The sequence below is a fragment of the Streptomyces sp. NPDC058198 genome (genome assembly GCF_042882605.1).
In the GTDB taxonomy this organism is placed as follows: domain Bacteria; phylum Actinomycetota; class Actinomycetes; order Streptomycetales; family Streptomycetaceae; genus Streptomyces.
The window spans coordinates 213,572-271,242 of sequence record NZ_JBHVVP010000005.1 but is presented as its reverse complement, the minus strand read 5'-3'; the positions used below and the strand labels follow the sequence as shown (position 1 = coordinate 271,242).

The 57,671-nt window shown below is 71.4% G+C and carries 42 protein-coding genes (2 of these 42 running past the window's edge); 16 read left to right on the top strand and 26 right to left on the bottom strand.

Annotation, left to right across the window (positions count from 1 at the left end):
• Nucleotides 1–1,795 carry the 5' portion of a glutamine--fructose-6-phosphate transaminase (isomerizing) gene (gene glmS, locus ACFVWW_RS20110; protein ID WP_384187163.1) on the bottom strand. Its footprint begins 35 nt before the window's first position, so only the first 1,795 of its 1,830 coding nucleotides appear in the window; its start codon is at nt 1,793–1,795; the stop codon falls past the left edge of the window.
• A gap of 59 nt (nt 1,796–1,854) precedes the next feature.
• Nucleotides 1,855–2,130 (bottom strand): hypothetical protein, encoded by a 276-nt coding sequence (locus ACFVWW_RS20105; RefSeq protein WP_384187166.1) that lies wholly within the window; start codon nt 2,128–2,130, stop codon nt 1,855–1,857.
• A gap of 261 nt (nt 2,131–2,391) precedes the next feature.
• On the opposite strand from ACFVWW_RS20105, the gene ACFVWW_RS20100 reads away from it, so the two are divergent.
• Complete coding sequence (locus ACFVWW_RS20100; RefSeq protein WP_386877624.1) at nt 2,392–4,029, top strand: beta-N-acetylhexosaminidase; 1,638 nt, start codon at nt 2,392–2,394, stop codon at nt 4,027–4,029.
• Nucleotides 4,030–4,061: 32 nt separating this feature from the next.
• On the opposite strand, the gene ACFVWW_RS20095 is transcribed toward ACFVWW_RS20100, so the two are convergent.
• Nucleotides 4,062–4,601 (bottom strand): hypothetical protein, encoded by a 540-nt coding sequence (locus ACFVWW_RS20095; RefSeq protein WP_384187171.1) that lies wholly within the window; start codon nt 4,599–4,601, stop codon nt 4,062–4,064.
• 206 nt (nt 4,602–4,807) lie between these two features.
• Here ACFVWW_RS20095 and ACFVWW_RS20090 point away from each other — a divergent pair, with 206 nt between their 5' ends.
• Nucleotides 4,808–5,044: a hypothetical protein gene (locus tag ACFVWW_RS20090; protein ID WP_384187173.1), complete on the top strand. Its 237-nt coding sequence runs from the start codon at nt 4,808–4,810 to the stop codon at nt 5,042–5,044.
• A gap of 116 nt (nt 5,045–5,160) precedes the next feature.
• Here ACFVWW_RS20090 and ACFVWW_RS20085 read toward each other — a convergent pair whose 3' ends face one another.
• Nucleotides 5,161–6,186 (bottom strand): ABC transporter substrate-binding protein, encoded by a 1,026-nt coding sequence (locus ACFVWW_RS20085; protein WP_386877623.1) that lies wholly within the window; start codon nt 6,184–6,186, stop codon nt 5,161–5,163.
• A 367-nt stretch (nt 6,187–6,553) separates the two neighbouring features.
• On the opposite strand from ACFVWW_RS20085, the gene ACFVWW_RS20080 reads away from it, so the two are divergent.
• Nucleotides 6,554–7,381 (top strand): TIM barrel protein, encoded by an 828-nt coding sequence (locus tag ACFVWW_RS20080; protein ID WP_384187178.1) that lies wholly within the window; start codon nt 6,554–6,556, stop codon nt 7,379–7,381.
• Here the strand turns inward: ACFVWW_RS20080 and ACFVWW_RS20075 are convergent.
• The 15 genes from ACFVWW_RS20075 to ACFVWW_RS20005 all read right to left on the bottom strand — a co-directional run bounded on the left by ACFVWW_RS20075 (nt 7,336) and on the right by ACFVWW_RS20005 (nt 32,930).
• The gene (locus ACFVWW_RS20075; RefSeq protein WP_386877622.1) at nt 7,336–10,209 is read right to left on the bottom strand and encodes an amino acid adenylation domain-containing protein; all 2,874 of its coding nucleotides are present in this window, start codon (nt 10,207–10,209) and stop codon (nt 7,336–7,338) included. The genes ACFVWW_RS20080 and ACFVWW_RS20075 overlap by 46 nt on opposite strands.
• 29 nt (nt 10,210–10,238) lie before the next feature.
• On the bottom strand, nt 10,239–11,063 hold the full coding sequence (locus ACFVWW_RS20070) for an SDR family oxidoreductase (protein WP_386877621.1): 825 nt from the start codon (nt 11,061–11,063) through the stop codon (nt 10,239–10,241).
• A complete protein-coding gene (locus ACFVWW_RS20065; RefSeq protein ID WP_384332889.1) occupies nt 11,054–11,830 on the bottom strand; it encodes a thioesterase II family protein in 777 nt (258 codons plus the stop codon). Before ACFVWW_RS20065 ends, ACFVWW_RS20070 begins: the two co-directional genes overlap by 10 nt.
• A gap of 88 nt (nt 11,831–11,918) precedes the next feature.
• The gene (locus ACFVWW_RS20060) at nt 11,919–12,977 is read right to left on the bottom strand and encodes an amino acid--tRNA ligase-related protein (protein ID WP_386877620.1); all 1,059 of its coding nucleotides are present in this window, start codon (nt 12,975–12,977) and stop codon (nt 11,919–11,921) included.
• Between the two features lie 15 nt (nt 12,978–12,992).
• On the bottom strand, nt 12,993–14,408 hold the full coding sequence (locus ACFVWW_RS20055) for an FAD-binding oxidoreductase (RefSeq protein WP_386877619.1): 1,416 nt from the start codon (nt 14,406–14,408) through the stop codon (nt 12,993–12,995).
• A gap of 40 nt (nt 14,409–14,448) precedes the next feature.
• The gene (locus tag ACFVWW_RS20050; RefSeq protein WP_386877618.1) at nt 14,449–18,447 is read right to left on the bottom strand and encodes an amino acid adenylation domain-containing protein; all 3,999 of its coding nucleotides are present in this window, start codon (nt 18,445–18,447) and stop codon (nt 14,449–14,451) included.
• Nucleotides 18,448–18,487: 40 nt separating this feature from the next.
• Complete coding sequence (locus ACFVWW_RS20045) at nt 18,488–20,902, bottom strand: amino acid adenylation domain-containing protein (RefSeq protein ID WP_386877617.1); 2,415 nt, start codon at nt 20,900–20,902, stop codon at nt 18,488–18,490.
• A gap of 205 nt (nt 20,903–21,107) precedes the next feature.
• Nucleotides 21,108–22,397, bottom strand: coding sequence for an acetyl-CoA carboxylase biotin carboxylase subunit family protein (locus tag ACFVWW_RS20040; protein ID WP_386877616.1), 1,290 nt, complete (start codon nt 22,395–22,397; stop codon nt 21,108–21,110).
• On the bottom strand, nt 22,394–24,028 hold the full coding sequence (locus tag ACFVWW_RS20035) for a condensation domain-containing protein (protein ID WP_386877615.1): 1,635 nt from the start codon (nt 24,026–24,028) through the stop codon (nt 22,394–22,396). The genes ACFVWW_RS20040 and ACFVWW_RS20035 overlap by 4 nt, the downstream gene beginning before the upstream one ends.
• A gap of 83 nt (nt 24,029–24,111) precedes the next feature.
• A complete protein-coding gene (locus ACFVWW_RS20030) occupies nt 24,112–25,401 on the bottom strand; it encodes an MFS transporter (protein ID WP_386877614.1) in 1,290 nt (429 codons plus the stop codon).
• Between the two features lie 160 nt (nt 25,402–25,561).
• Nucleotides 25,562–26,893, bottom strand: coding sequence for a helix-turn-helix domain-containing protein (locus ACFVWW_RS20025; RefSeq protein WP_384187210.1), 1,332 nt, complete (start codon nt 26,891–26,893; stop codon nt 25,562–25,564).
• 160 nt (nt 26,894–27,053) lie between these two features.
• Nucleotides 27,054–28,214, bottom strand: a complete 1,161-nt coding sequence (locus tag ACFVWW_RS20020; protein ID WP_384187212.1) for an acyl-CoA dehydrogenase family protein — start codon at nt 28,212–28,214, stop codon at nt 27,054–27,056.
• Nucleotides 28,215–28,222: 8 nt separating this feature from the next.
• Nucleotides 28,223–29,179 (bottom strand): hydroxymethylglutaryl-CoA lyase, encoded by a 957-nt coding sequence (locus ACFVWW_RS20015; protein WP_386877613.1) that lies wholly within the window; start codon nt 29,177–29,179, stop codon nt 28,223–28,225.
• Nucleotides 29,176–31,305, bottom strand: a complete 2,130-nt coding sequence (locus ACFVWW_RS20010; RefSeq protein WP_386877612.1) for an acetyl/propionyl/methylcrotonyl-CoA carboxylase subunit alpha — start codon at nt 31,303–31,305, stop codon at nt 29,176–29,178. Before ACFVWW_RS20010 ends, ACFVWW_RS20015 begins: the two co-directional genes overlap by 4 nt.
• Before the next feature lie 8 nt (nt 31,306–31,313).
• Complete coding sequence (locus ACFVWW_RS20005; protein WP_384332912.1) at nt 31,314–32,930, bottom strand: carboxyl transferase domain-containing protein; 1,617 nt, start codon at nt 32,928–32,930, stop codon at nt 31,314–31,316.
• 99 nt (nt 32,931–33,029) lie between these two features.
• On the opposite strand from ACFVWW_RS20005, the gene ACFVWW_RS20000 reads away from it, so the two are divergent.
• Nucleotides 33,030–33,698 carry a TetR/AcrR family transcriptional regulator gene (locus ACFVWW_RS20000; protein WP_386877611.1) on the top strand — a complete coding sequence of 223 codons (669 nt, stop codon included), beginning with the start codon at nt 33,030–33,032 and terminating at the stop codon, nt 33,696–33,698.
• A 62-nt stretch (nt 33,699–33,760) separates the two neighbouring features.
• The gene (locus ACFVWW_RS19995) at nt 33,761–34,540 is read left to right on the top strand and encodes a phosphatase (protein ID WP_384187226.1); all 780 of its coding nucleotides are present in this window, start codon (nt 33,761–33,763) and stop codon (nt 34,538–34,540) included.
• 32 nt (nt 34,541–34,572) lie between these two features.
• Here the strand turns inward: ACFVWW_RS19995 and ACFVWW_RS19990 are convergent, their stop codons facing one another.
• The 3 genes from ACFVWW_RS19990 to ACFVWW_RS19980 form a co-directional block, all read right to left on the bottom strand.
• Nucleotides 34,573–35,475, bottom strand: coding sequence for an acyl-CoA thioesterase (locus ACFVWW_RS19990; RefSeq protein WP_386877610.1), 903 nt, complete (start codon nt 35,473–35,475; stop codon nt 34,573–34,575).
• A 56-nt stretch (nt 35,476–35,531) separates the two neighbouring features.
• On the bottom strand, nt 35,532–36,689 hold the full coding sequence (locus ACFVWW_RS19985; RefSeq protein ID WP_384187232.1) for an acyl-CoA dehydrogenase family protein: 1,158 nt from the start codon (nt 36,687–36,689) through the stop codon (nt 35,532–35,534).
• A gap of 121 nt (nt 36,690–36,810) precedes the next feature.
• Nucleotides 36,811–38,298, bottom strand: a complete 1,488-nt coding sequence (locus ACFVWW_RS19980) for a PucR family transcriptional regulator ligand-binding domain-containing protein (protein WP_386877609.1) — start codon at nt 38,296–38,298, stop codon at nt 36,811–36,813.
• A 133-nt stretch (nt 38,299–38,431) separates the two neighbouring features.
• Here ACFVWW_RS19980 and ACFVWW_RS19975 point away from each other — a divergent pair, with 133 nt between their 5' ends.
• The 7 genes from ACFVWW_RS19975 to ACFVWW_RS19945 all read left to right on the top strand — a co-directional run bounded on the left by ACFVWW_RS19975 (nt 38,432) and on the right by ACFVWW_RS19945 (nt 49,620).
• The gene (locus tag ACFVWW_RS19975; RefSeq protein WP_386877608.1) at nt 38,432–39,982 is read left to right on the top strand and encodes a sodium:solute symporter; all 1,551 of its coding nucleotides are present in this window, start codon (nt 38,432–38,434) and stop codon (nt 39,980–39,982) included.
• Nucleotides 39,979–40,977 carry an agmatinase gene (gene speB / locus ACFVWW_RS19970; RefSeq protein WP_386877607.1) on the top strand — a complete coding sequence of 333 codons (999 nt, stop codon included), beginning with the start codon at nt 39,979–39,981 and terminating at the stop codon, nt 40,975–40,977. The genes ACFVWW_RS19975 and speB overlap by 4 nt, the downstream gene beginning before the upstream one ends.
• 20 nt (nt 40,978–40,997) lie before the next feature.
• Nucleotides 40,998–42,647: a thiamine pyrophosphate-binding protein gene (locus tag ACFVWW_RS19965; protein WP_386877730.1), complete on the top strand. Its 1,650-nt coding sequence runs from the start codon at nt 40,998–41,000 to the stop codon at nt 42,645–42,647.
• Nucleotides 42,648–42,775: 128 nt separating this feature from the next.
• On the top strand, nt 42,776–43,639 hold the full coding sequence (locus tag ACFVWW_RS19960; protein WP_386877606.1) for a serine hydrolase: 864 nt from the start codon (nt 42,776–42,778) through the stop codon (nt 43,637–43,639).
• Nucleotides 43,640–43,745: 106 nt separating this feature from the next.
• The gene (locus ACFVWW_RS19955; RefSeq protein ID WP_386877605.1) at nt 43,746–47,612 is read left to right on the top strand and encodes an ABC transporter transmembrane domain-containing protein; all 3,867 of its coding nucleotides are present in this window, start codon (nt 43,746–43,748) and stop codon (nt 47,610–47,612) included.
• A 96-nt stretch (nt 47,613–47,708) separates the two neighbouring features.
• On the top strand, nt 47,709–48,104 hold the full coding sequence (locus ACFVWW_RS19950; RefSeq protein ID WP_386877604.1) for a hypothetical protein: 396 nt from the start codon (nt 47,709–47,711) through the stop codon (nt 48,102–48,104).
• A gap of 73 nt (nt 48,105–48,177) precedes the next feature.
• On the top strand, nt 48,178–49,620 hold the full coding sequence (locus tag ACFVWW_RS19945) for a S28 family serine protease (RefSeq protein WP_384332938.1): 1,443 nt from the start codon (nt 48,178–48,180) through the stop codon (nt 49,618–49,620).
• 49 nt (nt 49,621–49,669) lie between these two features.
• Here ACFVWW_RS19945 and ACFVWW_RS19940 read toward each other — a convergent pair whose 3' ends face one another.
• Entirely contained in the window at nt 49,670–50,698 is a 1,029-nt protein-coding gene (locus tag ACFVWW_RS19940; protein WP_389679907.1) for a GlxA family transcriptional regulator, read from the bottom strand.
• A gap of 224 nt (nt 50,699–50,922) precedes the next feature.
• On the opposite strand from ACFVWW_RS19940, the gene ACFVWW_RS19935 reads away from it, so the two are divergent.
• Both ACFVWW_RS19935 and ACFVWW_RS19930 read left to right on the top strand, forming a co-directional pair.
• Nucleotides 50,923–51,654 carry a DJ-1/PfpI family protein gene (locus ACFVWW_RS19935; protein WP_386877603.1) on the top strand — a complete coding sequence of 244 codons (732 nt, stop codon included), beginning with the start codon at nt 50,923–50,925 and terminating at the stop codon, nt 51,652–51,654.
• Between the two features lie 15 nt (nt 51,655–51,669).
• The gene (locus tag ACFVWW_RS19930) at nt 51,670–52,206 is read left to right on the top strand and encodes a hypothetical protein (protein WP_386877602.1); all 537 of its coding nucleotides are present in this window, start codon (nt 51,670–51,672) and stop codon (nt 52,204–52,206) included.
• 77 nt (nt 52,207–52,283) lie between these two features.
• Here the strand turns inward: ACFVWW_RS19930 and ACFVWW_RS19925 are convergent, their stop codons facing one another.
• From ACFVWW_RS19925 to ACFVWW_RS19915, 3 genes are all read right to left on the bottom strand, one after another.
• Entirely contained in the window at nt 52,284–53,075 is a 792-nt protein-coding gene (locus tag ACFVWW_RS19925) for a sugar phosphate isomerase/epimerase family protein (protein ID WP_386877601.1), read from the bottom strand.
• A complete protein-coding gene (locus ACFVWW_RS19920; RefSeq protein ID WP_386877600.1) occupies nt 53,072–54,085 on the bottom strand; it encodes a GNAT family N-acetyltransferase in 1,014 nt (337 codons plus the stop codon). The genes ACFVWW_RS19925 and ACFVWW_RS19920 overlap by 4 nt, the downstream gene beginning before the upstream one ends.
• 67 nt (nt 54,086–54,152) lie before the next feature.
• Nucleotides 54,153–55,217 carry a LacI family DNA-binding transcriptional regulator gene (locus ACFVWW_RS19915; protein WP_386877599.1) on the bottom strand — a complete coding sequence of 355 codons (1,065 nt, stop codon included), beginning with the start codon at nt 55,215–55,217 and terminating at the stop codon, nt 54,153–54,155.
• A 153-nt stretch (nt 55,218–55,370) separates the two neighbouring features.
• On the opposite strand from ACFVWW_RS19915, the gene ACFVWW_RS19910 reads away from it, so the two are divergent.
• Nucleotides 55,371–56,522: a Gfo/Idh/MocA family protein gene (locus ACFVWW_RS19910; RefSeq protein WP_386877598.1), complete on the top strand. Its 1,152-nt coding sequence runs from the start codon at nt 55,371–55,373 to the stop codon at nt 56,520–56,522.
• Nucleotides 56,519–57,671, top strand: the 5' portion of a protein-coding gene (locus ACFVWW_RS19905; RefSeq protein WP_386877597.1) for a dihydrodipicolinate synthase family protein. Its footprint extends 8 nt past the window's final position; only the first 1,153 of its 1,161 coding nucleotides appear in the window; the start codon lies at nt 56,519–56,521; the stop codon falls past the right edge of the window. Before ACFVWW_RS19910 ends, ACFVWW_RS19905 begins: the two co-directional genes overlap by 4 nt.

The following is a 57,671-nucleotide window of genomic DNA, read 5'->3' as shown; positions in this document are numbered from 1 at the left end:
GCTTGTCGATGTCCCGGCCCAGCGCCAGCGCCGTGTGGTACGCCAGCAGCTGGAGCGGGATGCCCAGCAGGATCGCGTCCAGCTCGGTCTCGTTCTTCGGTACGACGATGGTGTGGTCGGCCTTCTCCTGCGGCTGGTGCGCCACCGCCAGGATCGGACCGCTGCGGGCCTTGATCTCCTCCAGCGCGGCGCGGTTCTTCTCCAGCAGATCGTCGTCGGGGACGATCGCGACCGTCGGCATCGCGGGCTCGATCAGCGCGAGCGGGCCGTGCTTGAGCTCGGAGGCCGGATAGGCCTCGGCATGGATGTACGAGACCTCCTTGAGCTTCAGCGACGCCTCGCGGGCGACCGGATAGCCGCGCACCCGGCCGATGAACATCATCGACTTGGCCTGCGCGTACTCCGCGGCCAGCTTCGCGATGTCGTCCTCGGTCGCCAGGATCTCGGCGATCTGGGCGGGCAGCTTGCGCAGTCCGCCGATGATCCGCTTGCCGTCGGCGACGGACAGATCGCGGATCCGGCCCAGATGCAGCGCGAGCAGCGCGAAGGAGACCACGGTGTTGGTGAAGCACTTGGTGGAGACGACACAGACCTCCGGGCCCGCGTGCACGTACACCCCGCCGTCGGTCTCCCTGGCGATGGCCGAGCCGACGACGTTCACCACGCCCAGCACGCGCGCGCCCTTGCGCTTCAGTTCCTGCACGGCGGCCAGTACGTCGTACGTCTCGCCGGACTGGGACACCGCGACATAGAGGGTGTCGGGGTCCACGACCGGATTGCGGTAGCGGAACTCGGAGGCGGGCTCCGCGTCCGCGGGGATCCGCGCCAGCTCCTCGATCAGCTGCGCGCCGATCATGCCCGCGTGGTACGAGGTGCCACAGCCGAGGATCTTGATCCGGCGCACCCCGCGCGCCTCGCGGGCGTCCAGGTTGAGGCCGCCCAGGTGCACGGTGGAGAACCGGTCGTCGATCCGGCCGCGCAGCACCCGGTCCACCGCGTCGGGCTGCTCCGAGATCTCCTTGTGCATGTACGTGTCGTGGCCGCCCATGTCGTACGACTCGGCCTCCCACTCCACGGTGGTCGGCGTGGCCGAGGTACGGGAGCCCTCGGTGGTGTACGTACGGAAGTCGTCGGCCTTGAGCGTGGCCATCTCGCCGTCTTCGAGCGTGACGACCTGGCGGGTGTGGGAGACCAGCGCGGCGACGTCGGAGGCGACGAACATCTCCTTCTCGCCGATGCCGAGGACGACCGGCGAGCCGTTGCGGGCGACGACGATACGGTCCGCGAAGTCGGCGTGCAGGACGGCGATGCCGTACGTGCCCTCGATCAACTGGAGCGCCTGGCGGACCTTCTCCTCCAGGGTCGAGGCCTGGGAGCGGGCGATCAGATGGGTCACCACCTCCGTGTCGGTCTCGGAGAGGAACACCACGCCGTCCGCCTCCAGCTTGACGCGCAGCTCGGAGGCGTTGTCGATGATGCCGTTGTGGACGATCGCGACCTTGCCCTCGGGGTCCATGTGAGGGTGCGCGTTCTCGTCGCTCGGGGCGCCGTGGGTGGCCCAGCGGGTGTGCGCGATGCCGGTGGTGCCGGCGAAGCGCTTGGGGACACGGGCCTCCAGCTCGCGGACCCTGCCCTTGGCCTTGACCATCTTCAGCGTGGCCGCCTTGCCCGCGGCCGGCTTGCCGGTGATGACCAGACCGGCGGAGTCATACCCCCGGTACTCCAGCCGCTGCAAGCCCTCCAGCAGCAGTGGAGCTACATCACGCTTTCCGATATATCCCACGATTCCGCACATACGGTCTCCGACCCTCCTGTTTTACGGTGTGTGCCGGCCGGGTGCGGCCGTGAACGATGTCAGCCGTAGACGATGCGGCGCAGCTGCCGGAGCGAGAGCTCCGGAGGTGCCACCGCGCGGTGCGGCAGCTCGGCCGCGATCCGCTCGAAGATCTCCGCGTTGGTGCTGCCGCCCGACTGCATCTCGCGGTGGCGGCGGCGTACGAATTCCTCCGTCGTCTCGTCGAAGTACGCCAGCACGTCGAGTACCACCCGGGCCGCCTCGCCGCGCTGGAGCGCGGTGCTGCGGACCAGATGGTCGATGAGGTCGTCGTACGAAGAGCGGCGTTCGAGCACTCGTTGATATTGCGTGTGCGCGCGACTCTTCGCAACAAATCTGCCCGGAATCGGGCAGGACTCACCCCGATCGGGGTCTGAAAGGGGGAATGGCTCCGTTTGGAGCCGTGCGGGGATTCTTCCGTCAGAAGGGCCGGAAATTGGTCTACACCTTGACGCGAGTGGGGCGCGCGGTTCCCATGGGGGTGTTCGGTCGCGTGGCACCACAAGTGAGCACCCCGTCGAAGGGACACCCTTGTGAGAAACCCTGTGAGGCGGCCTGTGCGAGAGCGCGGGACGTTACCCCGTCTGTTCGGTTCGCTGCTGCTCGTCGTGGCGGCCGGTATCTCCAGCGTCGCGGCAGCGCCGGAGCGTGGCAGTCCGGCCCCTGCCCGCACCCCCGTCACCACCCCGCTCGGGCAGGTCGTGCCGGCGCCGGCACGGGTGAGGCCGGGCGGATCGCCGTACGCCATCACCGCGAGGACCCGCATCCTGGTCGACGAAGGACCGCGCCGGGACGCGCGCGAGGTACGGCGGATCGGCTCCTATCTGGCCGGGCTGCTGAGGCCCGCCACCGGCTACGCCCTGCCGGTCACCGACGATCGCGGCGCGGCCGGCATCCGGCTGCGGCTCGGCGCGGGCGACCGGAGCCTGGGCGAGGAGGGCTACCGGCTGGAGTCCGGGCGCGGCGGCATCACCCTTACCGCCCATAAGCCGGCCGGGCTCTTCCACGGCGTCCAGACCCTGCGCCAGCTGCTGCCCGTCTCGGTGGAGAAGGACAGCAGACAGCGCGGTCCCTGGACGATCGCGGGCGGCACCATCACCGACACCCCGCGCTACGCCTACCGGGGCGCGATGCTCGATGTCTCGCGGCACTTCCTGACGCCGGATCAGGTCAAGCTCTATATCGATCAGTTGGCGCTCTACAAGATCAACAAACTGCATCTGCACCTCTCCGACGACCAGGGATGGCGGATCGCCATCGACTCCTGGCCCCGGCTGGCCACCTACGGAGGCTCCACCCAGGTCGGCGGCGGACCGGGCGGTTACTACACCAAGGCCCAGTACCGCGACCTCGTGAGCTACGCCGCCTCGCGGCAGCTGGAGGTCATCCCGGAGATCGACATGCCGGGCCACACCAACGCCGCCCTCGCCTCGTACGCCGAGCTGAACTGCGACGGCGTCGCGCCCCCGCTCTACACCGGCACGAGCGTCGGCTTCAGCTCGCTGTGCGCGCCGAAGGAGATCACGTACGACTTCGTGGACGACGTGGTCCGTGAGCTGGCCGCGCTCACCCCCGGGAAGTACCTCCACATCGGCGGCGACGAGGCGCACTCCACCAGCCATGCCGACTACGTGGCCTTCATGGACCGGGCGCAGGCCGCCGTCCAGAAGTACGGGAAGACCGTGGTCGGCTGGCATCAGCTGACCGGGGCCACGCCCGTGCCGGGAGCCGTCGCCCAGTACTGGGGCTACGACGCCACCGGCGCGGCCGAGCGTGCGCAGGTCGCGGCCGCGGCGCGGAAGGGCACCCGGCTGATCCTCTCCCCGGCGGACCGGGTCTACCTCGATATGAAGTACGACAAGAACACCGTGCTGGGCCAGTCCTGGGCCGGCTACACCGAGGTGGACCGCTCGTACGACTGGAACCCGGCGACCTATCTCGCCGCCGCCGGGGTGCCCGAGGACGCGGTGCTCGGCGTCGAGGCGCCGCTCTGGACCGAGACCCTCGCGACCAACGACCAGCTCGAAGTCATGGCCTTCCCGCGGCTGCCCGGTGTCGCGGAACTCGGCTGGTCACCGGCGGCCACGCACGACTGGGACACCTACAAGACGCGGCTCGCGGCGCAGGGGCCGCGGATGGCGGCGCTCGGAATCGACTACTACCGCTCACCGCTGGTGCCCTGGCCGACCGAGTAGGCCCCGTCCGGTCACCCCGCGACTGCCGCGCGTCATACCGCGAGTGCCGCGCGTTCGATGCTTCCCGCGAAGAGAGGGGTCTCACGGCTGTTGTGGTCCGAGGACGCGGCCTGCCGGTCCTGGGCGGCCTGCTCGAAGGAGGTGTCGTGTTCCTTGAGGAAGGCGAGGAACTCCTCCGTCGGATGCGCGGTCACGGAGTTGGTGTACTCACAGTGATCGTCGTCGATCCGCTTCGCGCTGAGCTCCCAGATCACCTGCACTCTGGTGCGCCCGGTGGGGGTGAAGACATCGGAAAGGGACACCATCCGGCAGTGGTCCCGCCCGGTGATGTCGCCCACGTAATGCTGGATCATGAGGCCGGTGCCGATCATCTCGACGTTGACCGACATCGGCCGGCCGTCGTCGGTCGTGGTGGCCCCGGCGGCTACATGGTCCGGCGGCGCGCAGCGCTGGTACTCGGCGTCAGGCAGGCTGAGCAGCCACTTCGCGAGGTCGACCTTCCCGAGGGGGGCGTTGATCACGTGGCTGTGGACCGACTGGGACAGGACCAGATCGGACCGGACGTCTGACATGGGAATCTCCTCGTCTGCGTGGGTCTCCTCGTCTCCGCCGCCGTGTGCCCCCTGCTCCTCCAGCGCCGTGTCCTCCCTGCCCCACCAGAAATTTTCCCACCACGCGTCGGCCGCCGCAGCCCGGACGGCGGACCGCGGCGGCCGACGCCGGCTCCCGAGGGGCTCACATACGGATCGTGAGCGGATGCCGGACGTACAGTCGATATATGACAGTCCACGTCGCCTTGCTGCCGACAGCCATCCCCCCGGGCCTTGAGCCGTCCAGCCGCATCGTCTCGTACGAGGACCGGGACGGGGCGTGCTACCGCTACCTGCTGCACGACAGCGGAGCTCTGGTCGTGCGGCGGACGCACCGTGACGAGGAAACGGCCACCGAGATCGTCTACAGCCCTTCGGCCTGGGAGAGTGTGCACGGCGACGGGTCGATCCAGCCCCACTCGTGAGATCCAGCCCCACGCGTGGGCGGTGAGGCCCGGCCCCGCGCGTGAGCGGTGAGGCCCGGCCCCGCGTGTGAGCGGTGAGGCCGGATCCACGGCGGTCCCTGCCGTCGTCGTGGGGGTCAGCGGGCCTTCTTCGCGTTCTCGATGGCCTCGGCCAGGCCGTCCAGGATCGGGGCGCACTTGTCGTACGAGAAGATGGGCTCGGTGACGCGCGGAACGACCTGGCCCGCCTTGACGGCCGGCAGCTGCGCCCAGGTCGGCTTGGATGTCAGCGCCGACGGCTGGAGGGCCGAGGAGCGGTTGTCCATCATGATGATGTCGGCGTCGTACTTGCCGACGTTCTCCCAGCTCAGCTCCTCGAAGAAGCCCTGCGCGTTCACCTTCGGCTCGATGAACTTCACGCCCAGCTGCTGGAAGTAGAGCGTGTCGGCGGACATCTTCGGGCGCGAGACGTAGAAGAGGTCCTGGCTGGCCGAGCCGACCAGCACCGTGAGGTCCGGCTTCGACTTGGCGGCCTGGCGCAGCCGCTCGGCGGCCTTCTCGAAACGGGCCTTGGCGTCCGTGACCTTCGGGGCCTTGAGGTCGGCGCCGAGGGACTCGGCCAGCTCCGCGTGGCGCTGGATCGCCTGGGGGATGGTGGTCTCCGCCGCCCACAGGGCCACGCTCGGGGCCAGCTTGAGGATCTTGTCCTTGGACTGGTCCGGCACGTACCAGAGTTCGCCCTTCAGCCACTGCGCGGTGATCAGCAGATCCGGGCTGAGCGCCGCGTACTTCTCGACGTTGAACTCGCCCCAGACATTGCCGAGTATCTCGACCTTGCCGATGTCGAGATCGCCCGCCTGGACGTCGGGCGTGCCGTCCTTCGTCTTCGTCGGCCCGAAGACGCCCTTCACCTCGATGCCGTAGTCGTGCAGCGCGGCGGCCGTGCCGGTGAAGGCGACGATGTTCTTGGGGATGCTGTCGGCCTTCACGGTCTGGCCGCGGTCGTCCTTGAAGGACCACGGACCCGGTGCGCCGGCGCCCGTACCCGAGCTGTCCTTCGCGTCGCCGGCCCCGCAGGCGGCGAGCGCGGCGCCCAGTCCGACGGCGCCACCGGCGGCGAGCAGTCCGCGGCGGGTGAGAGGGGAAACTCGGGGGAGGGGCATGGCATGTCCGCTTTCGTACGAGCCGGTGTCCGGCCGGTGGGCAATCCAAAGGAAGGTTAGCCTAACCTTGCTTGGTGGCCGATCCCGGCCCGTCGGCCCTGTGCTCCGCCACGGACGACACCTCCCGGCCGCCGGGACTTCGATCATGTGCGGCCCCAGCGAATGCTGATTCTCTAGGCTGCTGAGGACGACAAAACGCGCGCCTTAACTGCCCCTCATCTACCGCTACTTCTGCCGCATACCCGAAGACCGGCGCCCATAGACTGCCGACAGATTTTCCTATTCTGTGCGCATCAATGGATGCGTACGGCGATCAGGTATTTGGCGAAGTAGGTGGGCTTTGAACAGTTCGCATTACACCCGGTCCTTGTCATTTGCTACCGGTGTCGCCGTCCAGCGATACCTGAGCGCGGAAGAGGGGCTGACCGCAGCCAGGGCGGAGGGGTGCAGCCACTGGTACGTCGATGCGAGCCTGATGTCGGACATGCCGCACTGCTGGTCCGCGGAGCGCCGTCGCAGTCTCGCGGCAGCCGCCGCTGACCAGGGACTTTCCCCCATCCTGCACGGCAACTTCCGGGCGCCGCTGGCCTCCGAGATACCGGAGGTCCGGGCGGCGTCCCTGCAATACGTGCGCAGCGAGATCGAGTTGGCCGCCCGTATCGAAGCCACCTCGCTCGTCATACACGGCGGTGCCTTCGTCGAGCCGCGGCCGACGAAGGCGCACCGGGACGCGGCGCTCGAAAGATTCTTCTCCGTCCTTTCCGAGGTGGTGCGGGAAGCGACCGAGAAGGGGGTCGACGTCTGGCTGGAGAACCTCTCCTACTACCCGAAGTACCGGCCCTTCTCGTATGTCTTCACGCGGGACATGGACTTCGCGGCGGCGATGGACGCGATTCCGGATATCAAGTTCATTCTGGATGTCGGTCACGCCAACGTGAACCAGTCGGCCGCCGCGCCCGTGTTCGAGAAGTTCTCGTCGTCGATCGCGGCCCTGTCGCTGAGCAACAACGCCGGTGACCAGGACGCGCATCTCGCCCTCGACGACGGCACCCTCTCGATCCGGGACATCACCCACGCCATCCGGGCACAGGAGTGGCGGGGAATCATCGCCTTCGAGACCCGCAACCAGAGCGTCGAGGCCGGCATCGACTACCTCACCGGGATCTGGGAGTCCGCTCCCGGCTCCGCCGCCTGAAGTCCCTCCGCCAGGCCCCTCGGCGTGGGACGGCTGTACAGGTCGCGCATGCTCACCGAACCGAAGCCGGCTTTACGCAGCGCGGCCAGCAGTCGTACGGCCAGCAGCGAGTTGCCGCCCATCTCGAAGAAGTGATCCTCCGGGCCCATGTCGGCGGCGATCACCACACGCCAGACCTCCAGCATCGCCGAGACCGGGTCCGTACGGTCCACGGCCGGCCGCGGCGGCCGGTCGATCGCCGCGGCCGGCGGGCGCCGACGGGACGGCAGAGCCGCTTGGTCCAGTTTTCCATTGAGGGTGAGGGGCAGCGCCGGGAGGTCGACCAGGTCCGCCGGGACCATGTAGTCCGGCAGGACCGTCGCGATCCTGCGGCGTACGTCGGCGGTGGTCGAGCCCTCCTTGAGCACCACGTAACCGACCAGACGGGCGTGCGCGGGACCGGCCTCCTGCCCCGCGACCAGGACGGCGGCGTCCGCCGTTCCGGGGTCGTTGAGCAGCACCGACCGCACCTCACCCAGCTCGATGCGGAAACCCCGGATCTTCACCTGTTCGTCGAGCCGGCCCACATAGTCCAGCGTCCCGTCGAGCCGGAGCCGCGCCAGATCACCACTGCGGTACAGCCGTTCGCCGCTGAAGGGGTCGGACACGAAGCGTTCCGCGGTCAGTTCGGGCCGGTTGAGATAGCCGAGGGCGAGCCCCGCGCCGCCGACATACATCTCGCCCACGGCGCCCGGCGGCAGCGGCCGCCCCCGGCTGTCGCGTACCGACAGGGACCAGCCGGGGATCGGGCGGCCGATGCCGTGGATCCGCCGGTGCGCGTCCCACGACCGCACGTCCTGGGCCGTCACATGGACGGTCGTCTCCGTGATCCCGTACATGTTGACCAGGCGGCACTCGCCGTCCGGGTGGCGGCTGAACCAACCGCCGACCGTACGGGGATCGAACGCCTCGCCGCCGAGAACGATCAGCCGGGGGGCGTACGCCGTCTGCGTCCGGGCGTCCTGCGTCCGCGCGTCCATTTCGAGCAGTCCCGCGAAGGCCGACGGCGTCTGGCTGAGCACCGTGACACCTTCGCGGACCAGCAGCGCGTGAAAGTCCTCGGGGGACCGGGTCACCAGATACGGCACCACGGCCAGCCGCCCGCCGGTGAGCAGACAGCCCCAGATCTCCCACACCGAGAAGTCGAAGGCGGCCGAGTGGAAGAACGTCCATACGTCGTCGGGGCCGAGGGCCATGTCGTCGGTGGTCGCGTCCAGCAGCGCGAGGACATTGCCGTGGGCGACAACCACCCCCTTCGGGCGGCCGGTCGTCCCCGAGGTGTAGATGACGTACGCCGCGTCGTCGGGACCGACCACCGGAAGCTTGGCGCCCGCGGAGTCACCGGCGGCCGCCGTGAGCGCCTCCGGCCTGAGCACCACGGCGCCCCGGCCGGCCGGAAAGCCCGACAGGGACGTGACGACGACGGCGAGGTCCGCGTCCTCGGCGATGTGGCGGAGCCGCTCGTCGGGGGCCTGCGGGTCCAGCGGGACATACGCCGCACCCGTCTTGAGGACCGCCAGCAGCGCCGCCACCAGGTCGACCGTGCGCTTCAGACACACCCCGACGAACCGTCCTGGCGCGGCGCCCCGGTCCACGAGCACCCGCGCCCACGCGGTCGCCCGCTCGTCGAGTTCGCGGTAGGTCAGCCGCCGGGTCGCGTCGCAGACCGCGACGGCGTCGGGCTGTTCGGCGGCCAGCCGGGCCACCACCTCGTGGAGCGCGGTGGCGCGGGGCGGGGCGGTGCGCGGGGTACGTCCCGTACCGACGGCCGCGGCGGTGTCGGCGCCGTCCAGCAGGGCGAGGTCACCGACGGTCCGGCCGGCCGGGCCCTCGGCCAGCTGCGCCGCCAGGTGCACCGTGTGCCGCGCGAAGTCCCGCGCGACGGAGGGATGGACCGCGGCCGCGTCGTGGGCGTGCTCCGCCAGGGACACCTTCCCGTCCTGCCCCGCCACGTTCCGCCAGGTCAGCACGAGGGGCACAGCGTCCGGCGGGAGGGGGACGTACTCCTCGCCGGGTTCCTGCCGGGTCAGTACGAGGCACAGTGCGGGGACATCGTCCGCCACCGGGCCGCACGGCCCGGTCAGCGCCGCCCGGACCTGTGCGAGAAGGTCGCTGAGCGGCAGGTCGTCCCCGGCGGACAGCCGGATCTCCCTGACGCCCGGCGCCGGACCGGCCGGTTCCGTGGTGACGACGGCGAGCCGAACCGTGCCGCCGCGCTCGTACCGGGAGAGCGCCACGGCCGCGGCGGCCGTCGCCACCTCGGGGGTGAACTCACCCTCGGGCAGCGCCCGGAGGGGCGGCAGCGGGTCGTCGTCCGCGAGGCCCCACCGCGGCGCCGTCGCCGGCGACCATCCGGCGCCGCCGTGCGCGGACGGGGCAGGCTCCCGTACGAGCGCCGCCGCGTCGCACTCCGCCGCCGCCAGTCCATGGACGAGGGCGCGCAGCCCAGCGAGATCGAGAGCGCCGCGGCGGGCGACCGCCACCAGATCGGCGACCCCGTCGGGGTACCGCGTGAGGACCACGCGCAGCCCGAGGCCGCCGTGGCTCAGCGGGCGCCGCACCTCCCGCTGCCGCGCCCGGCCGGCGTGCGCCGTCCCGGCCGGCGTCCCGGCGTCCTGGACCCAGAAGCTGCCCACCCGGGTGGCGTCGGCCGACGCAGCGGCCCGCTCGATGTTCGCCCGCGCGGTACGGATCCGGGCCGCGTCGGTGAGCCGTACGGCGATGCCGTGTTCGGCGCTGTCGCCGAGGACGGTGGAACCCCCGGACCGGGGGCGGGGCCTGTCGGTCATGTCTCCTCCTCGTCGTGTCCGGGTGTCGCTCATCGCGCGGTGAATCCACCGTCGACGGTGACCGTGGTGCCCGTCACCTGACGGGAGTCGTCGCCGGCCAGCCACAGGACGGCGCCCGCCACGTCCTCCGGCTCCACCAGCGTGTTCATGGGCTGCGTGGTGACGAAGGCCTGTTCGTACTCGTCGGCGCCGACGTCGAGGCTGCGGGCGATCTCCGACAGCATCCGGCCCTCGACGTGCGAGGCGTCGCGCACCGAGCCGGGGCAGACGGCGTTGACCCGGACCCGCAGCGGGGCGAAGTCCAGAGCCGCCGCTTTCGTGAGGCCGACCAGGGCGTGCTTGGCGGCGACATAGGCCGCGAAGTTCCGGTAGCCCACCAGCCCGGCGGTGGACGCGATGTTGATGATGCTGCCCTCGCGCCGGCGCAGCATGTCGGGGGCGACCGCCCTGATCATGCGCCACGCGCCGGACAGGTCGACATCCAGCATCAACTGCCATGCGTCGTCCGTGATCTCGTGCACGGGTGTGCCCGAAGGAGCGGCGATCCCGGCGTTGTTGACCAGGACGTCGATCCGGTCGAAGCGCCGCAGCGCGGTGTCCACCGCCGCGGTCACGGCCGCGGTGTCGCGCACATCGGCGAGCACGCTCAGCGTCGTCGCACCGGCCTTCCGGCACAGGTGCGCGGTGCGCTCCAGCTGGGATTCGGTGGCGAGCGGGTAGGGCACGCCCCCGATGTCCCCGCCGGCGTCGAGGAGGACCAGATCCGCGCCCTCCTCGGCGAAACGCACCGCGCACATCCGGCCGAGACCCCGGCCGGCGCCGGTCACGACGACGGTCCTGCCCGCTAGCCGCATGCCGCACCGGAACCCGACGGGCGGTCCGCGAGCACGGTCCGCCGGGCGGCTTTGTCCAGCGTCGCTTCCATGAGACCGATCACCTGAGCGGCGGAGTCGGCCAGGTACATATGGCCCCCCGGCAGCTCGGCGTAGCTGAAGGAGCCGCTGGTGGCCGTCCGCCACCGCCGTGCGTCCTCCTCGGTCACCAGGGCGTCGTCGCTGCCGCGCAGGCTGGTGACCGGTGCCTGGATGGGGCAGTCCGACGCGGGGCGGTACGCCTCGTGCATCGCCACGTCCGCGCGCAGCGTGGGCAGCATCAGCTCCCTGAACTCGGGGGAGTCGAAGGCGGGGTGGCGGTAGCCGGCGAGCTCCTCCACCCGCGCGACGAACTCGTCGTCGGTCAGGTCGGCCTCCTGCTGAACGCGCCCCCGGTCCGGCGCCGGGGATCCGCTCACGAAGACATGCGCGACGGGCAGCTCCGTACGCTCTTCGAGGGCGCGGGCCAGCTCGTAGGCGAGGACGGCGCCGAGGCTGTGGCCGAACACGGCGACCCGGGAGTGCCCCCGCACGGCGTCGAGCGCCTCGGGCAGCAGCGTGTGCAGCGCACGGGCCACATCGCGGTGCGGCTCCTCGTCGGTGCGCTCCTCACGGCCGGGCAGCTGCAGGGGCGCCAGCCGGAGACCGGCCGGCGTCAGCCGCTGCCACTTCCAGAACAGGCCGGCGCCCGCACCGGCGTACGGAAGGCACAGGACAGGTACGGGTTCTGGTACGGGTTCTGAGCTCATGGCACCTCAATTCGTGTCGGGCCGCACCCCGGCCCGGCGGGAGCGCGGCCGGGGTGCGACACCGGGTTACGGGGCGGACGATGGCGTCTTACGGGCGGACGATGGCGTCGGGCCACGCGCCGGGTTCGTTGACCCGGGACACCAGCGGGAGGTCGCGGATGTCGTCGTGGTCGAGCACCCACATGAGGAACCGCTCGACGCCCATGCCGAAACCGGAGGTCCGCATCGGCGCCTCCTGGCGCATCCGGACGTACCAGTCGTACTCCTCCTCGCGGACGTTGTGCAGGGCGATCGACTTGCGCAGCTGGTCCGGGTCGTCGTGCCGCTCGCCGGAGCCGACGACCTCGCCCATGCCGAAGAGCAGGTCGGCCGCGAGGGCCGTGTGCGCCTCGTCGTTGCCGAATGCCTGGTAGAACGGCACCGACAGGGTGTCGAAGTGGGTCATCCACACGAACTCGCTCACCCGGGACATCAGCAGGCGCTCGCCCTTGCGGGTCAGCGTCCGCCAGTCGCCCTCGTCGCGCACACAGCCCTCGACATCGCCGAGGATGGTCACCGCCTCGTCGAAGGTGACCCGCGCGAACGGCGCGCTGTGCCCGGCCATGCGCTCCAGGTGGGAGACGTCGCCACGGGCCTCGGCCAGCTGGTCGCCGTGCCGGTCGAGAAGGGCGCGGGCCAGGGCCTTCACATAGCCGTTGACGTACCGGATGAGGTCGTCGAGACCGCCGGGTATCTCGCCCTCGCTGTGGGTGAACTGGTTGAGGTGCGTCGCGTCGGGGGTCTCGACACGGAACGACGGCATGATGGTGTAGCAGCCGCCCGGCGCGAGGCGGCAGCCGTATTCGAGCAGGAACTGCATCGAGTCCTGTAAGTAGGTGTCCACCCCGTTGACCTGGACCTTCACCGCTTCGGTGTCACTGCCGAATCCGGTGGGGCAGGTGATGGTGCGGGTGGTCAGCGGAAGCCACAGGCTTTTCAGCCCTTGGGAACGGGCGTAGTCCATGGTGGCCCACTGCACGGTGTCCTGCAGATCGGCGATGAGCGTGTACCACGGGGAGCGCAGGGCTGTCGCGAAGGCGGCGGGGTCGTTGCTGTCGAAGGTGGCCGGCGGGACGACGCGCGGCCGGGGGGTCAGGGGTAGCGACATGATGGACTTTCTCTCCTAGCCGTGCGGATGAGCTGCGGGCGGGATGTTCTGATTGCCGGCCAGGACGTTGTCCGGGTCGTAGCGGTGCTTGAGGGCCGCGAGCCGCTCGTAGCGGGCCGTGCCGTACACCTCGGCGACCTTGCCGGGCCGCTCGTCCTGCAGGTAGTTCACATAGGCGCCGCCGTAGTGCCACTCGGCGAGCCGCGCGACGCCCCGCCGGCTCCACTCGGCGTGCGCCGGGTCCTCGGCCGGATCGGTCCACTGGGCCGAGACGGTGCAGATGTACGGGGCGTCCCGCCGGGGGAACGCGGAGTCCTCGTCGGCGACGTCGCTGATGGCGCCGCGCAGGTACTCGAAGTCGATCGCCGACAGGGGCGACTCGATCTCCCGGGTGGAATCGAGGAGTTGGGCGATCGGACCCTCGGTCAGGTCGGTGAGGTAGCAGGACTTGGTGTAGTAGCGGTTGCCGTGCGGCTCCCCGTGGTCCCCCAGGGCCTGCAGCTCGGCGAACGACATCACCCGGGTCAGGGTGGCATCGGGCGCCGCGGCAGCGAAGAGCGGAGCGGTCCTGGCCGGCCCCTCGGCGGGGTCGCCGAACCAGGTGGCGGTCAGGAACAGCGCGGGGAGACCGCGCAGCCGCCGCGGGATCCAGTCGTGGTGGCCGGCCCGCTTCAGCGTGGCGACGGCGTGCAGGTCGACGCCCTGTTTCTCGGCGAACTCCCGGTAGCCGGCCAGCGCGGCCACCGCTGTGTCGAGGGGGAAGACACCCGTGTGGTGGTGTACGGGACCGACCGGCCGCAGCCGCAGGGTGAAACGGGTGACGACCCCGAGGTTTCCGCCGCCGCCCCGCAGCCCCCACAGCAGGCCGGCGTGGTCGTCCTCGGTGGCCTCGACGACCGTGCCGTCGGCCAGCACCACTTCGGCGGCCAGCAGGTGATCACAGGTCAGGCCCCACTTGCGGGCCAGCCAGCCGTATCCGCCACCGAGGGCGAGGCCGCCCAGGCCGGTGTGCGAGACGACGCCCGCCGGGCACGCCAGGCCGTGCGCGAGAGTGGCGGCGTCGACGTCCCGCAGCAGGCAGCCGCCCTGCGCCCGGGCGGTCCCCGTCCCGGGGTCGACGTCGACCCCGTTCATCAGCGACAGATCGATCATGACGGCGTCGTCGGCGACGGAGGTGCCGGCGACATTGTGGCCGCCGCCGCGCACGGTGACGGCGCGGCCGGACGCGGTGGCGTAGCGCAGCGCGACGCTGACATCGGCGGCGCCGGTACAGCGGGCGATCAGGCTCGGCCGGCGGTCGTGCATGCCGTTCCACACGGCGCGTACCTCGTCGTACGCCGCGTCGCCGGGGCCCAGGAGAGAGCCCTTGAAGTGGTTCCGCAGGAACGGTTCGGCGTTCTCTTGGGACACCGGTTCCAGCACGTCGGTCATCGGGGTTTGCCGCCTTCCGGTTCTTCAGGTGCGGTGGCCGTCAGTGGCCGAGCAGTTCGGCTGTGACAATCTCGGCGATGTGCTTGCGCGGCTCGGCGTCCATGGCCTCTTCGTGGCGGCACGCCAGGTCGTGGCCGACGAGCGTCTCCACGTAGGGCGCCCAGGCCGCCGGGTCGGGACGGGCCGCGCCCCGGCTGTGCGTCGCGGTGAAGTAGAGGGTCCGGCCGCGGACCCGGGCGGGCCGGTGACCGGCCACCAGCCGGCTGCTGTTGACGCCGACGGTGAGCAGTCGTTGGAACGTGGCGGCGTCGAGGCCGAGCCGCTCCCGTGCGGTGGCCCGGAGGCCGGTCAGCACCGACTCGATGCCGGCGGCCGGTATGTCCTCGGCGTCGGCCGCCGGTACGAGCGTGGCCAGCAGGCCGTACTCGTCCCATTGCGCCGCCGTCGCCCAGGGCGGGTAGGGCCAGACCTCGCCCGGATACGCGTCGACGAGGGCGAGCAGGCCGACGCGGGAGCCGTCGTCCTGCAGTCGTCCGGCCAGCGCGTGGGCGATGTTGCCGCCGAGCGACCAGCCGAGCAGCCGGTACGGCCCCTCGGGCTGGACGCGGCGTATCTCCGCCAGCATCCGGTCGAGCATCTCGTTCATGCCGGCGGGCGGCACACTGCCCGCCACCAGGCCGGGCGCCTGCAGGCCGTACAGCGCGCAGTCCTTGGGCAGATGGGCGGCGAGTCCCGCGTAGCTCCAGGCGAGTCCGGTCGCGGGGTGGACGCAGAACAGCGGGCGCGGATCGCTGCCGGCGCGCAGCGGCAGCAGCACCTCGTGGTCGTCCTGCGGCTCGCCCGACCCGACGGCCGCGAGCAGGCCGGCGACGGTGGGGGCCTCGAACAGGGTGCGGACCGTCACCCGCAGGCCCAGCACCGACCGGATACGGCTGAGCATCCGCATCGCGAGCATGGAGTGCCCGCCGAGGTCGAAGAAGCTGTCCTCCACGCCGACCCGGGGCAGCCCGAGCGCCTCGGCGAACAGCGTGCACAGGATGGTCTCCTGCGGGGTGCGCGGCGGAACGCCCGCGGCCGTCGACGGCGCCTCGGGGACCGGCAGGGCGTGCCGGTCCAGCTTGCCGTTGGGGGTCACCGGCAGTTCGTCCAGCGCCACGAAGAACGCCGGGACCATGTACTCGGGCAGCGCCCGCGCCGTGCGCCGCCGTACCGAGGCGACATCGAGCGCCGCGCCGTCCGCCGGCACCACGTAGGCCACCAGGCGCTTGTCGCCGGGCCGGTCCTCGCGGGCGAGGACCATGGCCTGGCGCACCCGCGGATCCCGTTCGACGACGGCCTGGACCTCTCCCGGTTCGATCCGGAAGCCGCGGATCTTCACCTGGTGGTCGGCCCGGCCCATGAACTCCAGTTCGCCGTCGGCGTTCCAGCGCACCAGGTCGCCGGTGCGGTACATCCGTTCACCGGGAGCGCCGAACGGACTGGCCACGAACCGCTGCGCGGTGAGCTCGGGGCGGCCCGCGTAGCCCCGCGCGAGCCCGGCTCCGCCGACGTACAGCTCGCCCACGGCGCCGGCCGGGAGCAGCTGGAGATACTCGTCCAGTACGTACGCCTGCATATTGCGCAGGAGCCGGCCGATCGGCGCCCGGTCGGCGCGGAAGTCCTCGCTCGCGTCGATCACCGAGATCGACACGTCGTCGGAGCACTCGGCGGGGCCGTACACATTGGCGAGCGGGATCCCGGGGTGCCGGGCGAACCAGCGGTCGACGAGGTCGGGCGGGAGTTCCTCGCCGTGTACCAGCATCCACCGCAGCCCTTTGAGCAGGCCGACGGACGTGTCGTCGAGATCCCACATGTCCAGGACCGCCCGCAGCACCTGCGGCACGATCTGCACCACCGTGATGGACTCGTCGGCGATGCAGCGGGCCAGCGCCAGCGGATCGCGGGTGGTGTCCTCGTCCAGGACATGCACCCGTCCGCCGGTGAACGGCATGGTCAGCGCCTGCCACACCGAGACGTCGAAGGTCAGGGGCGCGTTGAAGGCCATCGTGTCGCGTTCGTCGAGGCGATAGAGCTCGGCCACTGCGTGCAGATGGTTCGACAGGCCCCGGTGCGGGACCAGTACGCCCTTGGGCCGGCCGGTGGAGCCCGAGGTGAACACGGCGTACGCGAGCAGGCCGGGGGACGCGCCGAGATCCGGCCGCCGCCAGTCCCGCGTCTCGTCCGGTACGCCGTCCGCCTCGACCACCGTCACGCCGTCGAGCCCCCCGGCGGTCAGCAGCCCGGCCCGCTCGCGCAGCCCGGACGCCGCCACCAGATAGCGGGCGGAGCTGTCCGCGATCATCTGCCGGGCCCGCTCCGTCGGCAGCGTGCCGTCCAGTGCCAGGTAGCCGCCGCCCGAGCCGAGCACCCCGAGCGCGGTGGCGACGAACCAGGCGCTGCGGTCGGAGAGGATCGCGGTGAGGGCGTCGGGGCCCGCGCCGGCCCGGGCCAGGGCGCGGGAGACGCGGTCGGCCGCGTCGGCCAGCTCCCGGTAGGTGTAGCGGACGCTCGCGTCGGAGACGGCCACGGCGTCCGGCCGCCGCTCGGCCCACTCGCGGATCCGCCGGCCGAGATCGACGGCGGTCTCGGTCCTGACGGGGCCGTTCCACCGGGTCAGTTGCCGGTGCCGCTCGGCCTCCGACAGGACGGACACCTCGCGGATGCGCACCGCCGGATCGTCGGCGACCGCCGACAGCAGCCGCACCAGGCGCTCGCCCATGGTCCGCACGGTCGCTTCGTCGAAGAGATCGGTGGCGTATTCGAGGGAGGCGAGCAGCCCGGCCGGGCCGCCGTGCTCGTCACGCCGGTCGCCGAAGTCGACGGACAGGCTGAACTTCGCGGTGTCGGTGGTCCGGCGCAGCACCGTGCTCTCGACACCGGGCAGGCTCAGAGCGTCGCCGGGCCGCCCTTCGTTGAGCGCCAGCATGACCTGGAACAGCGGGTGCCGGTCCGGGGACCGCGGCGGATTGAGGGCCTCGACGAGCCGGTCGAACGGCACCTCCTGGTGGGCGTAGGCATCGAGGTCCGTCGTGCGGACGCGGCGCAGCAGCTCCCCGAAGGAGGGGTTGCCCGAGGTGTCGGTGCGCAGCACGACCGTATTGACGAAGAAGCCGACCAGGTCGTCCAGCGCGTCGTCGGCGCGGCCGGCCACCGGGGTGCCGAACGGGATGTCCGTACCGGCGCCGGAACGGGTCAGGAGCACCGCGACGGCCGCCTGGAGCAGCATGAACAGGGTGCAGCCGTGCTGGTGTGCCACGTCGAGCAGCCGGCCGTGCAGCTCGGGTCCGACCGTGAGCTCGACGGTCTCGCCCCGAAAGGCGCCGGCTCCCTCGGCGCCGTCCCGCGCCGGCAGCCGCACCCGGTCGCAGGGCAGCGGCAGTTCCTCCGGCAGCCCCGCGAGAGCGTCACGCCAGTGCCGCAGCTGCGTGGTGAGGAGGCTGCCGGGATCCTCGTCACTGCCGAGCAGCTCGCGCTGCCACAGCGTGTAGTCGCTGTACTGCACCGGCAGCGGCTCCCAGGCCGGCGCCCGGCCCTCGTACCGGGCGCCGTAGGCGGCACTGACGTCACGCAGCAGCGGCGTCAGGGACCAGCCGTCGCAGACCACGTGGTGCAGGACCAGAGCCAGTACGTGGTCGTCGGCCGCGACCCGCAACAGCCAGGCCCGGGTCGGCAGGTCGGCGGTCAGGTCGAACGGACGCCGCACCGCCGCGAGCAGGTCGGCGTCGAGCCGCTCCGGGCCGCTGTCGGCCACCTGGAGGGCGAAACCGGTCTCCCGCAGGGGAAGCACCCGCTGGTACGGCTCGCCGTCGCTCTCGCCGAACACCGTCCGCAGGCTCTCGTGCCGCTCCACCACATCGGCGAGGGCCGCGTCGAGCGCCGGGACGTCCAGGGCGCCGCGCAGCCGTACGATCACCGGCACGTTGTACGTCGAACTCGGCCCTTCGAGCCGGTTCAGGAACCACAGGCCCTGCTGCGCGAACGACAACGGAAACACGGTCATTCCTCCCCGTACCGGGCCGGCGGACGGACCACGGCCGCCGTCACGACCGGCGGGTCAGTTTGGGACGGGGGGCCGTGGACGCCGGGCTGTGCTCCAGGGCGGCCACGACGCCGTGCGCCGTCGGGTGGTCGAGGATCTGCTTCAGTTCGATTCCCCGGCCGGTGGCCGACCGGATCTGGTTCCACAGCCGCATCAGGCGCAGCGAGTGCCCGCCGAGCCGGAAGAAGTCGTCGTCCATGGAGACCGAGGGCAGCCCCAGGACCTCGGCGAAGATGCCCGCCACGGTGATTTCCAGCGGGGTGTCCGGAGCCCGCCCCGGTCCTGCGGGCGCCGTGGCCGTCACGGGATCGAGGGCGGCGAGCGCCGCTCGGTCGATCTTGTGGTTGTGGTTCCGCGGCATCTCGTCGAGCCGCAGGAACGCGGACGGGACCATGTAGTCCGGGAGTTCCCCGGCCAGCGCGGCCCGCAGGTTGTCCGGGTCGAGCGGGGTCTCGGACGTGAAGTAGGCGCACAGGACGGACAGGCCGGCGGCGCGCGGGAGCAGCAGCACCACGGCGTCGCGCACGGCGGGCAGCTGGGACAGCCGGCCCTCGATCTCGCCGAGTTCCACCCGGAAACCACGGATCTTGACCTGGTTGTCCGCGCGGCCGAGACAGTCGAGGAGCCCGTCATCGGTCCAGAGCGCGATGTCGCCGGTGCGGTACAGCCGCCCGGGGACGCTCGCGCCACCGCTGACGAACGCGGCGGCCTCCAGCTCCGGCCGGTTGACATAGCCGTCGCTGAGTCCGTCGCCGCCCACATGCAGCTCGCCGGGTACGCCGATGGGCTGGGGGTTTCTGTCCCGGTCGAGCACCCAGGCGGTGGAGTTGGCGACGGGGCGGCCGATCGGAACCCTGCCGTGGTAGCGCCGGGTGACGCGGTGCGTGACGGAGAAGGTGGTGTTCTCGGTGGGACCGTAGCCGTTGATGAACACGCTGTCCGGGCAGGCGCTCATCGCCTCGGCGATGTGCCGCGCCGACACCGCCTCACCGCCGACCAGGACCTGACAGCCGGCGAGGACCGAAGGGTCCTCTTCGACGAGCTGGTTGAACAGGGTGGAGGTGAGCCAGATCGTGTTGACCCGGTGCCGCGAGATCGCGGCGCCGAGGTCCACCGGATTCAGGACGGTGTCGCTCGGCACGAGCACGAGGGTACCGCCGTTGAGCAGCGCGCCCCAGAACTCGAACGTGGTGGCGTCGAAGGCGATTGCGCCGGTCTGCAGGATCCTCGTGGTGTCGGAGAGGTGTACGTAGTCGGTGTCCCGGACCAGCCGGACGACGGCGCGCTGGTTGACCAGGACGCCCTTCGGCCCGCTCGTGGTGCCCGAGGTGTACATCACGTACGCGGCGTCCTGTGGCCCTACGGCGAGCTCCGGCAGCGGGCCGGCCGGAGCGGGGTACGGCTGGGTGAGGTCGAGCACGGGGAGGTCCGCGGTGACCGCCGGGCTGTCCGTCAGGAGCAGTTCCGCGCCGCTGTCGGAGAGCACGAAGTCCCTGCGGCCCGCCGGGAGGGTTGAGTCGACGGGCACATACGCGGCGCCGAGGCGGAGAATGGCGAGTACGGCGGCGATCAGGCGGGGCGAGCGCTCCAGCATGAACGCGACCCGGCTGTGCCGACGGACCCCCCGGGCGTGCAGGACGTCCGCCAACCGCAGTGCTTCCCGCTCCAGTTGCCCGTACGTCAGGGAGGTGTCCCGGTCGCGGACGGCTTCCTCATCGGGACGGCTCGCCGCCTGGCCGGCGAAGAGCTGGTAGATCGAGGCGTCGCGCGGATAGGGCCGCTGGGTGTCGGTGAACCCGCGCAGTCGCTCGTACTCGGCGTCGGTCAGCAGCTGGAGTTCGCCTATGGGCAGGTCCGGGCGCTCGGTGATCCGGCGCAGGAGGGTGACCAGATGGCCCAGCATGCGCTCGGCGAACGCCGAAGGAAGGACGTGCTCGTGGCAGTCCAGGTGCAGTGTGACGCCGTCGTCGGCCGTGGCCTCGGTGGAGAGGACGAGATCGGCGCCGGGCCCGCCGGCGGCGGGCCCGTCCACGACACAGATCACCTTCGGCGGCACGGCGTCCGCCGTGCGCGGAGCTTCGGCGATCCCGGCCAGGCCGGCGGCCACGGCGTGGCGGTGCTCCGCCGCGGTCAGGGCGGACGGCATGTGGCTGACGACCGACGCGGCGGCCCCGTCCGCCGGCCAGGACGCCCGGCGGACCCCGATGCGGAACGCGAGTCCGTTGCTGTACTTGCGGAAGAGGATCAGAGCCGCCGAGAGGACGAACTCGTCTCCGCTACCGCCGAGTTCCCTGACCACCTCGGTGGGGAGTGGCGTCGACCGCCGCACCGTCCCGCAGGGTCCGGCGAGCGAGCACGAGCCGCCGAACGGGAGCCAGGACGGGACATCGGCTTCCTCGGGGGGAACGTCTCCCACGATCATCTGTCACCACTTCCGATCCCTTTATCGTTCCACGCGGAAAATGACGCGCATCCGCCCGGAAAAGCGCACGCGAGAAGCCGTGGGATCAATGCTAGGTTCTGTCGCCGAGTCCCAGCGGCAGATGTTTCGGCAGGAGACCGGCAGTTAGCGGAAGCCATAGCCGCCGGAAACGAAAGCGAATCCTGGACGGATTCGCCTGTCAGTGCTGCGACAGTTTCAGCCCGTTGACACTCCGGACGCCGTCCTGGAAGCGGAACTCGAAGGTGAGTGCGGCGCGCGCCTCGTCAATGGTGCGCATAACCGCTTCATGGCCCTCGCACACCCCGGAAATGGTGTCCAGGGTCAAGGTGGTGGTACCGCCGGGAAGCGGGTCGCCCGGGCGGACGAAATTCCGGTAGGCGGTCACGCCCGGTATCTCGCGGACGGCCTCGGCCCCCTGGACGGCCAGCAGGGTGGAGGGGGCCAGCGGCGCGAGGTTGTTGTACTGGAAGTGGACTTTTCCGCCGAAGTCGAAGGTCGGCAGATAAGGCTGCTCGCCCAGGGCCATGAGACCGGCGACACGGACAAGATCCAGGCCGCACGCCTCACGGGCCATCATGTTCACATGGCCCGAGAGTCTTCCGTTGAGCTCGATGAGGCGCGGTCCTCCGGGGGTGAGCTTCAGCTCGGTGTGGGCGTATCCGCTGTCGGCGCCCACCGCTTCCAGGGCCCGGGTGACGAGGTCGAAGATCTCCTGCTCCTCGTCGCGCGGCAGATGGCTGGGCCAGATCCGCCCCGTCCCCCGGAACGGGGGCATGACCGGGGATTTGCCGGTGAGCACCAAGTGCGTGATGCCCGACGGCGTGCAGGCGCTCTCGACGGAGACATAGTCGCCGAACGGTTCGCTCGGCCGGCCCTCGAGGAACTCCTCCAGGATGAAGGGGGCCCAGGCGCCGGCCGCGGCGATGGCGTCGAGCCGCGCGTGGACGGCGCGGGCGTCCGCCTCGGACCGCATGGCGTAGGCGTCCTTGCTGCGCGACCCCGTCACCGGCTTGACGACCGAGGGCAGGCCCACCGTCCGCAGTGCCTCGTCCCAGTCGCTCAGCGAGTCCAGCACGCGGGTGCGCGTCCGGTCGACGCCCGCCTCACGCAGCACGCGGCGCTGCATGCCCTTGTCGGTGTAGAGCCGGGCCGTGTGCGGGGACAGGCCGGGAAGGCCCGCCGCGGCCGCGAGTTCGGCGGCCGGGCGGATCATGTCCTCGCAGAAGGTGAGGATGCCGTCGGGTGCGATCTCCCGGATGAGCTCCGCGTCCGCGTCGGCGTGCCCGGTGAGCGTCCGGATCTCGCCGAGCAGTTCCATGACCGGCAGCAGCTGGTCCACATGCGCGGATGCGCGCGGGACGAGGAAGACGATGTCACCCAGGTCGGCGAGGCCCGCACCGATCTCGCCGGCGGGCGCCGCGCCCGCGTCGTACAGGACGGCGAACAGCGGCCGGGAACGGTCGGTCATGAGCGGATTCCCCGTTCGTCCTGGGTGGTCCGCCCGGCCGGGCTGACCGGATTCGCCACCAGCGCCACCAGTGCCTGCCGCAGCGAACTGGCGTGGGCCTCCACGGTGGGGCGGGCCACATAGGCCGAGTCGAAGCCGATGCGGATCTGGCCCTCGGTGCCGGAGATCTCGACATTGACGTGGAACGGGAAGCTGGGCTTGCCCCTGCGCCACCGGCCCCGGGTGGGCACCGATGTCAGCCGGTCCAGCTCCTCGTAGGCGTGGAAGTTCATGAAGTTGAAGGTGACGTCGAAGGCCGGCCGGCCGAGCCGCTCGACGACCAGCGCCTGCGGGAAGGCCTGATAGGGGGCGCTCTTGCTCTCGGCGTCCGCCGCCGCCCTGATGAGACCCGCCCAGGTGTCGTTCACCGTCGGGAAGCGCACCGGCAGCGTGTTCAGGAAGAGTCCGGTCGCGAGGTCGGAACCGGCGCTCACCGGGCGGGTGTTGAACACGACGCCGGTGACGATGTCCTGCTCGCGCCGGGTCCAGGTGCCCAGGGCCCGCACATGCGCGGCGAGCGCGATGGCCTTCACGGAGACGCCGAGCATGCGGGCCACGCCGTTCAGGGACCGTACGAGGCCGGCGTCGAGGCCGAGTTCGCAGCGCTGGTCCGCGTTGGGGATCTTGTCGTGCTTCGAACCGTCGAAGAGCAGGGGCTCCACGTCCGCCTGGCCGAACCAGTGCTCGGCCGCGGCGGGTGAGGCCGCGGCCGACTGCTCGGCGGCGATGAAGTCGTTCTGTACGGCGGCGGACAGCGCGGGGAGTCCGGCCTCCTGGCCGCCGCACTCGGCGGAATAGAGGGTCATCAGTTCCACGGCCAGCCTGCTCAGGCTCCAGCCGTCGAGTACGGCGTGGTGGGCGGCCAGCACCAGATGGAAGGACTCCGGCAGAACCACCACATGGCAGCGGACCAGGGACGGGGTCCGCCAGTCGATCGGCGAGGCGAGGCGGCGGTCGCACCAGTCCCGTACCAACTCCTCGGCCTCGTCGGCGCCGGTCGCCCGGTCGATGCTCAGCTCGGGCTCGGCGTCGGCCCAGACCAGCTGCGCGGGAACCGAGAGACCGCCGAAGTCGAAGGCGGTGCGCAGGGCGGGGTGGCGACGGCAGAGCGCGGTCAGGGCGGAGCGGAAACCCTTCTCGTCGAAAGGCGCGCACACCTCCCAGCCGTCCATGCTGTGGTAGAGCAGCGGGTCCTGGCTGGTCTCGCAGAGGTAGAGCATGCCGATCTGCAGCGCCGACGCGGGCAGCGCGTCCGCCACCCCCTCGGGGACCAGGGCGCGGTCCCGCGGATCGAGGAGGGAGAAGGCGGCGGCTTCCGGTGTCCCGCCGCCCGGCGCCCCTGATCCGTCGCCGGCCAGCGCTTCGATGACCGAGGGAACGCCCATCATGCCGCGCACCGATTGCCGCACCATCAGATCGCGGAGGGTGATCGGAATACCCTTCGCGCGCGCGTCATTGACGACGCGCACCGCGGTCAGTGAGTCTCCGCCGAGCGCATAGAACTTGCTGTCCATGTCGATGTCCTGGACCGACAGATTTTCCCGGAGCACGGCCAGGAGAACGTCGGCCGGGTCTTTCCGTAATTCCTCCATGCCCAGCTGTTCCCTTCATTGTGTGACAGTGAATCGGCGACACGAAGAAGAAGTGTGACCGGGGCGCTTTTTCCGGACGTCCGCTAGCTGAGCGACATTTCCGCGGCCGGGATGTCACGTGTCTTCCGAAGAGGCGAGAACACGACGAACAGCGAGGCACTCCACATGCCCGCCGCGCAGACCCAGAGCGCCGGCCTCAGCCCGGCATAGGTGGCGAGCAGGCCACCGAACAGGGAACCGAGCGGGATGACGCCGTAGGCGATCCAGAGGTAGACCGCGCTCACCCGGCTGAGCACCTCGGGCGGGCAGACGAGCTGCCGGTAGGAGAGAGAGGCGGTGTTGAACATGGTGCTGTTGGCCGACAGGGCGGCCAGGCCGATGGCGTACAGGGCGATGCCCCAGCCCGGCAGCGACAGCGGCATCAGGAAATACAGCGGGCCGGGCACCAGCATGGAGACCCAGATGATCCGGGCGCTGCCCACCCGGGCGGTGATACGACGGGCGAAGGCTCCGGTGATCAGGCCGCCCACGGAACCCAGCGTGAACACCACCCCGACGGCCCCCGCGCTGGCATGCAGATCGCGGAGCATGAAGGTGACCGCGATCGAATTGGCGGCCGTCACGAAGAAGTTGGACACACTGGTGCACACGAGCAGATGGCGCAGGATGGGGTGACGGCGCACGAACGTGAGCCCTTCCCCGATGGCGGCCTTGAAGGACACCCGGTTCGAACCGGCCGGTTCACCCTGTTCGGACTTGGGTACGCGCATCAGGCCCAGGGTCACGGCACTGAGCGCGTACGTGAGCACGTTGGCGTACAGCGTGCGGGAGGCGCCCACCAGCCCGATCAGTGCGCCGCCCAGGCCCGGTCCGCTCAGCTCCGCGAGCGATTCGCTCATGGCGAGTTTGCCGTTGCCGTCGACCAGTTGGGCGGTGCGCACCAGTTTCGGCAGCTGGCTCCGGTAGGCCACCGTGAACAGCACCGTGAGCACACCGGAGACGCCGACGATCACGTACAGGTACCAGAGGCTCAAGTGGCCGCCCAGCGCGACCAGCGGAACCGACAGGATCAGCAGCATGCGGGCCGCGTCGCAGAAGACCATGATCTTCTGCTGGTCCAGCCGGTCGGCGAGCACGCCCGCCGGCAGGGAGAACAGCAGGTAGGGAAGCCAGCTGAGGGAGGTCAGCAGGGATACCTGCAACGCGCTGGCGTGCAGGATGTCGAGGGCGAGGATCGGCAGGGCGATCAGCGCGATGCGCGGACCGAGCGTCCCCGCCCCCTGCCCGAACCACAGCAGCATGAAGTTCCGGTTGCGCCAGAGCGAGCTCTCCTCACCTGCCGCGGCGTCCTGCTTCGACGCCGTCTGCGTCATGCGGTTCGTCCTCCCCCGGTCGGCGGGGCAGTCGCCTCGCCCGTGCGTCCCATAGTGCCCAGCAACCGCAGCCTGCCACAGAGAGGCAGGGGGAACTACCGATCAACTGCCGATTCGATTGCCCCTTCCGCCGCCCCGCCCCCGGGTCGGCGGTGAGCGGTCACGGGACAGGTCTCAAGGAGGCCACGGCTTCGGGGGCCCTGGTCAGGTAGGCGCGAATGACGTTGAGGACGGTGAATTTGACAAGGTTGTCGCCACCCGGCGTGACCTTCGCTATGAGACCGCACTGGAGGAAGACATGCACGGCGCGGGCGACCTGCGCCCACGGGATACCGATACGCGCCACCACCATGGCCACGGTCCAGGAGCCGGACCAGTCCGCGAGCCGGAGCAGCAGCTCGCGATAGCGCGGTGGCTGCGCGGCGATGGCCTCGTGCACCGTCGTCGCGAGGTCGACCCGGTCGCCGGGGTGGGTGGCCAGCAGATGCGGTTCGTCACGGGCCATCCGCCCGATCTCCTCCGCTGAAACGATCATGAACCAGGAGGCGGCCGCCTCCAGGGCGCCCGGCAGGCCGTCGAGCCGCCGGCAGACCTCCGCGCAGACCGTCAGCACGGTCTCGTCCGGCTCGAAATCCGACTGCGCGTCCGTGATCAGCGCGAGCAGCAGAGCCACGGCCGGCGACGCGGTCACCTCGTCCCGGCCGGCGGACCTCGCCGCTACGGGGAGCGGGGCCAGGGCCAGCCGGTGTTCCTCGGGTAGCCCCTCCGGCGTGCGGGCCGTTTCGAGTATGCGTAAGTTCCGGCAGTTCCGGATCATCTTCCACTTGGCGGCGTGCTGCACCTGACCCGGGTCATTGCCGTCCAGGACAAGGAGCACGGCCCGGTCCCCGATCAGCCGGACCAGCTGGTCGATACCGTCGTCGCTGAACGCCACCAGCTCGTCCACGCTGTGGTACCAGGCCTTCTGGTTCCTGTCGGGCCGGAAATACCCCTCGGCGTCCGGCCCGCCGTCCCCGGTTCCCTGCCGCAGGGACACCCACAGGGTGGGCATGCCGTGCAGTGCGGCGAGCTCTTGCGCCACCGCGTGGGCCAGCCGGGTCTTGCCCACGCCCCCGAAGCCCGTGATGGCCGTGATCCGTCCGTGTTCGCCCAGTACGCGCTTGAGTATCGCGTCGAGCTCCCGCTCGCGTCCCCGCAGCGGCTGGCCCACCTCGGTGGGCGACATGGTGAGCGTGTCGAACAGCGCGTCCCCCGCTTCGCGTCCCGAAGCCAGTTCGAAGGAGACCCGCTCCCGCGCGGACAGCTGTAACGCGTCCGCGAGCAGGCGCACCGTGTCGCGGCGCGGGACCGCCACCTGCCCCTGTTCCAGATTGCGGACGGCCCGCACGCTCATCGTGGCGAGGCCGGCCAGTTCGGTCTGCGTCAGCCGACCGCGTTCCCGGTACTTGCGTAACTGCTGGGCGAAGTCTTCACTGTTGGCTGCAACAATCACTGCGATAGCTCCATGAGTGGTAGCTCATAGGTGCGAGCCCGCCGACCTGGTTGTGCGGCGGGCTCGGGAATCTAAAGTTGCTACCCCTCTTGCGAGGCGTTGATGCTGCGCCGGCGGACGCACCCCGCGTACGGCCGCCGGCGGATCCGGTCGGCGGGCGTCAGCCCGTCAGGCCCAGCTCGCGGGCGATCAGCATGCGCTGGACCTCGCTGGTGCCCTCGCCGATCTCCAGGATCTTGGAGTCGCGCCACATCCTGGCCACCGGGTATTCGTTCATGAAGCCGTAGCCGCCGTGGATCTGGGTGGCCTCGCGGGCGTTGTCGACGGCGACCGTCGAGGAGTACAGCTTCGCCAGCGCGGCTTCCTTCTTGAACGGCTCGCCGTGGGTGAGGCGGGAGGCCGCGTCGCGCCAGCCGATCCGCGCCATGTGCGCGCGCATCTCCATGTCGGCGATCTTGAACTGGATGGCCTGGTTGTCGCCGATCGGCCGGCCGAAGGCGTGCCGCTCCTTGGCGTACGTCACCGACTCGTCCACACAGCCCTGGGCGAGGCCCGTCGCCAGCGCGGAGATCGCGATCCGGCCCTCGTCGAGGATGCGCAGGAACTGGGCGTAACCGCGGCCCTCCTGGCCGAGCAGGTTCGCCAGCGGCACCCGTACGTCGGAGAAGGACAGCTCACGGGTGTCCGAGGCGTTCCAGCCGACCTTCGAGTACGGGGCGGCGACCGTGAAGCCGGGGGTGCCGGACGGCACGATGATCGAGGAGATCTCCGGGCGGCCGTCCTCCTTGCGGCCGGTCACCGCCGTGACCGTGACCAGGCCCGTGATGTCCGTACCCGAGTTGGTGATGAAGCACTTGGACCCGTTGATCACCCACGCGTCGCCGTCCCGCACGGCGGTGGTGCGGGTGCCGCCCGCGTCCGAGCCGCAGTCCGGCTCGGTCAGGCCGAACGCGCCGAGCAGCTCGCCCGAGCAGAGGCGGGGGAGCCACTCCTGCTTCTGCTCCTCCGTACCGAAGCGGTAGACCGGCATGGCGCCCAGGGAGACGCCCGCCTCCAGGGTGATTGCGACGGAGGAGTCGACGCGGGCCAGCTCCTCAAGGGCGATGCCGAGGGCGAGATAGTCGCCGCCCATGCCGCCGTACTCCTCGGGGAAGGGCAGCCCGAACAGGCCCATCCGGCCCATCTCGCGGACGATCTCGTACGGGAACTCGTGCCGCTCGTAGAAGTCGCCGATCTTGGGCGCGACGACCTCGCGGGCGAACTCCTCGACGGTGCGGCGCAGTTCTTCGTGCTCGGCGGACAGCCGGTGGTCCAGGGACATCGGTGCGGTCACTCCTTGTGGGAGAGGGCTCGGACGGTACGGGAGGGGCTGGGGCGGCCCAGCCGTTCGGCCAGCCAGACGCTGGTGGCGGTGAGCAGGCCGAGATCGACGCCGGTTTCGACACCGAGGCCGTTGAGCATCCACACGAGGTCTTCGGTGGCGAGGTTTCCGGTGGCGCTCTTCGCGTACGGGCAGCCGCCGAGGCCGCCCGCCGAGGCGTCCACGGTGGTCACACCGTGCTGGAGCGCGGCGAAGGTGTTGGCGAGGGCCTGGCCGTAGGTGTCGTGGAAATGCACACCGATGGCATTGGTCGGCACGCCCTCCTCGTTCAGCTCGGCGAGCAGGGTCTGCACATGGCCGGGGGTGGCGACGCCGATCGTGTCGCCGAGGCTCAGCTCGTCACAGCCCAGGTCCATGAGGGCCTTGGCGACCCGGACGACCTGATGGACCGGGACCGGGCCCTCCCAGGGGTCGCCGAAGCACATGGAGAGATAGCCGCGGACCCGCATCTTGTCCTCGCGGGCCCGGGCGACGACCGGCGCGAACATGGCGAGCGACTCGTCCACGGTCCGGTTGAGGTTGGCCTTGGCGAACGACTCGGTGGCGCTGGCGAACACGGCGATGTCGCGGGCGCCGAGGGCGAGCGCGCGGTCGAGTCCGCGCGCGTTCGGCACGAGGACGGGGAGCGCGACCGGGGCGCCGCCGCCGGAGCCGCGGAGGTCGTCGAGCATCGGGAACAGCTGCTCGGCGTCGGCCAGTTGGGGCACCCATTTGGGGTGCACGAAGCTGGTCGCCTCGATGGTGGTCAGTCCGGCCCCGGCGAGCCGGTGGATGAACTCCGCCTTGACCTCGGTCGGTACGACGGCCTTCTCGTTCTGCAGGCCGTCGCGCGCGCCCACCTCATGGATACGGACCCGGGGCGGCAGGCCCTGCGAGGCGACCGCCATGGGCAGTCCTTCGGTCATGACTCCTCCTGCGGGGTCTCCGGCGAGGTCCCCTGCGGGGTCTCCTGCGGGGTGGGGGCCGGGGCGACGACGGCCAGCACCTGGTCCATGGCGACCGTGGAGCCCGGGGTCACATCCAGCTCGGTGACGGTGCCGTCGTGCGGCGCGGAGATGACGTGCTCCATCTTCATCGCCTCGACGACGAGCAGACTCTGCCCCGCCACGACCTCGTCCCCGACGGCCACCTTCACGACGGTGACGGTCCCGGGCATGGGCGCGGTCAACGAGTCCACACCGCCCGCCCGGCCGGCCCCGAGCAACGCGGCCTCGACGGGGTCGTGGACCTGGGCGTGCCAGCTGTCCCCGTCCCTGCCGAGCCAGCTGCCCTCCGGTCCCGAGGCGTGGGCGAAGGTGTGGATGAGGCCGTCGCACTCGACGGAGAGGCGCGTCGCGGTCACGTCGAGCAGCCGGGCGCGGACCGGGGCGCCGTCGCCGAGCAGCAGCTCCGCCCCGGCGGCCGTTCCCCGGACGCGGACGGCCATCGGGTCCTGGCCCGGTACGCGCACCTGGTGGACGGCCCAGGCGGCCTCGCCGCCGAGGCGCCAGCCGCTGGGCACGGAGAACGGATCGGTCCAGCGGCGGGCGGAAGCCTCCCCAGTCGCACCCCCACCCGCGCCCGCGACGCCTGTCGTCCCTGCTCGGAGCGGTTCGGGTGCCAGCGCGTCGTGGCGCAGCAGCGCCGCCGCCGCGTAGACCTCGGGCGGGACGCCGTCGTCCACCAGCCCCGCCGCCTCGCGTTCGACCAGGCCCGTGTCCAGGTCGCCCGACACCACCGCCGGGTGGGCCAGGAGACGGCGCAGGAAGCCGGCGTTCGTCGGGACGCCCAGCGTGACCGTCTCCGACAGGGCCGCGCGGAGCTTGCGCAGGGCCGTGGCGCGGTCGGGGCCGTAGGCGATGACCTTGGAGAGCATCGGGTCGTACGCGCTGCCGATCTCCGTGCCCTCGGAGAGGCCCGAGTCGGTCCGTACGCCGTCGCCCTGCGGCTCGCTCAGCGCCAGCACCGTACCGCCGGAGGGCAGGAAGCCGCGGCTCGGGTCCTCCGCGCAGATCCGGGCCTCCACCGCGTGTCCGGAGAGCGTGATGTCGTCCTGGCCGAAGGGGAGTTTCTCGCCGGAGGCCACCCGCAGCTGCCACTCCACCAGGTCCAGGCCGCCCGTCCCCGCGACCGACACGGCCAGCTCGGTCACCGGGTGCTCGACCTGGAGCCGGGTGTTCATCTCCATGAAGAAGTACGACGCGGGGTCGCGGCCCGGGACGATGAACTCGACCGTCCCCGCGCCCGCGTAGTCGCAGGAGCGCGCCGCCTGGACGGCGGCCTCGCCCATCGCCGCGCGGGTCGCCTCGTCCAGCAGGACCGAGGGGGCCTCCTCGATGATCTTCTGGTGGCGGCGCTGGAGCGAGCACTCGCGCTCGCCCAGATGCACCACGTTCCCGTGGCCGTCCGCCAGGACCTGGATCTCGATATGGCGGGGGCGGTCCACCCACCGCTCGACCAGCAGGGTGTCGTCCCCGAAGGAGGACCGCGCCTCGCGCCGCGCCGCCGCGATCTCCTCGGCCAGCACCGCCTCCGACCGCACCAGCCGCATGCCCTTGCCGCCGCCGCCCGCCGAGGGCTTCAGCAGCACCGGCATCCCGATCCCCCTGGCCGCGTCGGCCAGTTGGGCGTCGCTCAGCCCGCTGCCCGAGGAGCCGGGGACGACCGGAACGCCCGCCGCCCGCACCGTCTCCTTGGCCCGGATCTTGTCGCCCATCAGATCGATGGCGGCGGCGGGCGGGCCGATGAAGACCAGCCCGGCGTCCGCGCAGGCACGCGCGAAGCGCGCGTTCTCCGCGAGGAAGCCGTAGCCCGGGTGCACGGCCTGCGCGCCGGTGCGGGCGGCCGCCTCCAGCAGCCGGTCGACGGAGAGATAGCTCTCCGCGGCCGCAGCGGGCCCGATCCGTACCGCGGTGTCGGCTTCCCGTACATGCCGGGCGTCCGCGTCCGCGTCGCTGAAGACCGCGACCGAGCGCACCCCGAGACCGCGCAGCGTGCGGATGACGCGCACCGCGATCTCGCCGCGGTTGGCGATCAGAACCGTGTCGAACATTCCCACCCTCACATCCGGAAGACGCCGAAGCCGGGGTCACCCAGCGGGGCGTTGGCACACGCGGTCAGGGCCAGACCCACCACCTGGCGAGTCTCCAGCGGGTCGATCACGCCGTCGTCCCACAGCCGCGCGGTCGCGTAGTAGGCGCTGCCCTGGGTCTCGTACTGGGCGCGGATCGGGTCCTTGAAGGACTCCTCGTCCTCGGCCGCCCACTCCTCGCCGCGCCCCTCGATCTGGTCGCGCTTGACGGTCGCCAGTACGGAGGCGGCCTGCTCGCCGCCCATCACCGAGATCTTGGCGTTGGGCCACATCCACAGGAAGCGGGGGGAGTAGGCCCGGCCGCACATCGAGTAGTTGCCCGCGCCGTACGAGCCGCCGACCACCACCGTCAGCTTCGGCACCCGGGCGCACGCCACGGCCGTCACCATCTTGGCGCCGTGCTTGGCGATCCCGCCCGCCTCGTAGTCCCGGCCGACCATGAAGCCGGAGATGTTCTGCAGGAAGAGCAGCGGGATGCCGCGCTGGTCGCACAGCTCGATGAAGTGCGCGCCCTTCTGGGCGGATTCGGAGAACAGGATGCCGTTGTTGGCGATGATCCCGACCGGATGGCCGTGGATCCGGGCGAAGCCGGTGACCAGGGTCGTACCGAACTCGGCCTTGAACTCCGCGAACCGGGAGCCGTCGACCACCCGCGCGATGACCTCGCGGACGTCGTACGGGGTGCGGGAATCCACCGGCACCGCGCCGTACAGCCCGGCGGGGTCGACCTTGGGCTCCTCGGCCGGCTCGACGGACCAGGGGAGCGCGCCCCGCCCGGGGAGGGTGGAGACGATGGTCCTGACGATCCGCAGCGCGTGCGCGTCGTCCTCCGCGAGATGGTCGGTGACCCCCGACGTACGGGAATGGACCTCGCCGCCGCCCAGCTCCTCGGCCGTGACGACCTCGCCGGTCGCGGCCTTCACCAGCGGCGGTCCGCCCAGGAAGATCGTGCCCTGACCGCGGACGATCACGGCCTCGTCGCTCATCGCCGGGACATAGGCCCCGCCCGCCGTGCAGGATCCGAGCACCGCCGCGATCTGGGGGATGCCGGCGCCGGACATGCGGGCCTGGTTGTAGAAGATCCGCCCGAAGTGCTCCCGGTCGGGGAAGACCTCGTCCTGCATCGGCAGGAAGGCACCGCCGGAGTCCACGAGATACAGACAGGGCAGCCGGTTCTCCAGGGCCACTTCCTGGGCGCGGAGGTGTTTCTTCACCGTCATCGGGTAATACGTGCCGCCCTTGACCGTGGCGTCATTGGCGACGATCACCACCTCGCGGCCGCTGACCCGGCCGATCCCGGCGATCACCCCGGCGGCGGGGGCCGCCCCTCCGTACATCCCCTCGGCCGCCAGCGGTGCCAGCTCCAGGAAGGGCGAGCCGGGGTCCAGGAGGGTGTCCACCCGGTCGCGGGGCAGCAGCTTGCCGCGCGCCGTGTGCCGGGCGCGGGCCTTCTCGCCGCCGCCGAGACGGGCCGCGGCCAGCCGGGCGCGCAGACCGTCGGCGAGCTGCTCATGGGCCGTCTCGTTGGCCCGCCAGGCCTCGGACGCCGGATCAGCGGCGCTCGCCAGCACGGGTGCCTGCTGCATCGCTCGTAGCTCCTTCGCCGGGCCTGCCGGGTTAATGGCCGTTAACGTTGTCGCTCCAAGGTTAACGATCGCTAACGGCCCTGTCTAGAATGATTTCCCATGAGCACCAGGACCGCGGCCCCGACCCGCCGCGAGCAGATCCTCAGCGAGGCCGCGCGCCTCTTCGCCGAGCGCGGTTTCCATGGGGTCGGTGTCGATGAGATAGGGGCCGCCGTCGGTATCAGCGGGCCCGGTCTGTACCGCCACTTCGCGGGCAAGGACGCGATGCTCGCCGAGTTGCTGGTCGGCATCAGCGGCCGGCTGCTGGACGGCGGGAAGCTGCGCGTGCGGGGCGCCGGGACGGCCGGCGACCCGGCGGCCGTGCTCGCCTCGCTGATCGACGGGCATATCGACTTCGCCCTCGACGACCGCCCGCTGATCACGCTCCACGACCGGGAGCTGGACCGTCTCAGGGAGAGCGACCGCAAGCTGGTGCGGCAGCTCCAGCGGCAGTACGTGGAGCTGTGGGTCGGGGTCGTACGGGAGCTGTACCCGGACGTACCGGAGTCACAGGCGCGCGGCGCCGTCCACGCCGTCTTCGGCCTGCTGAACTCGACGCCGCACCTCGGCTCGTACGGCAGTGGCCTGCCGGGGCGCGCGGCGACGGAGTCCCTGCTCCGCAGGCTGGCGCACGGCGCCTTCGCCTCGCTGGGCGAGACGGACGGGACGGAAGGGGTGGACGGGGCGGGCGAGACGGACGAGCGGGCCGACGGCGCGGCCCACGCGTAGCCGGACCGCTCGGAGCGTGGGATGAGCGGCACAGCGCGTGCTCCTGACGGCACAATGGGCTTATGCCGATACCCAGCCGCGCCGCTCTTGTCGACCATCTCGTCCGTACGCGGATCGCCGGAGACGTCGCCACCCCCCGCGACAACAACCTCTCCCACTACCGCAGTCTCGCCAACGGTGACCGTCACTACTGGCTGGGCCTGGAGCTGGGCGACCGCTGGACCGACGAGCAGGACGTGCTCGCCGTCATGGCCGAGCGGTGCGGCGTCAGTGACGACCCCCAGCACCGGGCCGGTCAGGACACCATCGACCCCGAGCTGACCGTCGCCGGCCTGGAGCGGCTGGCCGCCCGGCTGCGCAAGGCCGCCTCGGGGCGCGAGCGTGTGCTGTTCGCGACCGGTCACCCCGGCGGGCTGCTGGACGTCCACCGGCAGACCGCGGACGCCCTGCGGGCCGCGGGCTGCGAGATCGTACGGATTCCCGGCGGGCTCACTGCGGACGAGGGCATGGTCTTCCAGTTCGCCGACGTCGCGATGCTGGAACGGCACGCGACCCTCTGGCACACGCACTCGCCCGAGCCCATGCGGGCGATCCTGGACGGACTGGAGCGCGAGGGCAGGCCACAGCCCGATCTGGTGGTCGCGGACCACGGCTGGGCGGGCTGCGCCGGCCAGCGCGGACTGGACTCCGTGGGGTACGCGGACTCCAACGACCCCGCGCTGTTCCTCGCCGAGGCGGAGGGCACGCTGCAGGTGACGGTCCCGCTGGACGACCATGTCACGGACCCGCGCTTCTACGACCCGATGACGGCGTATCTGCTGAACGAGGCCGGTCTGTTCTGACCCCGCGCCGGTCATCGGCCGTGCGCGGCCTCTCAGCCGCGCGGTACGCGGATCAGGCCCTCCTGGATCACCGAGATCGCCAGCCGGCCGTCCTGGGTGTAGATGCGCGCCTGGCCGAGGCCGCGGCCGCCGGACGACGACGGGGACCGCTGGTCGTACAGCAGCCACTCGTCCACGCGGAACGGCCGGTGGAACCACATCGCGTGGTCCAGGCTCGCGCCCACCACATCGCCGACCGTCCAGCCGCCCCGCCCGTGCGCCAGCAGCACCGAGTCGAGCAGCGTCATGTCGGAGACGTACGTGGCCAGGCAGACGTGCAGCAGCGGGTCACCCCAGACCGAGTGCGGGGGAGGGTCGTCCGCCAGCTTGCCCGCGGTGCGGAACCACACCTGGGAGCGCGGCTCGCGCGGTTCCCCCGCGGTGGCGTACGGCGGGGCGTCCACATAGCGCAGATCGACCGCGGCCCGTGCCTCCAGCAGCCGGTCCACGACGCCCGGGCCGACGAACCGGCCGGCGTGGCGCGGCAGCGTCTCCGCGGCCGTCGGGAGCGTCTCGGGCGCCGGCGCCGACGGCATCTCCGTCTGGTGCTCCAGGCCCTCCTCGTACGTCTGGAAGGAGGCCGAGAGATGGAAGATCGGCCGGCCGTGCTGGACCGCGACGACCCGGCGCGTGGTGAACGAGCGCCCGTCGCGGATGCGGTCGACGGTGAAGACGATCGGCGCCCTGGGGTCGCCCGGACGCAGGAAGTACGCGTGCAGGGAGTGCGCCGCGCGGTCCTCGGGGACCGTACGGCCCGCGGCCATCAGGGCCTGCGCCGCGACCTGGCCGCCGAAGACGCGCGGAACGACCGAGGAGCGGCTCGGGCCCCGGAAGATGTCCTGCTCGATCCGCTCCAGGTCGAGCAGGTCGAGCAGGGCGTCGAGGGCGTCGGTCATCGCTGAGGTCCCGTCGGTCCCGTTGATCCCGTAGGTCCCGTACGCGCCGGGGCCTCCTACAGGCCCATCGACTTGGCGATGATCATCTTCATGACCTCGCTGGTACCGCCGTAGATCCGGTTGACCCGGTTGTCGGCGTACAGCCGGGCGATCGGGTACTCGTTCATATAGCCGTAGCCGCCGTGCAGCTGGAGGCAGGTGTCGATGACGCGGTGCGCGACCTCGGTGGTGAAGAGCTTCGCCGAGGCGGCCTCGGCGGCGGACAGCTCGCCCAGGTCGTGGGCCTCCAGCGCGCGGTCGACGACGGCCTGCGCCGCGTCCACCTCGGCCTTGCACGCGGCCAGTTCGAACTTGGTGTTCTGGAAGGACGCGACGGTCTTGCCGAAGACGGTCCGCTCCTGGACGTAGTTCTGCGCGAACCGGACCGCGGCGGCGGCCTGCGCGTAGGCGCCGACCGCGATGCCCAGGCGCTCCTGCGGCAGATTCTGGCCGAGGTAGGAGAAGCCCTTGTTCTCCTCGCCGAGCAGGTCCTCGACCGGGACCTTGACGTCGCTGAAGGACAGCTCGGCGGTGTCGGAGGTCTTCAGGCCCAGCTTGTCGAGCTTGCGGCCGACCGCGTACCCCTCGGCCTTCGTGTCCACGACCAGCAGGGAGATGCCGAAGCGGCGGTCCTCGGCGGTCGGGGCGGCGGTGCGGGCGCAGACGATGACCCGGTCCGCGTGGACGCCGCCGGTGATGAAGGTCTTGGCGCCGTTGAGGACGTAGTGCGTGCCGTCCTCGGAGAGCTTGGCGGTGGTCTTCATGCCGGCCAGGTCGGAGCCGGTGCCCGGCTCGGTCATGGCGATGGCGTACATGGTCCGGCCGCTGACGAAGTCCGGCAGCCAGCGCTTCTTCTGCTCGTCGGTGGCGTACGCCTTCAGATACGGCAGGCAGAGCGCGACATGGACGCCGGAGCCGCCGAAGGAGACGCCCGCGCGGGCGGACTCCTCGGAGATGATCGCCTGGAACTTGAACGACTCCTCGCCCGCGCCGCCGTACTCCTCCGGGACCTCGATCCCGAATATGCCCAGCTCACCAAGGGTGTGGTAGAACTCGCGGGGTGCCTGGCCCGCCGCGTACCACTCGTCGTAGACGGGGACGACCTCGGCCTCGATGAAGGCGCGGATGGTCTCCCGGAACGCCTCGTGGTCCTCGTTGTAAACGGTACGGCGCACGGCGGAGGCCTCCTCTTTGCGGGCGGGCTGGAGCATTCGATTAAGCGCTTGCTCAGGTCAAAGTTACCCGGCGGTCACAAGGGTGTCCAGGGGCCGGCCACGCGCGGAACGGTCGCGCGCGTCACATCCAGCGCAGCGCGAACCACAGCTCCATCCGGACGTCGGCGTCGTCCAGGTCGGTGTCCAGCAGGGCCGCGCAGCGGGCGATCCGCTGGCGCACCGTATTGCGGTGGACGGTCAGCGCCACCGCCGTACGGTCCCAGCCGCCGTGCAGCGAGAGCCAGGCGCGCAGCGTCTCGACCAGGTCGGGGGAGCCGGCGAGGGGCGCCAGCCTGGCCCGGGCGTGGGAGGCCGCCTCCTCCGGGTCGAGCAGGCCGGTGAACCCCGTCCCCGCGGCCTCGCGGTGCTGTACGAGAGCGGCGCGGGTGGCCTCCGCGCGGCGCAGCGCCCGCTCCGCGCGGAGGTCGGCGGCGGCCAGGTCCGCCGGGCCGACCGGTCCGCTGACTCCCAGGGTCCAGCCGGGCTGGGCGGAGACCTCGCGGTCGGTCAGGACGCGGACGGCCGCGCCGTCCGTCTCGACCAGTGCGCTGCCCAGCGCCATCCCGAGCGCGCCGGCGGCGAAGGGGGTGTCACCGCCGCGCGCGTGGACCACGGTCCAGGGTCCTGGGCCGAGCAGCGGCGCGGCCTCGGCGGGTGAGGCCCCGAGCAGCAGCCGTACGAGCGCGGCCGAGCGGCCCGCCTCGGCCGCGCCCTGGTGGGGCGCGGTCAGCAGGGACAGGAGGACGACGGCGACGCCGGTGATGGTGTGGTCCCCGGCCTCCCGCCCCTCGGCGGCGACCCCGAGGACCAGGCCCTGGCCGCCGCCGAGCGCGTAGGCGGCGAGACGGGTGCCGTCGGCCGTGTCGGTCGCGGAGGAGGGGGCGGGCGCGGTCTTCGGTGGGATGTCCGGCGCCCCGGGCGCCGGGTTCACCACCCGGGCCAGGCGCGCGAGCGCCGTGCGCGCTGCCGGGGACGGGGCGCGGCCCGTCGGGTGCAGTTCCGTGCCGTCCGGGGCGAACAGGACCGCGCGGCCGCCCAGCCGCGCCGCCAGCTGGTGCAGCACTGCGGGGACCGGATCCTGCCGGGCCGCGGCGGCGGCCAGCCCCTGCTGGGCCTGGCTCACCCGGCGCAGCTCGCGGTGGCGGGCCTCCGCCATCAGCCGCCACACCCCGCGCGCCACCGCCGTGAACGGCGTGCGCGGCGGTACCTCCAGCAGCGGCAGACCGTGCCGGTCGCACGCCTCGACCAGGGCGCGCGGCACGGTGTCGTACACCGGCGTCACCCCGAAGCCGAGCGCCGCCGCGCCCGCCTCGACCACCCGCGCCGCGTAGTCGTCCGCGTACGCGGCGGTGAGCTGGACGCCGGCGGTCAGCAGCAGTTCGCCGCCGAGCAGATACGGATACGGGTCCGCCATCTCCGAGGTGTGCACCCAGTGGACCACCCTGGATCCGTCGTCCGGCGGCCCGGCGATCCGGCGCAGACCGAGATTCCGGTCCGCGAGCAGCGCGGCCAGCGGGATCGGCGGGGTGGGCGGAGTGGGCGGGGAGGGGGAAGCGGCGGGGTCCGGCATGGACGATCCATCCATCGGCGGCGAGAAGAATGGATGAAACGTACACTTCAGCGTTGCTTTCCAGCCACCTACCGTCGACTCCCACACGGGCCCGGCACACGGCGCGGGATACGAGACGAGACGGAGGAAGCCCATGGCTGTGGACTACGCGGTGATCGTTGTCTATCTGGCCGGCATGCTCGCCATGGGCTGGTGGGGCATGCGCCGCGCCAAGTCCAAGAGCGAGTTCCTGGTCGCGGGCCGGAGGCTCGGCCCCTGGATGTACTCCGGCACGATGGCCGCCATCGTCCTCGGCGGCGCCTCCACCATCGGCGGCGTCGGCCTCGGCTACACGCACGGACTGTCCGGCGCCTGGATGGTCTTCACCATCGGCCTCGGGCTGCTCGCGCTCTCGGTCTTCTTCTCCGCGCGCATCGCCAGGCTGAAGGTCTACACCGTCTCCGAGATGCTCGATCTGCGGTACGGCGGCCGGGCCGGGGTCATCTCGGGCATCGTGATGTGGGCGTACACGCTGATGCTCGCGGTCACCTCGACCATCGCGTACGCCACGATCTTCGATGTCCTCTTCGATCTGCACCGCACGGTCGCGATCATCCTGGGCGGGGCGATCGTCGTCGCCTACTCGACGCTCGGCGGCATGTGGTCGATCACGCTCACGGACATGGTGCAGTTCGTCGTCAAGACCATCGGCGTGCTGCTGCTCCTGCTGCCGATCGCGGTCGTCAAGGCGGGTGGCTTCAGCGAGATGAAGGCGCAGCTGCCGAACGACTACTTCGCGCCGCTCGGCATCGGCGGCGAGACGATCTTCACCTATGTGCTGATCTACACCTTCGGCATGCTGATCGGGCAGGACATCTGGCAGCGGGTGTTCACCGCGCGCGGCGACAAGGTTGCCCGATGGGGCGGCACCGTCGCCGGTACGTACTGTCTGGTGTACGCCCTGGCCGGTGCGGTCATCGGGACGGCGGCCAAGGTGCTCTACCCGGATCTGTCGAGCGCGGACGACGCGTTCGCGACGATCGTCAAGGACGAACTGCCCATGGGCGTACGGGGGCTTGTCCTGGCCGCCGCCCTCGCGGCCGTGATGTCGACCTCGTCCGGCGCGCTGATCGCCTGCGCGACCGTCGCCAACAACGACATCTGGGCGCGGCTGCGGGGGGTGAGCGGCCGGAGCGGCGAGGACCACGACGAGGTCAGGGGCAACCGCCTGTTCATCCTGATCATGGGGGTCGGTGTCATCGCCATCGCCATCGCGCTGAACAATGTCGTCGAGGCGCTGACGGTCGCCTACAACCTGCTCGTCGGCGGACTGCTCGTACCGATCCTCGGCGGTCTTCTGTGGAAGCGCGGCACGGTGTACGGCGCGCTGGCCTCGGTGATCGTGGGCGGCCTGGCGGTCATCGGACTGATGGGGAAGTACGGCATCCTCGCCAACGAGCCGATCTTCTACGGGCTGCTCTCCTCGCTCGCGGTCTATCTGATCGTCAGCCTGCTGACGAAGCCCACGGACGAGGCGGTGCTCGCCGCGTGGCGCCTTCGCCTCGCCGGTGAGGAGACCGAGGAGACCGGGGAGACCCAGGAGGCGACCGGGGAAGCGACCGGGGAAGCCGGGCAGAGTGGCATGACAGAGCTGGCCGGCGCGACGCCGAGCCGCGGATCCATTACCGGAGAGGCCCGACGATGAGCGGCAACGGACACGAAGCACCGGTCACCGGCCAGGGCGGCGGCCCGCGCGGCCCCGTCGACTCGTCGCGTGTCCCGCGGTACGCGGGGCCGGCCACGTTCGCCCGGCTGCCCCGGCTCGACGAGGTGGGCACCACCGATGTCGCCGTCGTCGGCGTCCCCTTCGACGCCGGGGTCTCCTACCGGCCGGGCGCCCGCTTCGGCGGCAACGCGATCCGCGAGGCGTCGCGCCTGCTGCGCCCCTACAACCCGGCCCAGGACGCCTCGCCGTTCGCGCTGGCGCAGGTCGCCGACGCGGGGGACATCGCTGCCAACCCGTTCAACATCGACGAGGCCGTCGACACGATCGAGGCCGCGGCCGACGAGCTGCTCGGGACCGGCGCCCGTCTGATGACCCTCGGCGGCGACCACACGATCGCGCTGCCGCTGCTGCGGTCCGTGGCGAAGCGGCACGGGCCGGTGGCGCTGCTCCACTTCGACGCCCATCTGGACACCTGGGACACCTACTTCGGCGCCGCGTACACCCATGGCACGCCGTTTCGCCGGGCCGTCGAGGAGGGCATCCTCGACACGGAGGCGCTCTCCCACGTCGGTACCCGCGGCCCGCTGTACGGCAAGCAGGACCTGGACGACGACGCCAAGATGGGCTTCGGCATCGTCACCTCCGCCGATGTGATGCGCCGGGGTGTGGACGAGATCACCGACCAGCTGCGGCAGCGCATCGGGGACCGCCCGCTGTACATCTCCATCGACATCGATGTGCTCGACCCGGCGCACGCGCCCGGCACCGGCACCCCCGAGGCCGGCGGCCTGACCTCCCGCGAACTCCTCGAAATAGTGCGGGGACTGGCCTCCTGCCGGCTGGTCTCGGCGGATGTCGTCGAGGTCGCGCCCGCGTACGACCACGCGGAGATCACCTCGGTCGCCGCCTCCCACACGGCATACGAGCTGACGACGATCATGTCCCGCCAGATCGCGGAGGCCAGGGCCAAGTGACGCACGAGCACCACCACGAGATGCCGCCGTTCACGGCGGAGCAGACCGCGGCCGCCCTCGCTCCGCCCGCCGGGCGGAGCGGAGGTGATCTCGTCGTCGAGACGCTGCACGGCCTCGGCGCCACGACGGTCTTCGGGCTGCCGGGACAGCACGCCCTCGGCATGTTCGACGCCCTGCGCCGGTCCGGCCTGACCTACATCGGGCTGCGCGTCGAGAACAACGCGGGGTTCGCGGCCGACGCGTACGGCCGGGTCACCGGCGAGGTCGCCCCGCTGCTGCTCTCCACCGGGCCCGGCGCGCTCACCTCCCTCGCCGCGCTCCAGGAGGCCGCCGCGGCGTCCGCGCCGGTGCTGGCCGTCTCCAGCCAGGTGCCGACGGCGGGCCTCGGCGGCGGGCGGCACGGCTTCCTGCACGAACTGCGCGACCAGCAGGCGTCGTTCCGCGACATCGTGAAGTCCGTGCACCCCGTGCGTACCGCCTCGCAGATCCCGTCCGCCATCGCCGCCGCCTGGGAGTCCGCGCTCACCGCCCCGCACGGCCCGGTCTGGGTGGAGATCCCGCAGGACGTGCTGCTCGCGGAGACCTCCCTGCCGGTCGTCACGGCGATGGACGCGACCCCGCGCGAGCTGCTGCCGCGCCCCGAACTGACCGCCGTGGCGGCGCACGCGCTGTCGCACGCCTCCCGCCCGGCGATCATCGCGGGCGGCGGGGTCGTACGGGCGGACGCGTCCGGCAAGCTGCGCGCGCTCGCCGAGAAGCTGGACGCGCCGGTCGTCACCACCTTCGGCGGCAAGGGCGCCTTCCCCTGGGACCACCGGCTGTCGCTCCAGTCCTGGCTGGAGGACCGGCACACCACCGACTTCCTGGAGGACGCGGACGTCCTGCTGGTGGTCGGCTCGGGGCTCGGTGAACTCTCCTCGAACTACCACACGTTCCGGCCCCGTGGCCGGGTGATCCAGATCGAGGCGGACCTCGGCAAGCTGGAGTCCAACCACCCCGCGCTGGGCATCCACGCCGACGCCAGGAACACGCTGTCCGCGCTGCTGGAGTCGGTGAGCGCGCGTCAGGACCCGGCGGCGGCCGAGTCGGTCCGTACGGTGCTGGAGAAGGTACGGGCCAGGATCGCGGCCCAGGACCTCACCCTGGAACAGCGGGTGCTGGCCTCCGTCCGCGAGGCGCTGCCCGCCACGTCCCCCAGCTTCTGGGACATGACGATCCTCGCCTACTGGGCCTGGTCGGCCTGGCCGGGCCCGATGCACTCGGGCCAGGGGGCGGGCGGGCTCGGCTACGGCTTCCCCGCCGCGCTCGGCGCCGCGGCCGCCGACCGTACGAAGCCCGTCCTGGCCGTCTCGGGCGACGGCGGCGCGATGTACTCGATCGCGGAGCTGGCCACCGCCCGGCAGTACGGCCTCCCGGTCACCTGGCTGATCGTCGACGACGGCGGCTACGGCATCCTGCGCGAGTACATGACGGACGCCTTCGGCGAGGCCACCGGCACGGAGCTGGCCCGGCCGGACTTCGTGGCCCTCGCGGAATCCTTCGGCGTCCCGGCGGTCCGTACGACCCCGGAGTCCCTGCGCGAGGACCTGTCGAAGGCCCTGGCCGCCCCGGGCCCGTCGGTCGTCGTGCTCCCGGCCCTGCTCCGGATGTTCGCCCCGACGCATCTCTAGGTCCTGACTCGGCGGGCGGGCGGGACTGTGGCGCAGGCCATACGCCCATATGGCTGGATCTGTGCATCATGTCAGCGGGCACGCCGCAGAGGGCGTGCTCGCTGACGCTCCAGGGGCGGGAAAGCTTCATGACTCACCAGCGAATATCCCGGCGTGCCCGGGGCGCGCTCTCCGTCGCCCTGATCGGCGGCGTACTCCTGCCGGTGGGCGCGGCCGCGGCGCCGGCCGTGGCCGCGGCTCCTGCCGTCGTCTGCACCTCGGGCCGGGCGGGCCTCGCCGCCAAGCTGTCCAAGGACATCACCGCGGCGCTCAAGGGCAGGAAGTCCACCACCGCCCTGGCCGTCCACGACCGCACGACCGACACGCGCTGCACCCTGCACGCCACCCAGTACTTCGACTCCGCCAGCGTGGTCAAGGTCACCGTCCTCGCGGCCCTGCTCTGGGACCTGAAGAAGGCGGACCGCAAGCTCACCCAGCGCGAGACCGACCTCTCCACGTCGATGATCACCAAGTCGGACAACGAGGCCACCAACGCCCTGTGGAAGCAGCTCGGCCCGGTGAAGATCAAGGGCTTCCTCAAGGCCGCGGGCATGACCCGGACCGTTCCGGGCCCGGCGGGCGCCTGGGGGCTCACCCAGGTCACCGCCCAGGACGAGAAGCAGCTGCTGGCCCTGGTGACCGCCAGGAACACCGTGCTCAGCGACAACGCGCGGGCCTTCATCCTGGACCGGATGAGCAAGGTCGTACCGTCCCAGCGCTGGGGTGTGCCGGCCGGAGCCCCGGCCACCGCCACCGTCCAGCTCAAGAACGGCTGGCTGGAGCGGTCCACCCACGGCTGGCGCGTGCACAGCATCGGCGCGTTCACCGGCAAGGGCCACGACTATCTGATCACCGTGCTCACCCACGACAACAAGACGATGGCCGACGGCGTCAACACCATCCAGGCGGTCGCCGAGGCCGTCCACAGGAACCTGACCGCCGCCACGACCTGAGGCGTGGGACCTAGGTCCAGAGACCGGTCTTTGTTGCGGAGGGATGAATTCCGTGGCCGCCCGCGTTGGTGCCTTCCGGCAGATCAGGACGATCGGGAGGCATCACGTGGCGGCGGCAGAACAGGGCTGGGCACGACGGCTGTCCGGGTACGCGTGGCGGTACCGGCGCAATGTGCTGCTCGCGCTCGGGTCCTCGCTCGCCGGTATGGCGGTCATGGCTTTCGTTCCGCTGATCACCAAGGTCGTCATCGACGACGTCATAGGGGGCGGCGACCGCTCCCTCACCGTCTGGACCGGCCTGCTGCTCCTCGCGGCGCTCGCCGTCTACGTCATGACGTTCATCCGCCGCTACTACGGCGGGCGGCTCGCCCTCGACGTCCAGCACGACCTCCGTACGGAGATGTACGGCACCATCGCCCGCCTCGACGGGCGGCGCCAGGACACCCTGTCCACCGGACAGGTCATCGGCCGTGCCACCAGTGACCTCCAGCTCATACAGGGCCTGCTCTTCATGCTGCCGATGACCATCGGCAACATCCTGCTGTTCCTGATCTCCCTGGGGATCATGGCGTGGCTGTCGCCGCCCCTGACCCTCGTCGCCCTGGCCGTCGCCCCCGCCGTCTGGTTCATCGCCCGCCGCAGCCGCACCCGGCTGCACCCGGCCACCTGGTACGCCCAGTCGCAGGCCGCCGCCGTCGCCGGGGTGGTCGACGGAGCCGTGTCCGGCGTACGCGTCGTCAAGGGCTTCGGGCAGGAGGACCAGGAGACCGGAAAGCTCCGGGAGGTCGGCAGGAAGCTGTTCGCCGGGCGGCTGCGCACCATCAGGCTCAATGCCCGCTACACCCCCGCGCTCCAGGCCGTCCCCGCGCTCGGGCAGGTCGCGATGCTGGCGCTCGGCGGCTGGCTGGCCACGCGCGGTCAGATCACCCTCGGCACGTTCGTCGCCTTCTCCACCTATCTTGCCCAGCTCGTCGGACCGGTCAGGATGCTCGCCATGGTGCTGACCATCGGGCAGCAGGCGCGGGCCGGTGTCGAACGGGTGCTGGAGCTGATCGACACCGAACCGACCTTGCAGGACGGTACGAAGGAGCTGCCGGCGGACGCCGAGGCATCGGTCGAGTTCGACGACGTGTCCTTCGCGTACGACGACGGGCGGACCGTCCTCGACCGCTTCTCGCTGGAGATGCGCCCCGGCGAGACCGTCGCCGTCGTCGGCTCCTCGGGCAGCGGCAAGTCCACCCTCTCGCTCCTGCTGCCCCGCTTCTACGACGTGTCGCACGGCGCGGTCCTCGTCGGCGGCCATGACGTCCGCGAGCTGACCCTCGACTCGCTGCGGGCCGCCATCGGGCTCGTACCGGAAGACAGCTTCCTCTTCTCCGACACCGTCCGCGCCAATATCGCCTACGGAAAGCCGGACGCCACCGAGGAGGAGATTCTCCGGGCCACCCGCGCCGCCCAGGCGCACGGCTTCATCAGCGAACTGCCCGCCGGCTACGACACCACCGTGGGCGAGCAGGGCCTCACCCTCTCCGGCGGCCAGCGCCAGCGCATCGCGCTGGCCCGGGCGATCCTCACCGACCCCCGGCTGCTCCTCCTCGACGACGCCACCTCGGCCGTCGACGCACGCGTGGAGCACGAGATCCATGAGGCGCTGCGCGGGGTGATGGCCGGGCGTACGACCCTGCTCATCGCCCACCGCCGCTCCACCCTCGGGCTGGCCGACCGTATCGCCGTACTGGACGGCGGACGGCTCGCCGACATCGGCACCCACGAGGAGCTTCAGCGGCGCTCCGCCCTCTACCGGCGGCTGCTCACCGACCCGGACGAACTGGGCGGCGGCTCGCCGGGACCGGACGCCGTCGCCGCCGGCCACACCCCGGCCGGCGCCCCGGTCGCCGCGTCGGCCGTCGCCGAGTCGTTGACCGAATCATCGGGCGGGCCGCTGACCGACTCGCCGGCCGAATCACTGGCCGACTCGCCGACCGACTCGCTGGCCGAATCGCTGGCCCTGGCGGACGACCGCACCGTCCAGGAGGAGATCGACGCCGAGTTCGACGCCGAGCGCGGCATCACCCCCGCCCTGTGGATACGTGACGAGGCGGTCACCGACGACTCCGCCGCACCCGGCGCCACCGCCGAACTGCTCGCCCAGGTGGAGGCGCTCCCGCCGGCCACCGACCTCCCCGAGGTGGACGAGGCGCGCGCCGTCGCCGCCGAGGAGTCGTACGGACTGCGCCGGCTGCTGCGCGGCTTCGGGCTGCCGCTGCTGGTCAGCCTGGGGCTCGTGGCCGTCGACGCGGGCATGGGCCTGCTGCTGCCGGTCCTCATCCGGCACGGCATCGACAACGGCGTCGAGCGGCTGGCGCTCGGCGCGGTCTGGGTGGCCGCCGCGCTGGGACTGCTCGTCGTGGTCGTCCAGTGGGCGGCGCAGATCGGCGAGACCCGGAAGACCGGACGTACCGGCGAACGCATCCTCTACGCACTGCGGCTGAAGATCTTCGCGCAGCTCCAGCGGCTCGGGCTCGACTACTACGAGCGTGAGCTGACCGGCCGCATCATGACCCGGATGACGACCGACGTCGACGCGTTGTCGACCTTCCTGCAGACCGGGCTCGTCACCGCGTTCGTCTCCGTCGTCACCTTCTTCGGCATCCTCGTCGTGCTGGTGGTGATCGACGTCCAGCTGGCGCTGGTGGTCTTCGCGACCCTGCCCGTGCTGATCATCGGTACGTTCTTCTTCCGCCGGAAGAGCGTGCGGGCCTACGAGCTGGCCCGCGAGCGCATCAGCGTCGTCAACGCCGACCTCCAGGAGTCCGTGTCCGGGCTGCGGATCGTCCAGGCGTTCCGGCGGGAGCAGGACGGCGCCGCGCGCTTCGCCGCCCGCAGTGACCACTACCGGTCGGCGCGGGTGCGCGGCCAGTGGCTGATCTCGGTCTACTTCCCCTTCGTCCAGCTGCTGTCCTCGGTGGCGGCCGCGGCCGTGCTGATCGTCGGCGCCGGGCGGGTGGAGGCCGGGACGCTGACGACCGGCGCGCTGGTCGCGTATCTCCTCTACATCGACCTGTTCTTCGCGCCCGTGCAGCAGCTCTCCCAGGTCTTCGACGGCTACCAGCAGGCGACCGTCTCGCTCGGCCGGATCCAGGAGCTGCTGCGGGAGCCGACCTCGACGGCCGCCCCGAAGGAGCCGCTGGACGTGCTGTCGCTGCGCGGGGAGATCGCCTTCGAGGACGTGCACTTCGCGTACGGCGGCGACAGCGACGGTGCGGGCGCGGAGGAGTCCGCCCTCACCGGCGTCGACCTGCGGATCCCGGCCGGCCAGACCGTCGCCTTCGTCGGCGAGACGGGAGCGGGCAAGTCCACCCTGGTCAAGCTGGTCGCGCGGTTCTACGACCCGACCGGCGGCCGGGTCACCGCGGACGGCACGGATCTGCGGGAGCTGGATCTGACGGCGTACCGGCACCGGCTCGGAGTCGTACCGCAGGAGGCGTATCTCTTCGCCGGTACGGTCCGTGACGCCATCGCGTACGGGCGTCCCGAGGCGAGCGACGCGGAGGTCGAGGCCGCGGCGCGGACGGTCGGCGCGCACGAGATGATCGCCACCCTGGACGGCGGCTATCTGCACGAGGTCGCCGAGCGCGGCCGTAATCTCTCCGCGGGCCAGCGCCAGCTGATCGCCCTGGCCCGTGCCGAACTGGTCGACCCGGACATCCTGTTGCTCGACGAGGCGACCGCGGCCCTGGACCTGGCGAGCGAGGCACTGGTCAACCAGGCCACCGACCGGCTCGCCGGCCGCCGTACGACCCTCGTGGTCGCGCACCGGCTGACCACCGCGGCGCGCGCGGACCGGGTGATCGTGATGGACCACGGCCGGGTCGTGGAGGACGGCACGCACGACGAACTGCTGGCGCTGGACGGCCGGTACACCCGGCTGTGGCGGAGCTTCATCGGCGAGGAGGAGCCCGCCACGGTGTGAGGGGCCGGCGGCGCGGGGCGGCCGCGGCGGCCGCAACCGTCCCCGGTGCTCCGCGCGTCGTACGCATGTACACCCGAGTGGTCATAGGGGGCGCATGTGTTCGGTTGGACCGGCACCGGAAGAACGGTGCTGCACGGTCTCGCGGTGCTGACCACCGCGGGCGCCCTCATCCTGACCGGTCCCGCCGCACCGAGCGCGGAGGCGGCGTCCGTCTGCTCCGGACGTCCGCAGAAGACGCTGAGCCTGGCCGCCGGCGAGCTGCGGATCTACAAGACCCGCGACTACGCCTGCGCGCTCACTGTCGTCAGGATTCCCGGGGCGTGGCGTGCCATGTCCGTCAGTCTCCAGCCGCGCGGCGGGCATCCGGTGGTGGACGGGCGAGCCTTCACAGGGCAGGCGGGCCCGGTCACCGTCCATGCCCTCAACCGCTGTGTACGGGCCTCCGGCACCCTCTCCGGAGAGACGGTGTCGACCGGCTGGATTCTCTGCTGACGGAACCGGGTCTGGCGGTGCGGGTGTTGCCCCGCTAGGTTCACGGCGTCTGTCATGAACGCAGGGAGTGTGAATGCGCAAGGCGCTTAGATGGCTGTTGTCGCTCGTGCTGGTCATAGGCACCGTAGCCACAGCCGGTGCGGCCACCGCCGCCGACCGGAGTGCGGACCACAAGACCGCGACCGGGACCACCGACATCAAGGACCGTATCCTCGCGATCCCCGGGATGAGCCTGATCCAGGAGAAGCCGTACGAGGGATACCGCTACTTCGTCCTCAACTACACGCAGCCGGTCGATCACCGGCATCCGTCGAAGGGCACCTTCCAGCAGCGCATCACGCTGCTGCACAAGGACACCAGCCGGCCCACGGTCTTCTTCACGGGCGGCTACAACGTCTCCACCAACCCGAGCCGCAGTGAGCCGACCCGGATCATCGACGGCAACCAGGTCTCGATGGAGTACCGCTTCTTCAACCCGTCGCGTCCCGACCCGGCCGACTGGTCGAAGCTGGACATCTGGCAGGCGGCCAGCGACCAGCACCGGATCTTCACCGCGCTGAAGAAGATCTACGCCAAGAAGTGGCTCTCCACGGGCGGTTCGAAGGGCGGCATGACCGCCACGTACTTCGAGCGTTTCTACCCGCGTGACATGGACGGTGTCGTCGCGTACGTCGCCCCCAACGACGTGGTGAACAAGGAAGACTCGGCCTACGACCGGTTCTTCGAGCGCGTCGGCACCAAGGAGTGCCGCGACAAGCTCAACGGTGTGCAGCGCGAGGCGCTCATCCGGCGCGAGCCGCTGGAGAAGACGTACCAGGAGTGGGCCGACGCCAACGGCGCGACCTTCACGACGGTCGGCACGCTCGACAAGGCGTACGAGGCCGTGGTGATGGACTTCGTCTGGGCGTTCTGGCAGTACAGCCTGGTGTCGGACTGCGAGTTCCTCCCGGTGGCGGCCACCGCCACCGACCAGGAGATCTACGACACGGTCGACGCGATCTCCGGCTTCTCGGCCTACACGGACCAGGGCCTGGAGACGTACACGCCGTACTACTACCAGGCGGGCACCGAGCTGGGCTCTCCCGACATCAAGCAGCCGCACCTGGGCAACCTGAGCCGCTACGGCTACCAGCCGCCGCGGAACTTCGTGCCGCGTGACATCCCCATGACGTTCAACCCCTCGAAGATGCCGGACGTCGACAGCTGGGTCCGTGAGAACGCGAACCAGATGCTGTTCGTGTACGGGCAGAACGACCCGTGGGGTGCGGAGCCCTTCCGGCTCGGCCACGGCGCGCGCGACAGCTATGTGTACGTCGCGCCGGGTGCCAACCACGGCGCCAATGTCGCGGGTCTGACCCCGGAGCAGTCGGCGAAGGCCACGGCCCGGATCCTGGCCTGGGCGGGCGTCGCCCCGGCCGCCGTCCAGCAGGACGCGGCGAAGGCGAAGCCGCTGGCGAAGTTCGACGCCGAGCTCGACCAGAAGAAGGTGGAGCGGGAGCAGGCGCTGAGGCCGTAATGTCCTCAGCCATACCGCTCTGACAGGCACCGTGGGCCGGTCCCGCCGTTCATGAACGGCGGGACCGGCCCACGGCGTGTGGAGGGTCTTGGGCGCGCGTGTGTACGCGCGGGACGGGGTCCGTCACCGCCGTCGGCGTCCCCCGGAACGCGTGCCGGTAGGCGTGCGGGCTGGTCCCCACGAGGCGCTTGAAGCGGTCGCGGAAGGCGGTGGGGGAGCCGAAACCGACCCGCGCGGCGATCCGCTCGACGGGGTGCGCGGTGGTCTCCAGCAGATGCTGGGCCTGGCGGATCCGGGCCCGGTGCAGCCACTGGAGGGGTGTGGTGCCGGTCTGCTCGCGGAAGCGGCGGTTGAGGGTACGGGTGCTCATGCCGGCGCGTCCCGCGATGTCGTCCAGCGTCAGATCGCGGGCGGCGTTGTCCTCCAGCCAGCGCAGCAGGGGTTCCATGAGTGAGCCTCGGGGTGCGGGCGGCTGCTGATGGACGATGAACTGGGCCTGTCCGCCCTCGCGTTCGAGCGGCATCACGGACAGCCGGGCCGCGTCGGTAGCCACCGCGGAGCCATGATCGCGCCGGATCATGTGCAGACAGAGATCGAGCCCGGCGGCGGCTCCGGCGGAGGTCAGGAACTGTCCGTTGTCCACGTAGAGCACATCGGGGTCCACCTCGACGGCCGGGTACATCTCGGCCAGCGCCTGGGCGGCGACCCAGTGCGTGGTGGCCCGCAGGCCGTCCAGCAGGCCCGTGGCGGCGAAGATGAAGGCTCCGGAGCAGATCGAGGCGATACGGGTGCCGTCGGCGGCGGCCCGGCGCAGCGCGACGAGGACATCGGCGGGGACGGGGACGGCCGGGTCCGCGAGGCCGGGGAGCACGATCGTGTCGGCCTCGGCGAGCGCCTCAAGACCCCAGGGCGCCCGCAGGACGAACGCCCCGGCGTCTACCTCCTCGGTCGGGGCGCAGATCCGGACCCGGTAGGGGGAGCGGCCGTCGGGGAGGCGGGTGCGGGAGAACACCTCGATGGGGGTGGAGAGGTCGAAGGGGATGACTCCGTCGAGGGCGAGGACGGCGAGGGTGTGCATGGCGACAAGGTAGCGGTCCACGGATTTCCGCCAGGGGGAGCGGGTGCGCCTGATGTCGTGGGCGGGTTCGACCACGCAGGTCGGAGCGGTGGGGAGCCGGGTGGCGGGAATCCGTTGGAGTGTGGCAGTTCAGCCACTGCTACGGGCCTCAGGGGCTTACTAGCGTCGGGTCCGGCGCCCCGACCGGGCGCACTCGCCCCCGCGTAGTGAAGGACTGGTGCCGCGTGCTCGCCCAGATCGTGTTGTTCGACGGCTTCGACCCGCTGGACGTTGTCGCCCCGTACGAGGTGCTGTTCGCCGGCGGTGTGCTGGCGGACGGAGCGCTCAGCGTCGAACTGGTCTCGGCCGAGGGGGCACGCGATGTGCCCAGCGGCACGGGTCCGCTGTCGCTGCGGGCCACGGGGGTGCTGGACCCGGCCAGGGCGGACCTGATCGTGGTGCCGGGAGCGTCGGGGCGGCTCGGCGAGCGGGACGGCGCGGGCACCGGTGACGGCGCGGGCGCCAGTGTCGACTCGGCCTTGGGCGTCGACTCGGCCTTGGGCGACCCCGCGTCCTCCGACACCATCCCGGCCATCCTCGCCCGCACGTTGGAGACAGGGCTGCCGTCGCTGCTGAAGGAGGCCTGCGCAAGGCCCGGGCTGACCGTGGCCACCGTCTGTGGCGGGTCCATGATCCTCGCGATGGCCGGGCTGCTGGCGGGCCGGCACGCCACCACCCACCACCTGGGGCTGGACGGACTGACCGCCGCTGGGGCCGTCGCGGTGGACGCGCGCGTGGTCGACGACGGCGACCTGGTCACCGGCGCGGGCGTCACATCGGGGCTGGATCTGGGCCTGTATCTGCTGGAGCGCGAGCTCGGCCCCCGTATCGCGCTCGGCATCGAACGGCTCTTCGCGTACGAACGCAGGGGAACCGTCTGGCATCACACCGGCCTGGCGCCGGCGTCCCACGTCTGACGGGCGACTACTGCCATGACGAAGTTCCTTCTCGCCGTTCATGTCATCGCGGCCATCATCGCCATCGGCCCGGTGACGGTGGCGGCCAGCATGTTTCCGGCGGCGGTCCGCCGCGCCTCCGCCGCCGCGCCGGAGCACGCGGGCGCGGACGCCGATGCAGGCGCCGAGGCGGGCGCCGAGGCGGGCGCGGGCGCCTGGGCGAGCGTCGGCCTCCTGCATCGCATCTGCCGGATCTACGCCGTGGTCGGCGTATCGGTCCCGGTCTTCGGCTTCGCCACGGCGAGCAATATGGGGGTCCTGGGCGACCCCTGGCTGATCGTCTCCATCGCCCTGACGGCGGCAGCGGCGGTGATATTGGCGGCGCTGGTCCTGCCACGCCAGAACGCCCTGATCGAGACCGCGGGCGCAGGCGCGGCGTCCGGCGCGGTGCCGAGCGCGGTGGAGCGTGCCGCGACGGCTCAGCTCGCCATGTACACCGGCCTCTTCAACATCCTGTGGGCCACCGTCACCGTCCTGATGATCGTGCGCCCGGGCTCGACAACCGGCGCCTGACCCGCCGCCCCCGGTTCGGACACCGGTCGTGCCCCACTGGCTCGCGCCCCCACCGCACCGGGGGTTCGCCCTTCTCCTCAGCGGCCCCTTGCGATCAGCCCCTCCAGATAGCCCCGTCCCGCCTCCAGCAGCCCCGGCAGTTCGTCCGCCTGCGGGTACCAGCGCTTCTCGTACTCCCAGCAGACCCAGCTGTCGTCGTCGAGCAGCGCCAGGCACTCGCCCAGCGGCAGCACCCCCGCCCCTAGCGCCAGCGGGGTCGTGTCCTGCGCCGAGGCGATGTCCTTCACCTGGACGTAGCCGAGCTGCGGGGCGAGCACCGCGTGGCTGGTCGCCGGGTCCTCGCCGCCCAGCCAGGTGTGCATCACATCCCACAGCGCTCCCACCTGCGGGTGCCCCACCGGGCCCAGCACCCGGGCCGCGTCAGCGCCCGTGCGGTGCGAGTCGTGCGTCTCCAGCAGGATCCGTACGCCGAAGTCCGCCGCGAGCTCCGCCGCCGCGCCCAGCCGCCGCGCCGCCGTCGCGTCGGCGTCGGCCGGGTCCTGGTCGCCGCCGCCCGGGAAGACACGGACGAACGAGGCGCCCAGATCCCGGGCCAGCCAGAGCAGTCCGTCCAGCTCCTGCCGCAGCTCGTCCTCGTCGACCTCCGCGCTCGCCACGCGCGCGTACCCGGCGACTGTCAGGAGCTCGATGCCGGCGCGCTTGAAGTCGTCGACCACCTCGGCCCGTTCGGCCGTATTGATCCCGGGGTGCACGGGCTCCTCCGGGTGGGCGCGCAGCTCCACCCCCTGGTAGCCCGTCGCGGAGGCGAGTGTGACCACCTCGGAGATGGGCATGCCCGGCACTCCGAGGGTCGAGAAGGCGAACTTCATATGGCTGATCCTTCCTGAAGGGGGAGCCGCCAGTCCTGGCCGACCAGGTCCGCTCCGTAGGAGCGGTGCGGCTTTTCTGCGACGAGGGTGAATCCGGTGCGTAGGTAGAGGGTGCGGGCGGCGGCGAGGACGTCGTTGGTCCACAACACCAGTTCCCGGTACCCCGCCTCGCGCGCGAAATCCACCACCTCGCCGATCAGCCGCTCCCCGAGGCCGTGCCCCCGGGCCCCTGGCTCGACCAGCAGCAGCCGCAGCCGGGCCGTACCCGGCGCCCCGTCCCGTACGCCCCCCGCCGTCCCTCCGTCGTCCCCCGCGGTCCCTTCCGCGCCCCCCATGTCGCCTTCGGCGTCCCGCACACACATCACCGTGCCCACCGGTCTGCCGTCCAGCTCGGCTATCCAGACCCGCTCCAGCCGGGGGTCGTGGCCCTGGGCGAAGTCCGCGACGATCCGGGCCACCAGCCCCTCGAACTCGGTGTTCCACCCGTACTCCGCCGCGTACACGGCGCCATGGCGCTGCACGATCCAGCCCAGCTCGCCGGGGACGGGATCGCGCAGCACGGGCCCGTCGCGGTGCGCCGCCCCGGGACGCCCGGCGCCGAGGATCTCCCTGACCGTCCGCATCGCGTCCGTGAGCTGCGGCTGCCGCTCCGGCTCGACCCCGGCGAGCAGCGAGCCCACGGCCTCCCGCGACCGCTCGTCGAGCAGCGCGGCCGCCTCGCGGCCGAGCGGCGTGAGCGTTATCCGCTGGCGTCGCGCATCCCGCTCCGACGGCGCGCGGCCGACCAGTCCGTCACGCTCGAACCTGGTCAGCAGCCTGCTCAGATATCCGGCGTCGAGGGACAGCTCGACCCGCAGATCGGCGGCGTCGGTGCGCGGCGCGTGGGCCAGCTCGTACAGCACCCGCGACTCGGTCAGGGTGTACGGCGTGTAGAGGTGCTTGCTGTAGTCGAGCGCCCCGATGAGATTCGTGTAGAAGCGGTTGAACGCACGGATTTCCTGAACAGCCATGACCAACCCCCCGGGCTTTCCTTTGACTGAGTCAACGGTACGCCGGGGTGGTGACATCGGGCAAGGGTCAATCCGTCCGCGGCGGCGCCGTCGACGCCCGCGCCATCAGTTCCGCCGCGATCGTGGCGATCCCGCCCGGCGGCGGCGCCTCCGTGCCCATCGCCAGCCGGCCCGCCCGCGCCCCCGCCTCGTACAGCGGCAGCCGTACGGTCGTCAGCGCCGGCACCGCGTCCACCGAGAACGGCAGATCGTCGAAGCCCGCCACCGAGATGTCCTGCGGAATGCGCAGCCCCTGGTCACGTACCGCGGCGCAGGCCCCCAGCGCCACCGTGTCGTTGGCGGCGACCACGGCCGTCAGATCCGGCGCGCGGCGCAGCAGTTCCAGCGTCGCCTCGTACCCGGAGCGGCGGGTGTACGGGCCGTGCACGGTCAGCAGCTCCTGGCCCTTGGACAGCCCGGCGGCCTTCAGCGCCGCCCGGTGCCCCTCCAGCCGGTGCCGGGTCGTCGTCCGCTCCACCGGCCCCGCGACATAGCCGATCCCGCGATGGCCGAGCGCGAGCAGATGCTCCGTCAGCCGCCGCGCCCCACCGCGGTTGTCGAAGGCCAGCGCGGCCACGATCGCCTCACTGTCCGGCAGCGGCGGACGCCCGCACAGCACCACCCGGGTTCCCGCGTCCGCGAGTTTCGCCAGCTTGGCTCCCATCGCGGAGATATGGGCCGGGTCTTCGAGCGCCCCGCCGGTCAGCACGACCGCCGCCGCCCGCTGGCGCTGGAGCAGGGTGAGGTAGGTCAGCTCCCGCTCGGGCGAGCCGCCCGTGTTGCAGACGACGGCGAGCTTCTCGCCGCCCGCCCGGCCGCTGCCCTCCTGTCCGCCGATCTCGGTCTGCGCCGCCCCGGCCATGATCCCGAAGAACGGGTCCGCGATGTCGTTGACGAGGATGCCGACCAGATCCGAGGTGGCGGCGGCGAGTGAGCTGGCGGGCCCGTTCAGTACGTAGTCCAGCTCGTCCACCGCCCGCAGCACACGTTCCCGGGTGGAGGTGGCGACCGGGTAGTTGCCGTTCAGCACGCGGGAGACGGTGGCGGGTGACACCCGGGCGCGGGCCGCCACATCCGCCAGGGTGACTGTCATCGCTTTCCTCCGAGGAGTACGAGGGGGATCTGCGAGGGAGATCGCGGGATCGCGGCCCCTGCTCTTGTCCGGGGCTCTTGTCCAGGCCGCTGTTCGCAGGCTAGCTTCATACCGCATAGAAAGCGCTTGCTACGGCTGTATGGAGGGAACTTCGTGACACGCAGGACAGTGCGGATCGCCATGAACGGCGTCACGGGGCGGATGGGGTACCGGCAGCATCTGCTGCGTTCCGTCCTCGCGATCCGCGAACAGGGCGGACTGGATCTCGGGGACGGCGAGGTGCTGTGGCCCGAGCCCGTTCTCGTCGGCCGCCGCGATCACGCTCTCCGGTCGATCGCAGAACGGCACGACCTCACCGAGTGGTCGACCGACCTCGACGCCGTGCTGGCGGACGACACGGTCGACATCTACTTCGACGCCCAGGTGACCTCCGCCCGCGTCGAAGCCATCAAGAAGGCCATCGCCGCCGGCAAGCACATCTACACGGAGAAGCCGACCGCGACCGATCTCGACGGCGCCCTCGACCTGGCCCGCCTCGCCACGAGCGCCGGGATCAAGCACGGCGTCGTCCAGGACAAGATCTTCCTGCCGGGCCTGCTCAAGCTGAAGCGCCTCATCGACGGTGGCTTCTTCGGCGAGATCCTCTCCGTACGGGGAGAGTTCGGCTACTGGGTCTTCGAGGGCGACTGGCAGGAGCCGCAGCGCCCCTCCTGGAACTACCGCGCCGAGGACGGCGGCGGCATCACCGTCGACATGTTCCCGCACTGGGAGTACGTCCTGCACGAGCTGTTCGGGCGCGTCACCAGCGTCCAGGCGCACATCACCACGCACGTCCCGCGGCGCTGGGACGAGCAGGGCAAGCCGTACGCCGCGACCGCGGACGACGCCGCGTACGGCATCTTCGAGCTGGCCGGCGGCGCGGTCGCCCAGATCAACTCCTCCTGGACGGTCCGGGTCAACCGCGACGAGCTGGTCGAATTCCAGGTCGACGGCACACACGGCTCGGCCGTCGCGGGCCTGCGCCGCTGCCGGGTGCAGCACCGCAGTGCCACGCCCAAGCCGGTCTGGAACCCCGATCTGCCCGCCACCGAGTCCTTCCGCGACCAGTGGCAGGAGGTGCCGGACAACTCCGAGTTCGACAACGGCTTCAAGGCGCAGTGGGAACTGTTCCTGCGCCATGTCGCGCTGGACGAGCCGTACCAGTGGGATCTGCTCGCGGGCGCGCGCGGTGTGCAACTGGCCGAGCTGGGCCTGCGGTCCTCGGCGGAGGGCCGCCGCTTCGACGTACCGGAGCTGACGCTGTGACCCTCCGGCTCCCTTCCCCGGGCGGCGGAGTGCATACGTACACGCCCCGCTCCGAGCCCGTCGGCTTCTGCGCGGGCGGACCTCCCCTGGTCTCCCGTACGGTCTTCTCCGCCGCCCATGTCGTCGCCGACCCGTACGCCGACACCTCCCCCGACGCGCCGGCCGCCGTCGACTGGGACGCCACCCTCGCCTTCCGCAGGCACCTGTGGTCGCACGGCCTCGGCGTCGCGGAGGCCATGGACACCGCGCAGCGTGGCATGGGCCTGGACTGGGCGGGCGCGGCGGAGCTGATCCGCCGCTCCGGCGCCGAGGCGAAAGCGGTCGGCGGACGGATCGCGTGCGGGGTGGGCACCGACCAACTCGCGGCGGGCACGCACTCCCTGGCCGAGGTCCGCGCGGCCTACGAAGAACAGCTGGCGCTCGTCGAGGAGACCGGCTCGCAGGCCATCCTGATGGCCTCCCGCGCCCTCGCGGCGGCCGCCACGACCCCCGACGACTACCTCGGCGTCTACGGCCACCTCCTGCGGCAGGCAGCGGAACCGGTCGTGCTGCACTGGCTCGGCCCGATGTTCGACCCCGCGCTGGACGGCTACTGGGGCAGTACGGATCTCGACGCGGCCACCGAGACCTTCCTCCAGGTCATCTCCGCACACCCGGACAAGGTCGACGGGATCAAGGTCTCCCTGCTCGACGCCCGGCGCGAGATCGAGCTGCGCCGCCGGCTGCCGGACGGAGTGCGCTGCTACACGGGCGACGACTTCAACTACCCCGAGCTGATCGCGGGCGACGAACAGGGCTTCAGCCACGCGCTGCTCGGCATTTTCGACCCGCTGGGGCCGTCGGCGGCGCACGCCGTACGCGTCCTGGACACCGGTGATGTGAAGGGCTTCAGGGAACTGCTCGACCCCACCGTCGAACTGTCCCGCCATCTCTTCCAGGCGCCCACCCGCTTCTACAAGACAGGCGTGGTCCTCCTCGCCTGGCTGGCCGGTCACCAGGACCACTTCACGATGGTCGGCGGGCTCCAGTCGGCCCGCTCACTGCCGCATCTGGCGAAGGCGTACGAACTGGCCGACGGCCTCGGTCTGTTCCTCGACCCGGCGGTGGCCGAGGCCCGGATGGCATCCCTGCTCAGCGTGTACGGAGTCG

Excerpts from the sequence above, each read along its gene's own strand:
- ACFVWW_RS19990 (WP_386877610.1), bottom strand. The coding sequence starts at position 35,475 with ATGACCGACGCCCTCGACGCCCTGCTCGACCTGCTCGACCTGGAGCGG.
- ACFVWW_RS19945 (WP_384332938.1), top strand. The coding sequence starts at position 48,178 with ATGCGCAAGGCGCTTAGATGGCTGTTGTCGCTCGTGCTGGTCATAGGC.
- ACFVWW_RS20005 (WP_384332912.1), bottom strand. The coding sequence starts at position 32,930 with ATGCAGCAGGCACCCGTGCTGGCGAGCGCCGCTGATCCGGCGTCCGAG.
- ACFVWW_RS19975 (WP_386877608.1), top strand. The coding sequence starts at position 38,432 with ATGGCTGTGGACTACGCGGTGATCGTTGTCTATCTGGCCGGCATGCTC.
- ACFVWW_RS20055 (WP_386877619.1), bottom strand. The coding sequence starts at position 14,408 with ATGACCGACGTGCTGGAACCGGTGTCCCAAGAGAACGCCGAACCGTTC.
- ACFVWW_RS20075 (WP_386877622.1), bottom strand. The coding sequence starts at position 10,209 with ATGACCGACAGGCCCCGCCCCCGGTCCGGGGGTTCCACCGTCCTCGGC.
- speB (WP_386877607.1), top strand. The coding sequence starts at position 39,979 with ATGAGCGGCAACGGACACGAAGCACCGGTCACCGGCCAGGGCGGCGGC.
- ACFVWW_RS20070 (WP_386877621.1), bottom strand. The coding sequence starts at position 11,063 with ATGCGGCTAGCGGGCAGGACCGTCGTCGTGACCGGCGCCGGCCGGGGT.
- ACFVWW_RS20040 (WP_386877616.1), bottom strand. The coding sequence starts at position 22,397 with ATGACCGACCGTTCCCGGCCGCTGTTCGCCGTCCTGTACGACGCGGGC.
- ACFVWW_RS20035 (WP_386877615.1), bottom strand. The coding sequence starts at position 24,028 with ATGGAGGAATTACGGAAAGACCCGGCCGACGTTCTCCTGGCCGTGCTC.
- ACFVWW_RS20095 (WP_384187171.1), bottom strand. The coding sequence starts at position 4,601 with ATGTCAGACGTCCGGTCCGATCTGGTCCTGTCCCAGTCGGTCCACAGC.
- ACFVWW_RS20090 (WP_384187173.1), top strand. The coding sequence starts at position 4,808 with ATGACAGTCCACGTCGCCTTGCTGCCGACAGCCATCCCCCCGGGCCTT.
- ACFVWW_RS19925 (WP_386877601.1), bottom strand. The coding sequence starts at position 53,075 with ATGAAGTTCGCCTTCTCGACCCTCGGAGTGCCGGGCATGCCCATCTCC.
- ACFVWW_RS19940 (WP_389679907.1), bottom strand. The coding sequence starts at position 50,698 with ATGCACACCCTCGCCGTCCTCGCCCTCGACGGAGTCATCCCCTTCGAC.
- ACFVWW_RS20000 (WP_386877611.1), top strand. The coding sequence starts at position 33,030 with ATGAGCACCAGGACCGCGGCCCCGACCCGCCGCGAGCAGATCCTCAGC.
- ACFVWW_RS19920 (WP_386877600.1), bottom strand. The coding sequence starts at position 54,085 with ATGGCTGTTCAGGAAATCCGTGCGTTCAACCGCTTCTACACGAATCTC.
- ACFVWW_RS20030 (WP_386877614.1), bottom strand. The coding sequence starts at position 25,401 with ATGACGCAGACGGCGTCGAAGCAGGACGCCGCGGCAGGTGAGGAGAGC.
- ACFVWW_RS19965 (WP_386877730.1), top strand. The coding sequence starts at position 40,998 with ATGCCGCCGTTCACGGCGGAGCAGACCGCGGCCGCCCTCGCTCCGCCC.
- ACFVWW_RS20015 (WP_386877613.1), bottom strand. The coding sequence starts at position 29,179 with ATGACCGAAGGACTGCCCATGGCGGTCGCCTCGCAGGGCCTGCCGCCC.
- ACFVWW_RS20010 (WP_386877612.1), bottom strand. The coding sequence starts at position 31,305 with ATGTTCGACACGGTTCTGATCGCCAACCGCGGCGAGATCGCGGTGCGC.
- ACFVWW_RS20020 (WP_384187212.1), bottom strand. The coding sequence starts at position 28,214 with ATGTCCCTGGACCACCGGCTGTCCGCCGAGCACGAAGAACTGCGCCGC.
- ACFVWW_RS20060 (WP_386877620.1), bottom strand. The coding sequence starts at position 12,977 with ATGTCGCTACCCCTGACCCCCCGGCCGCGCGTCGTCCCGCCGGCCACC.
- ACFVWW_RS20065 (WP_384332889.1), bottom strand. The coding sequence starts at position 11,830 with ATGAGCTCAGAACCCGTACCAGAACCCGTACCTGTCCTGTGCCTTCCG.
- ACFVWW_RS19930 (WP_386877602.1), top strand. The coding sequence starts at position 51,670 with ATGACGAAGTTCCTTCTCGCCGTTCATGTCATCGCGGCCATCATCGCC.
- ACFVWW_RS19995 (WP_384187226.1), top strand. The coding sequence starts at position 33,761 with ATGCCGATACCCAGCCGCGCCGCTCTTGTCGACCATCTCGTCCGTACG.
- ACFVWW_RS20085 (WP_386877623.1), bottom strand. The coding sequence starts at position 6,186 with ATGCCCCTCCCCCGAGTTTCCCCTCTCACCCGCCGCGGACTGCTCGCC.
- ACFVWW_RS19915 (WP_386877599.1), bottom strand. The coding sequence starts at position 55,217 with ATGACAGTCACCCTGGCGGATGTGGCGGCCCGCGCCCGGGTGTCACCC.
- ACFVWW_RS20050 (WP_386877618.1), bottom strand. The coding sequence starts at position 18,447 with ATGACCGTGTTTCCGTTGTCGTTCGCGCAGCAGGGCCTGTGGTTCCTG.
- ACFVWW_RS19960 (WP_386877606.1), top strand. The coding sequence starts at position 42,776 with ATGACTCACCAGCGAATATCCCGGCGTGCCCGGGGCGCGCTCTCCGTC.
- ACFVWW_RS19980 (WP_386877609.1), bottom strand. The coding sequence starts at position 38,298 with ATGCCGGACCCCGCCGCTTCCCCCTCCCCGCCCACTCCGCCCACCCCG.